A 57671-nucleotide genomic window follows, 5' to 3' on the forward strand; every position below is an offset into this window, starting at 1 on the left:
CAATGTCTATCTCAGGCCATAAGACACGATCAGTTTTTGATCGTTACAACATCGTCAATGACACCGACCTAATGCTTGCTGCACATAAGCAGGAAGTGTATCTCAAATCCCAAATAGGCACAATTTCAGGCACAGTTCACAAAATCGGCGAAAAAAGAGCAGTCGGTCAGTCGAGCTAACCCCTTGAAATCATGGTGCCTGGGGCGGGAATCGAACCCGCACAGAGGCAAGCTCCGAGGGATTTTAAGTCCCTTGCGTCTACCAGTTCCGCCACCCAGGCATGTATGATGACCCTGACCGCCCGCTAATCAAGGAGAAACGAATGGTCCGGCAGTCGATTCGTCTTTGCGTTCTGGCTATAGCATTTTAAAAAACCTGTCAATACCTTAATCCGGGCAATTCACGGTTGATTCAGAAGTCGATGAGAATTTTCAGGGTATCCTTCCTTTTCTCACTTCCCTTCTTGAAGAATATCAGCCACCTGTGATAATGCAGTGAAGCGCTGGCAGCAGCAGTGTCACAGTTAAGTCCTATATCACAAAAGGAGACGGCCTGTAATGCAGGATGTTGACATTATCATCTCCGGCGGCACGGTGCTCACCATGGATGGTACCGAACCGCCGATCCATGACGGATACATCGCGATCAGGGGGGATGAGATAATCGCCGTCGGTGACAGGAATACCATGTCTCCGCTCTATCGGGGGAAACGAACCCTTGAAGCAGCGAATCACCTGGTCATGCCGGGCCTCGTCAATTGCCATACCCATGCCGCCATGACCTGTTTCAGGGGCATTGCCGACGATAAGGAGCTCATGGACTGGCTGAACAATTACATATTCCCGGCTGAATCGCGGAACGTCGATCCCGAGCTTGTCTACTGGGGCAGCCTCCTGGCCTGCGCTGAGATGATACGATCGGGAACAACCACGTTCTGCGACATGTATCTCTTTGAAGAAGAAACGGCACAGGCTGCCCATCGCGCCGGTATGCGGTGTCTCCTGGGGGAGGTGCTCTTCGATTTTCCGTCTCCCAATATCAAGACACCCGAAGAAGGCCTCGCATACACGGAACGGCTCATCGATAAATGGCATGACGATCCGCTGGTTTCCATCGTGGTCGAGCCACATTCCCTGTACACCTGCTCACCGGAGCTTCTCAAGGCCGCCAAGGCACTCGCCAACCGTTATGGCGTCCCCTATGCGACCCATTTTCTGGAAAACCGGGGAGAGTTCGACCAATTGAAGGCAAAGCTCGGCAGGCGCGCCTCCCTGTATCTGAAAGATATCGGCTGTCTCGACGAGCGGTTCTTTGCCTTTCACTGTGTGTACATGGATGCCAAGGACATAGATATCTTCGCCGAGCATGGCTGCAAGGTGGTCCACAACCCGGAGAGCAATATGAAACTGGCATCGGGAACACCGCTCCTTTCGGTCATGCAGGAACGAGGACTGACCGTCGGCCTCGGAACAGACGGCTGCGCCAGCAACAACAATCTGGATATGCTGCAGGAAATGGATACGGCGGCGAAACTTGAAAAGGTAGTGCGTTTCAATCCGACGGCCATGGCCGCAATGACCGTCGCGCGCATGGCCACAACCGACGGCGCCAGGGTGCTCGGCCTTGAAAACGTTACGGGACGATTGAAGCCCGGCATGAAGGCCGACATTATCATGATCGACCTCGACAGGCCGCACTTGACCCCCGTTTATGATGAATATTCAACACTGGTGTATGCGGCGAACGGTTCCGACGTGACGACGGTGATCATCAACGGGAGACCGGTCATGGAAGACCGGACGCTCCTGACGATCGACGAAAAGGAAGTAATGGACCGTGTCGAAAACATTTCCCGGCGTATCAAGAAGAACATGGGGTTTGACACATGACGCAGGAAAAACTCGACATTCTCATTCACAGTGGCGCGCTTATCACCATGTCCGAGAACATGGATGTTATCGAGGATCCTTTCATTGGGATCCGTGACGGACGTATCCTTTTCGTCAGGAATCCGGAACAGGCGTCCGCGTCATGGAGTGCCGAAACGACCATCGATGCGACGGGACAGGTCATCATGCCGGGCCTTGTCAATACGCACACGCACCTTCCCATGATCTGCTTCAGGGGGTACGCGGACGATCTGCCCCTCATGGAATGGCTCAACGAGCACATCTTTCCCGCGGAAGCGAAATTCGTGAACCCCGAGATGGTGTACCAAGGATCGCTGCTGGCAATGGCTGAAATGATACTCTCGGGAACCACGACATTCTGCGACGCCTATTTTTTTGAGGACCGCGTCGCCCGGGCCGCCCTGGACAGCGGTATGAGAGCCGTCGTCAGCCAGGGGTTCCTCGATTTCCCAACCGTGGACAACCCTGAGCCCGCGAGAAATCCCGACATTGCGGAATCGTTTGTTAAAACATGGCGGGGGGTATCGGACCGCATCACGCCCGCGCTCTTCTGTCACTCGCCGTATACCTGTTCACCGGAAACCTTGAAGAAGATCAAGAACATCGCCCGCAGGGAAGATGTCCTCTACCTGACCCACCTTTCAGAAACCATAGCCGAGGTTGAAGAGATCAAGAATCGCTACGGGAAAACACCGGTCCATCATCTTGAAGCGATCGACGTCCTCGATGAAGGGACCGTCTCCGTTCATTGTGTCTGGATACACAACAGCGAGGTTGAGATCCTCGCCCGGCACGGCGTCAAGGTATCACACACGCCGGAGAGCAACATGAAACTGGCGACGGGCACCGCTCCCGTGCCGGAAATGCTCCGGCATGGTATCACCGTTGGGCTGGGAACAGACGGGTGCGCCAGTAACAATGACCTCGACCTCTTCCTGGAAATGGGAACGGCGGCGAAAATCCACAAGCTCGAATCCCTTGATCCGACGACCATGGACGCCCGGACGACGGTGCGGATGGCAACGCTCGGCAGCGCCCGTGTCCTCGGCCTCGACGACCGCATCGGTTCGATAGAACCCGGCAAGCGCGCCGACATCGTCCTGGTCGACTTCCGAAAACCCCACCTGACACCCGTTTATGACTATTATTCACACATCGTGTATGCCGCATCCGGCTCCGATGTAAGCACTGTGGTCATAGACGGGAAAGTTGTCATGCGGGACCGCATGATAATGACGATCGACGTAGCTGACGCCATGAAAAAAGTCCGTGAGATCGCCGGCAGGATCGCCGGTGCCGGCAATATCCGAAACGTTTGACCCCTGCTGCCGTTACCCATCCGCGGGACGGTGCTTTTTGAGAAATGCCATCTTTCTGGCGGTCACTTCATCAGCACATATACAGGCGGGCATGATGTGAAACCCGCCTTCCACGACATAGAGCTCCGCTCCGGGGATCGATGATGCCGTAAACACAGCGTGTTCCATGGAGACATCGTGATCGTCCGTTCCATGCACCACCAGGGTCGGCACCCGTATGTCCCCCAGAGCAGGTTCCTTTATGACGGCAAGTTGTTCCAGGTCGTTGGCAAGTCCCCTCCGGCGAAGGCTTGTGGGGCTCATGGACTTCAGAACCCCCATGAGAATTTGTTCCTTTTCAGGGTTTTGCATTATCCGCGAAAGAACCGCCTTGACCTTGTCTTCACTCAGCGTGCTTTCCATGTCTATCATTGACCGGAACGTTATTTCAGGCTCATGGCGTGCAAAAAGATTCATGAGCCAGTTGATCGGATCATTGAACATGAGCCGGGAATAGAGAAGTTTTTCCTCCACGTTGCCGGGATCTATCACGTACCGTTTACTGACGGCGCATTCCATGATCAGGGCCCATATCCGGTCGGGATGACGGAGGGCGAAGTGGAGACCGACAGGGCCTCCTGCCGAGTAGGCAAGCAGGGCCGCCCGATCTATTCCGATGGAATCCATCAAGGCCGCCAGGGCGTCTGCCTGCTCTTCGAAGGTTTCTCCCACTTTCAACGGCGTTCGGAGATATCCCGGCCTGGACCAGGACAGGACACGAAAGCCTTTATCAAGCATATCCGGGTACAGGGCGAATATCTGGTCGTATCCGCCCGGTGCCCCATGCAACCCCGCCAGCCAGGGGCCTGCGTATCCGCTCAGAGCGAATTCGATCCGTCCCCGCGCGGTTTTCACCACCGAACTGCGTTCTCGGAGCTCTTTTTTCAGATCATGCCGCCAGACGAAGAACTCATCATTAAGGATGCCCTGTTTCATCATCGGTCCTGTGCCATTCCCCATCCCCGTCAGGAGGAACGGTTTTCAGCGGGAGTGCCCCCTGATCCAGTCGGCGGTGTAGCGGAATACAGCCTCCCGATGCCGGTCGATGCACCCCGCGTGTCCGGTCTCGGGAAGAATGATCATCTTCTTTTCACAGGTCAGCCGTTCAAAGAGGCGACGCGATGAATCTGAAGGGTCGACTTCATCATTCTCTCCATGGAGGACAAGGGTCGGAACGCTGATGGAATGTACCCGGTCAATAGTGTTCACCACTGATGCCTGGTACGCTCCCGGTACGGGAACAAAGGCAGCCTGGAAACGCGGGTCCTCGATGATGGAACGGTGCGCTTCACTATCCCAGGCTATTTTTCGCTTTCCCACGAGGTCACGAAGTGGCAATTGAACAGGCCGGCCGGTCACCGCCTTTTTTGCAGCCGCAAAGGGAAGCAATGCCGCATAGAGGAGCATATCAAGAGGGGTCATCACGTTCCTTACGGTTGCGGCGAACACGACAAGGCTTCTGAGCCTCGGCTCCACAAGGGCGGCTTCCAGGACGGCCGTTCCGCCCGTTGAAAGTCCGAATGCCGAGATCCCGTGAGGATCGATACCTGTTTCATCAATGAGAAAGTCAAGGGCACCGCGGATGTCCGATATCCAGCGGCGGATGTTCACATGATACCGCTCGCCGTCACTCTCACCATGTCCGTTCATGTCGGGGACGAGAGTCGTTATTCCCCGTTCTGAAAGATACGCGGCCAGCTCGAAATAGCGCTCCTTGAACTCAAAGGCGCCGTGACAGATGACCACCGCCGGACAGTGGTCTTTCCGTTCCTTTCCGAACAGGGCCGCCCGGATCGTATTTCCACCGGAACGGTATGTGATACCAGTTCCCGGCCCGCTCATGGAGCACCACCGTTTCCCAGGGCCGGTCCGTTCCGTTTTCCCGCCTTCCTCAACCTGCGATAAAAATTACGGGCATATCGAACACCTTCGGGTCCTGCAAGAAGAACCCCGATGCCCAGCATTATCCAACTGATGCCGTAAAGCGTGATGCCGAGGTAGGCGGGGAACATACTGTGCCGCTGAATGGCAAACGAGTCGCAGACCAGCATGGCGGCCCAGCCGAGGGGTTGATTCGTCGTCAAAAGGATGATGCCGACCCAGAAACGGTAAGGGTGTTTCATTCCCTCCCCCAGTGCACCCCATGCATTGTATTCGGATAAACAAAATTCCAGCCTTGAAAACAGCCACGGAGATTCAGCTGCCGATCCTCTGATAGGTTTTCCAGCCCTCGGACAATCCAAGGACCTCAAACTGTTTCCTGACATCCTCGTTTGGAGCTTGAAACAGATATTGAAAACTATTGTCCGTAATATTCTGTATCTCCACTTTCGAAGGCGTCATGGGCTGCCATGTCGTCCATGTTCCATCAGCCGTTATTATGCGTCGATATTTGTCGGACCACTCAAGGGTACCCCCCTCAACCCTATATTCCCCCTTTAATTCTTCCACAGCCACGTTATTGTTGTATGTAGTCGCCGCATAAGTACCGTCATCCTTGTAACGGACTTGCTGTCTGACCATGATCGGCTGCTCCTGGTAAGTAACTTGGAATTCGATTTCGTAAAGTCCCGGCCTTATGCTGTTAACGCCTTCCTCTTTTTCCGATGAACAACCAAACACCAGCAACATGACGATAATGAGAATTATTTTCCTCTGCATATTAGATAGCACCTCTTGGGAATATCTAAGATCCACATCCAATAGATATTGCGTGTACGTGTTTTTTATAGCTGTACTTTGCCGTTCTCTATCATAGTGACTTATTCCCCATTGGCAAAGATGTACTTACCGTGCCCCCTTCGCGGCGATCTCCTCAAATATCTCTATGGACGGATCCCCATCGAGGAGCGGCGCGACGGCAAGAAAAAGCTCCTGAAATTCCTTTGTCGACCCATGGTATGCCAGGGCGTCACCGTCACGGTATTTTTCATAGACAAGGAATTTCCCCGCATCGTTCTTGGAACGGTGAAGAATGTATGACAGGGTCCCCTCTTCCTTTTCAACGGCAGGCATGAACCCGTTCAACGCTTTTTCCATTTCACCTTCTTTTCCCGATTTTGCCTTCATGACAGCCACGACAACGACCATGTTCGCCTCCTTCCTTTTTTCCCTCGACCATTATGTGTCCGGGCATAAATCCACCGAATCGTTCCGTAATACAGAAAGGCGCTTTTGTAAAGCCCTTATTATGTGATCACCGGATCGTCGTGAACGATCTTGCTCAGCTGATCACACACTTCCGGCAGATGGAATCGATCCAGTTCAGACTCTCTTGCAGACCTCTTTTCGATCATCCAGGACCCGACATCACAAATCGGATCTTCGGACCAGTTCCATCGACCAGGAAGACATCATCACTTCACCGCGGAGCAGGACCCCCCTGTTCGTGTACCGCTCATGTGACAGGCGAAGCAGGTATTCAAATCCCCGATAATCTCCCGTGGCGCTTCGAAACAGCGACAGGATCGAATCGGAAACGATGATGAAATCTCCCATGAGCCTTCCCAGCGTAGGATTCCGGGAAACCCAGGTCGTTCTCGATTCATGGGGTTTGAACGGTTTTATTTCATAGTGATTGAAAATTTCAACCGGTTCCGGGAAATAGACCGTTATCGAGCCTTCATTGATCCAGAGGGTGTCGCCGTGTATGATGTGGGCGGTCCCCCGCGCCTGTACCGTCCGCCCGAACTCGTCCGTATAGTATCCCTCGGCGTTCCATATCCCCGGCTCGGCCAGAAATGAATGGGTCACCGTCACTATTGAGAGTTCTTCATCCATCGACCTTCACCGTGTCCGATCTGTCGGCCCGCAGCGAGCCTATCAGGGGGCAGAGCAAGCCGCCGACATAGGTGAGCTCAACCCCCCGGATCCCCCCCGGCAACTGATCCCATTCGACCAGTGTATAGAACAGGCCGCTGTAGCGGATGGACCCTCCGTCCTTGTACTGCGCGGTCTTCACGGCGAACAGCGGGGCCCGCCCCTGCCGCAGCCGTTCATAATCAATGCCGCCGAATCCCCATGAAAACAGAAAGAACGCCAGGTAAATGCAGAGCAGAAAAAGGACCATTCTGGATATTGAATATTTTCCACCGCCCATCGATCGCAGCTTTCGCCCCAGGGCGAAGAGAACGGGGATAATTCCAACGATCATGACGATAAAACCACCGGACCAGATGATGAGAGGAACGGCCGTGACGGTCCCGGTGGACAGGAGACGCCATAGAAGGCAGATCGTCACCGGCGCGATGAAAAGTGCCCCCGTGATAAGGCCCGGCGCGTAGCTGCGCATCACCAGCGTCGCGACGAGATGCGGCATGATGACGTTTATCAGCATCGCCGCACAGTATCCGGCGAAGAGATAGTCGCTGACACTCCCTTCGTGATCTGAGATGCTCAATGCGGTAATCACATATGCCGCCACGGTCAAAACGGTAACAGCGAACCTGAATTCAAACTCTCCCACCGCTCCATGGAATTTCCCCGCTTTTCGAGACCATCCGGGCAGCCATATCCACTCTTCAAGATTATGGAACGTCAGCGCAATTGGAAACAGCCACTGAATCTGATCGGTCATCGTGCCTTCCTTCCCCTCTTCTATGGGCGGATTCTACACAATTCCCGAAAGCAAGTAAATTGATAACCATCCGTGTGACCGGCGTCAGGACCTGGTCACGGGGCCGCTCGTATAGCGTGAAAGAAGAAACAGGGTCGGATAATTTCAGGATTACGGATTAGAGGATTATGGATTACGGATTACGGATTACGAATCACGATCCCTGACCCCCTCTCCCGGAACTGTTTCATCAGGCTCCCGCTGTGGCGGCGATGAGAAAAATAACACAGATCACTATCCCGATATAGACGGCCACCCTGAGTGCACCGATCTTCTCATGGGTAACCGAGAAGCCTCCCTTTCTGTCCCAGGAGGTGATACCGTTCTTGCTCAACCGGTTATAGGCCACGATCAGGGTCACCAGTGAGATCAGCGGGAGTCCCAGGCCGAGCCCGCGCACCCATACATTGAAACTTCTGCCCAGGGCTTCGACGTATGAAAGCTTACCCCCCGAATTCGTGCGCAGCGTCACCCGCAGAAGGGCCTTTCCCGGCGTAGCCCCCCATGATGAGAGAAGGATTGGTTCCACGAAGACAAAGAGAAAGAGGATAAGCACTCCCAGGACATTGTCGTTCATCATGAGGGCCGACGGGCAGAAGATCCCCACAAGGATCCCGAAGATAAGGGCGAAGAGTATAAGGTCCATCATTCTGGCCCAGTACCGGACCCAGGGACGGGCAGCGGGATAATATGAAACATCTTGCTCCGCACCTGATCCATCACCATATTCAACGTTCTCTTCCACGTCCGGGATGGCACCGGGCGTTTGAAACCCGCCGACCCGTGAGATCGGCAGCCAGTCCGTCTGACCGTCGGCCCACACGAGCGTGGCCCCGCCGATGGCGCCGGTGTCGACCAGGTGCTGCATTTCTTCGTCCGAGAAAGGCCCCATCTGTTCCTCTCCCCGCTTGTAGTACCATCGTTTCCCACTGTTCATGGATACCTCCCCGGTTCGGTTTTCTTTCTGTGTAAAAAGAGAATACCCTACCTGTCGTCTTTCTGTAAAGAGCGGTTTTTCCCTTGAACCCTTGAACCCTTGGCCCCTTGAATCCCGAAAAAGACAGCAACTTTTTCGGAGGTGAGCCTCTTGTTATAATCTCTCCCTTCCTTTAAGATTGACACCCGTGTCGTTTCGTTTTAGAACGGTCGGCCTTGAAAAAGAAAAAGATCGGCACATGATCGTTATGAAGAAAAAAAGCGTTCTGATCGGCATCAGCGGCGGTGTCGACAGCGCCGCTGCCGCTGCGCTCCTCATTGAGGGGGGCTTTCACGTGGAGGGACTGCACATAGAGAACGGATTCCCCGGCAGATCGGAGAGAGCCCTCCGCCAGATATCCGATCGGCTTCGTATTCCCATTCACCGTGTCGATGCATCATCACGATTCAGGCGTGAGATAGTCGATTATTTCATTTCAGAGTATGTCGAAGGACGGACACCGAATCCCTGCATCGTCTGCAACAAAAAGATAAAGTTTGCTCTGCTCATTGAAGAAGCCGCCGCCCGGGGGCTCGATCATTGCGCCACCGGCCATTATGCACGGATCGGCCGGAACGACGAAACCGGGGATTTGCACCTCCTGCGGGGCAGCGACAGCGCGAAGGACCAGTCCTACTTTCTTTTTGAACTGGGAAGAAAGGAACTGGAACTTCTTTTTTTCCCGAACGGGAATAAACGAAAACATTACATACAGCGGATCGCGCGTGATGCCGGCCTTGGTTCTCTCGCAGAACGGGAGAGCCAGGATATCTGCTTTATTCCTGATGATAATTACCGCCGTTTCTTGGAAAAGACCGTCGGTACCGCCGTGTTCTCGCCGGGGGTCATCGTGAACCGGCTCGGCGAGGTCGTCGGGAGACATCACGGCATTCACACGGTCACGATCGGCCAGCGAAAGGGTCTGAACATCGCTTCCGAGCGTCCCTATTACGTTATCGATATAGACAGGGCATCGAACACGGTCATCGTGGGCCGTGATGAAGACCAGTTCTTCGACGGCCTGATCGCCGGGAAGACATCCTGGAGCTCTCCCCTCAGGAAGGAGCGGTTTCCCCTGAGAGCGCGGGTACATATCAGATACCGTCATCGCGGGGTCGACGCGACGATCACACCCGTCCCCGATGATCCCGATCGAATTCTTGTCCGCTTTGATTCCCCGCAGAAGGCCGTAACGCCCGGTCAGGCGGCGGTTTTTTATAATGACGACGCCCTTCTCGGCGGAGGGTGGATCGTAGGGGGTGTCCGCTATGATTAGGGTCGCCATAACCACCCTGGGTTGCAAGGTCAACCACTTCGAATCGGCGGCGATCTCAGAAGCGGTGGCGGTGCGGGGACACGGCATCGTTCCCTTCGAGAACACGGCGGATGTGTACGTCATCAACACCTGTACGGTCACAGGAAACACGGATTACCAGTCACGGCAGCTTATCAGAAGGGCCTGGAGAAGGAACCCCGCGGCATCGATAATCGTCACCGGTTGCTACGCGCAGACGTCGCCCGACCTCCTTGCGACAATGCCGGGTGTGACATTCGTCGTTGGAACGGGTGACAAGAAGATGATTCCCGATCTTATCGGGGAGGCCACCATGAGACACAAGCGGGTCATCGTCTCCCCTGCCGCGGAGCTCAGTCGGTACTCCCATCTCCCCCTCTCCCGGGATTCCCGTCAGACTCGGGCTTTCCTCAAGATCCAGGACGGATGTCATTCCTTCTGCAGTTACTGCATCATCCCCTACGCACGGGGTCCAAGCAGGAGCCTTGCCGAAGCGACCGTCATTGATCAGGTACGGGCCCTCAAGGCCGGCGGCCACCGGGAGATCGTTCTCACCGGTATCCATCTCGGCATGTACGGGCTTGATCTCAGGCCGGCGACCGATCTGGTCCGCCTGCTCCGGAGAATAGAAGAGGAAACCGATGTGGAGCGACTCCGCATCAGTTCCATTGAACCCATGGAGGTAACGGACGAACTCATCGACCGCATGGAGAGTTCCAGGATACTCTGCCGGCACCTCCACATCCCGCTTCAGAGCGGGTGCGACAGGATCCTGTCCGCCATGAACCGGAACTACGACACTGACCGGTTCAGGAGACGGCTTGAAGATATATGCAGGGCGATTCCCGGTGTCGGCGTCGGAATAGATGTCATGGCCGGGTTTCCCGGGGAAGGAGAAGATGAGTTCCTGGCGACCAGGGAGTTTGTGGATTCCCTTTCGCTTTCATATCTCCATGTGTTTCCCTATTCCCGGCGTCCCGGCACCGTTGCCGCCGGCCTGCCCTGCCAGACGGAAGCAAGCGTAATAAAGGAACGGGCGCGGATACTCCGGGAAATCGGTTTCCGCAAGCGGCGCTCTTTCAATGAAAGTTTCAGGGGAAAGGTCCTTACGGTCCTGGTCGAGGAAAAGCGTGATCGAAAAGCGGGATTTTTCAGGGGGTACTCGGACAACTACATCCCCGTGCTCATCGAGAACGGAACAGCGGATATGACGAACCGCATAATGGCGGTCGAGGCAACGGGGACCAGGGATAATTCACTCGTCGGGAGGGCCGTCATCCATGGATAAGGAACGGATCGGCCTGCTCGGTACGCTTGAAACGATCATCCGTCATCATTTTAAGGACCTTGGCGTCCTCGAAGAAGCCCTTACACACCGGTCATACGTCAATGAATGTCCCGGGACGGATAAAACGGACAATGAGCGACTCGAATTCCTCGGTGACGCCGTCATTCAACTCTGCGTCAGCGAACTGCTGATGGAGGAATTGCCCGATTCGTCCGAGGGAGACCTGACGAAACTGCGGGCCGCATTGGTGAATGAGCGCCGACTTGCAGATGTGGCACAGGTGTTCGGATTGGGTGATTACCTTCACCTGGGAAAGGGCGAAGAGACTTCGGGAGGGCGCTGCAAAAACTCCATCCTGGCCAACACCTTCGAAGCGGTTGCCGGTGCCGTTTTTCTTGACGGCGGATATGACGGGGCCCTCTCCTTCATCAAAGTCGCCCTCACGGACATCATTCGTGAATTGATCCAGGAACCGTCCCATCAGAACTTCAAGTCCCTCCTCCAGGAACTGTCTCAGAGGGAATACCGGACGTCTCCCTGCTACGAGCTTCTCAGCGAAACCGGCCCCGACCATGAAAAAAACTTCGAGGTCCGCGTTTCCGTGGGTGAGCACCTTACCGCCGCCGGGTCGGGAAAGAGCAAAAAGAGTGCCGAACAGAACGCGGCGCGAAAGGCCTATCTTGCATTGGTCGAAAAAGAGTAGGTCAGCATTCATGAAAACATTGATCATCCCTATATTCGTTGTCTATAAAGGTTGTCCGAACCGTTGCGTGTACTGTAACGAGAGGATCACCGCAGGTTTACATCCCGACCGCATCACTCGTGACCGCTTCAGGATGATCGTCGACACCCATATCGCCGGGACGACACGGAATTACGGAAAGGTACAGGTGGCGTTCTACGGCGGCAATTTCACCGGCATGAGCATGGAATACCAGGAAGAACTCCTGGGATTTGCCGAAGAATACATTGCCGGAGGTGTGGTCGACTCCGTCAGGATATCGACCCGTCCCGATTATATCGATGAGGTGCGTCTTTCCCTCCTGAACGCTCACCACGTGCGGACCGTCGAGATCGGCGCCCAGTCACTCATCGATACCGTCCTTGAACGCTCCCGGCGTGGGCACTCGGCCGATCAGGTGCGTCAGGCAGTGTCCCTTCTGCGGGAACAGGGTTTTGAAACGGGAATGCACCTCATGGCGGGCCTCCCCGGTGACAGCGATGAGGGTTTTCGATACACCGTGGAGGAGACCATCAGGCTTGAACCGGATATGGTCCGTATTCACCCGACCGTGGTCCTGAAAGATACGGCACTTTCAAGATCTTACCAGGCAGGAGACTATCGCCCTCTCAGCATGGAAGATGCCGTAGGGCTCTGCAAATACGCACTGGTCCGTTTCAAGCAGGAAGGGATCTCCGTCATCCGGATCGGCCTGCAGACAACGAGCGACATGGAGATCGAGGGGAATATCGTGGCCGGGCCCCATCATCCCGCTTTTCGTTCCCTTGTTGAGGGAGCGCTCTTTCTTGACATGACGGTGCGCCTGCTTGCCCGGGGAGGGCTTACCGAAGGGACCGTCGAATTCCTCGTTTCCCCGCGGGACGAGTCACGCTTCAGGGGCATGAAGAACGGGAACATCGCATTCTTCAGGAACCGGTATCCCTACCTCTCTATCAGTCTCGCCGCGGACCCCGGCCTTCCGGGGGATTCGCTCGTCATGAAGGGTCCGCGGGGAATGCTGGCAATGGCCGTGAGTGACCTGCCGGTACAGGCATGATCTACCGCCCCGCCGCTCAACGGATCATAACGAACAACAACCAACCAGAATAAATATATTTATTGACATCTTCATTTATTTCATCTAAACACAACCGGTAAAGCATCCCGCAGGATATTCGGCACCGGGGTATGCGCCAAGAAGTTGGGTATCGACATTTTGAAGTAAAGCGGTAAGCCACCATGTTCCTTGGAATGTGATGGTCATGTTCTCTCAAAGTGCGATCCGACTTTGGAAAATCACAAGAAAGGAGAAAGTCGCCGATGATAGAGGGAACGGTAAAATGGTTTAACGAGCGCAAAGGTTATGGCTTCATCACAAAAGATGACGGAGAAGACATCTTTGTGCATCACACCGCCATCCAGTCCGAAGGTTTTAGAACCCTCCACGAAGGCCAGCGAGTCAGTTTCGAGATTGAACAGGGGCGAAAAGGACCGTCTGCTGTTAACGTTAAAACACTGTAAGATCAAGGGTGCGGGGACAAAGAGATAATCTCATTGCCGATGGGGTTATCTCTTTTTTTTGAATATCCCGCACGGTGGTGACATCTTGTTCTTCTAACAGTGTTATGCCGCCTTCGGCAGATGCGGGCCCTGCCAGATATCCGGTGTCAGCGGTGCAAGGCCCCAGGCCGCCCGGGCCTTGTCGCATAGAGGGTTATGGACACCGTTCATCCAGGATGGCGCGAAATCACGGCAAACCGACGAGCGGCGCTCATAGATCGTACAGAACACGCTCCCGCCGATGACACCTGAAAGAGCGCAGCAACGGGGATCGTTCCCGTTCGTGCCTCTCATGACATATCGAAAAGCATCGAATTTCTGAACCATCTCAAGGGGGACGGAGATATCATCTTCGCCCGCTTCGGCCCAGTAAAAAGAAGCTCGATAAAATGCACAACACGCCCCGCACTCGAGGCAGGGATTAATGCCGTCCATACAATCGATGTCGCCTCTCTTTCTTCAAACACCATCCGGTAATGCGACGCAAATATATGCCTTCTTTTTTTATTTGCAAGAGAATTGTTTCAATTGCATGTTGCCTGACCGGCATACCTTTTGAAACGGCCATTGAAACGTTTTCAGGGACCGGGGATCATGATTCGTGAACCGTGATTTGGGGTTCGTAATCCGTAATCCGCTAATCCATAATCCGCCCAAGCTAAAGAACAGTTGCCTTTTGTCAGCTCTTTGGATATGCAGGAACGTAACGGCAACGGGTCTGTGGTGTCTCCCGCGATCAATGAGGGCGGCCATGGCGGCAAAAAGAAATTTCTGGCGTGAAAAGTCACTGTGGGATATGACCACCGGGGAATGGGAGTCACTCTGTGACGGCTGCGGATGGTGCTGTCTGATCAAGATCGAGGATGATACGACACAAACCGTTCATTATACCGGTGTAGCCTGCAGGTTCCTCGATCTTGAGACCTGCCGGTGCACCTGTTACGAAAACAGGACCCGGCATGCTCAAGACTGCCTGGTGCTTGCTCCCGACATGATCGCCGAACTCACCTGGCTGCCTTCGACTTGCGCCTATCGCCTGATTTTTGAGGGACGCGACCTTCCCTGGTGGCACCATCTCGTAACAGGTGACCGGGAGACGGTCCACGATGCGGGTTTCTCCGTCCGTTCCGTGGCGATCAGTGAAAAATTCGTCAACCTCGCTGACCTGGAAGCCTATGTCCTTGACCGTCAAATATGACCCCATCAGGTGAATTCCACTGAAAAGAGTCGGCATGTCCCTGCTTCTGATCAATCCACCCATTGTGAAACCCTGCGAACCGCCGGCCGGTCTCGCATACCTGGCCGGCGCGCTGCATGCTCATTCTCTCCCCTACACCGTCCTTGACGCAAATATCGAGGGGATCCTCCACATCGCGGGCCTTCCCGCGATATCAGGCGATACCTGGACCCGACGGGCCGGCCGTCATGTTCAGCGAAACCTGAACGCCCTCAGGGATCGAAGGACCTTTGGAAATGTCGACCGCTACAAGCGTGCCGTCATTGATGTGAACAGGATTCTGCAGGTCAACACGGAGACCGGTGGGTTCCGCGTCACCCTGTCCAATTTCCAGGATTCCTTCCGTTCACCGCTGAGAAGCGCCGATCTCATGGAGAGCTTCAGGGAGTTCGAGAAAAACCCTTTCTTTTCCTATTTTCAGGAACGCTTTCAGCCCCTTCTCGAAAGGATCCGGCCGTCAATGGTGGGATTTTCTCTCAACTACCTGAGCCAGGCTTTGTGCACCTTCGCCATGATGGGATTTCTCAGGCATCTCCATCCCCGGGTGAAGATCCTCCTCGGCGGCGGGCTCGTGAATTCCTGGATGAAAAGCCCCGCCTGGTCCGACCCTTTCAGGGAGATCGTCGATCATTGTATCGCCGGTCCCGGAGAGGCCCCTCTGTTCGGCATTCTCGGCAAGGAACCGCCGGTGCGATCCTCAGCACCCCGCTATGACGATTTTCCCATCTCATCATACCTTTCCCCGGGGTTCATTCTGCCATACAGTGCCTCACGCGGATGTTACTGGCAGCAATGTTCGTTCTGTCCCGAACGGGCGGAAGGCAACTCCTTTGAACCCGTCCCTCCCTCACGGGTCATTTCCGACCTTCGCCGGCTCTCCGAAAAAACCGCCCCCGCACTGATCCATCTACTGGATAACTCTATACCCCCCACCCTGCTCAATATGCTGGCCGATACCCATCCCGGCGCTCCCTGGTTCGGCTTCGCCAGAATATCCAACATCCCGATCGACCTTGAATTCTGCAGGTCTCTGAAACGTTCGGGGTGTGTGATGCTGAAGCTTGGAGTGGAATCGGGAAGCCAAGAGGTCCTCGATGCCATGAACAAAGGGATCGACCTTCGAAAGGCTTCCGTGGTCCTGCGAAACCTTTCCGGAGCCGGCATCGCCACCTATGTCTACCTGCTGTTCGGAACACCGCCGGAGAGTATTTCAGAAGCCCGCGAAACACTTGCATTCACTGAGCGCCATGGTGATGTCATCGATTTTCTCAACCTTGCCGTTTTCAATCTTCCGGCCTATGGACCGGATGCCGATGTCCTGCACAGTGATGACTTCTATGAAGGGGATCTTACCCTCTATCGACGGTTTTCTCACCCCCGGGGCTGGGACCGCCCGCTGGTGAGAAAATTTCTTGACACCGAATTCAAGAATCATCCGGCTGTTGCGAAGATCCTTCGGAGGGACCCGCCTTTTTTCTCATCCAACCATGCACCGTTCATCAAACGCACGGATTGAAACCGGACACTCAGATGGACCCCTGTGCGTATGGATTCTTTTGACGGGAATAATATTTTGAAGGACGCATCTCAGACGCTGAAGCGGATGCTCAGGATATCCCCGTCTTTCACGACGTAATCCTTCCCTTCAAGGCGAAACCGGCCCTGGTCACGGACACTTTTCTCCGAACCGCAGGCAATGAGAGAATCATAGGAAAAACATTCGGCCCTGATAAATCCCCGGGCAAGATCGGAATGGATCGTCCCTGCCGCCTGGAGCGCGGTTTCTCCCCTCCTGATCGTCCATGCCCTCACTTCATCGGTACCGACGGTCAGGAAGCTGATATAGCCGAGCACTTCATAGGCGGCACGCGTCAACCGGTCCCGGGCCGATTCTTCGATCCCCATGTCGGCCATGAAAAGTGATCTTTCTTCATGATCGAGGCTGTTCAGCTCCATTTCAAAGGTGCCAGCAAATTCGACAGTGAGATATTTTTCTCTGAGCACCCTTATGAGACCCTCGTTCATTCCGAAATTACCTTCATTGGAATTCAGGATCACCATGAGCGGTTTCTTTGTCAGAAACTGAAATCCGCTGATGAGCGACCCTTCATCTTCCGCAAGCGGTATTGTTCCGACAAACCTGTTTTCATTCAGCGCTTCCTCGACCCTATGAAGCAGACGCTTTTCCCGCTCCAGCGCCTGGGTCTTCTTCCCCCGGCTGAACCACTCTTCGATCCTGGCGAGGCGTGTCTCGGTTATTATCAGGTCTGAAAGAACGAATTCCGTCGCAATCAGGTCGAGTTCGGCAAGCGGTTCGGGCGCTTCTCCCCGGTCATTCTCAAAATTCCTGACGACAATGGCAAGGGCGTCCATGGTCTTTATCAGTGCCAGGAAGGACTGGGAAAACCCTTCTTTCCGCGAAACACCCGCACTGAAACCTGAAAAATCGACCAGTTCAATGGTCGGATAGGTTGTTTTTCTGGGATGGTAGAGTTCCTGCAGCCGCGTTACCCGTTCATCGGCAACCTCTATGACGGCGACGTGTGTCTCCGCTTCCCGGGACGCCCAAGCGGCGACCTGGGCATCGGATCTTGTGAGAGCATTGAATATCGTTGTCTTTCCCGAATTGGGAAGTCCGATCAGTCCTATCTTCATGTTGTTCCCTGCAGATGATATTGAATCCGACCCATTATCCTTACACTGTTAAGGAATGTGGCCGGTCGCATGCAAATCGGGGCTTTCTAAAATATAAGGGATGGTATTGTCAAGAACAATCGGCAGGTTTCGTTCCCCAGACCAGGCCGATCGTTCCCAGCATGAAACGTCGATGCCGCACATCATGAAATCCCGCGCCTCTCATCATGACAGCAAGTTCCTCGGGCGGTTTGAAGGTCTGGGTTGATTCGGGAAGGTACCGGTAGGCCGCCCGGTTGCCGGTAAGCAACCCGCCGATACGCGGCATGACGGCGCGAAAATAAAACATGATCAGGGGATACAGCACATTCTTTCGCGGCGGGCAGGTATCGAGGCACACAACACATCGCCCCGGTTTCACCACACGCAGCTGTTCCGAAAAGGCCTTCTCAACGTCGGTGACATTGCGCATCAGATATCCGGAAATGACACCGTCGAAACGGTCATCGACAAAGGGAAGGTTAAGCGCGTTGCCGCAGCACCACATGATGGAGCCGCCTCCAGGGCTCCGGAACCCCACCTCCATCATTTCCCGGGTGAGGTCAAGGGCCGTAATCGAAGCGGCGGGGTCTTTCCGTTTCATGTCAAGCGAAAGTTTACCCGTTCCGGCACCGACATCGAGAAACTCCCCGCCCGGGAGCAGCGAGACCGCCTGAAGAGCCCTCCGGCGCCATGCCCGGTCCCTGCCGAAGGTCATCAGGGTATTGATCATATCGTAACGATACGATATCGACCGGAACATCTCCTGCATCCTTTTTTCCCACGCCGGCCCTGTCAAACCCCGTTTCATTTGATTTTCTCCCCTGTCGACAGTCACGTCACTTTACCCTGCGGTTTCGTATCGAGAACCTTTTTTTCAGTGGATGACCCGTTTGACGAAATGACTCATCTCTTTCACAAAGGATTCCTTCACGCGCACCACGAGATACAGGTCCCCCCGTTCTCCACCGCCCTTTCCTTCATCTCCCATGCCCGCAAGCCGTATCTTCTGACCGTCCCTGATGCCCGGGGGTATCCTCATCCGTAACCGCGTCCCCCGCCACCAGTGCATGTATTCACGCGGGCCGCCCGAACGTGCTTCTTCCGGACTCAGCCGTATTGTATCCACCACGTCATGTCCCCGCTCGGGAATTTCAATGCCTGTCACTTTTTTGAGGAAATAGCCTATCATCTTCCCCGCCGCTTTGGGAATCTGCCGGCCGCCTTCCCATCCGCCACGACCGGGGGTATACACATAGCCCCTGCCGGAAAATCCCCGTCCCCCAAAATGGAACATCCGGTACTCATTCCCGTAGGCTTCCCGGAATATTTCCTCAAAGCCGCGCAGGCCGAAGGTTCGGGACAGTTCTTCAAAAATACTGTGTATGTCGGAACCGTTGAAAATATCCTGCTCCGAATAGGTCCGGCGGAACCGGTCATGTGCCGCGGAGCCGAAATGGTGCCTCATCGCGTCGTATTCACGCCGCTTGTCCGGATTTGACAGAACGGCATAGGCCTCGTTGATGAGCCTCATCTTCTCGGCTGCACCGTCTTCACTGTTGCGGTCGGGATGATATTTCAGCGCGAGCTTCCGGTAGGCATTCCTGATATGCTCATGATCGGCGTCCTGCTCAATACCCAGGACATCGTAATAATCCGTTTGTGTCGTCAATTGAATTTCCTTTCGGCGCCTTTGAAAGTTGGAAACGGCAGGATCTTCTGTGGATGGTTGCCGTTCATTTCGTGATTATTATAATCATCAATCCCGCCGATGCAATGGTGAGTACCGCCTTTTCCGGTCATAACGGTGTTTCACCTGTTGACATATTGAGAAAAAGGATTATAGTGCCGCTTTGCCTTCACGGGATGCCGGTGACAGGGAAATATCTGTCCTCACGCGGCATGATCGAAGACGCAGGTCTGACGGGAGCAACGGCATGTCCAACAAAGTTTCATCGGTCATCACAGATAACGAACGTATCCGAAACGGGATGTCGTTGAACCACCACCTCCTGCCCGTTCTCTTTCTCACGTTCATTTTCTTTCTCAATTTCATCGCCCGTGTGATCCTCTCTCCCCTGGCCCCTGTCATTGAAGAAAGCCTGGGGCTGAAGCACAGTCAGGTTGGATTTTTCTTTTTCCTGATCACGCTCGGATACTTTATTTCTCTTTTCGGATCGGGATTCATCGCGTCACGAATAAACCATGGAAGAACTATCGTACTTTCAACCCTCTCCTTCGGGGTGGTCATGTTTTTCATTTCCGCCACCGGCGAGGTCTTCTGGACCGGTACAGGCATGTTTCTTCTTGGTCTTGCCACGGGAATGTACATACCCTCCGGAATCGCCACCATCACCGACCTAGTGACCCCCCGTCAGTGGGGAAAGGCTCTGGCGATCCATGAATTCGCGCCGAGCCTAGCCTATATGGCCGCCCCCCTTGTCGTTGAGATCCTCCTCAGACATGTCTCCTGGAGAGGTGTTATGATCACCGTCGGCGTCGTCGCCCTGCTTGCCGGAACCGCCTTCATCCGTTTCGGCCGCGGCGGAGAAACCTTCGGAGTACGGCCCGACATCGGCTCCGTTACGTCCCTGCTTTTCGACCGGTCATTTCTGATGCTCATAGCCCTTTTCGGCCTCGGCATCAGCAGCACCATCGGCATTTATTCAATGCTGCCCACATACCTGGTGTCCCACTTTGGTATGGATCGGGTGGGAGCCAATACCCTGGTGGCGCTCTCCCGCATATCCGCCCTCATTCTGGTCCTTATCGCCGGTTGGGCCACGGACCGGTTCGGGGCCGTTCGAACCATTAAAAGCACCCTCCTGCTTGCAGGAATGCTGACGGTGCTCCTCGGCATCACACCCCGGGGCTGGATCACATTGATCGTATTCCTGCAGCCTGCGTTTGCCGTCTGCTTCTTCCCGGGGGCCTTTGCCCTGCTTTCAATGATCGTCCCGCCCGAACACCGGAGCCTCGCTGTCTCTCTTGCCATACCGGCCGCCTTTATGTTCGGTGCCGGCATACTTCCCATGATCATCGGGATCCTCGGAGATATGGGGCATTTCACCCATGCCTTTATTGCGGCCGGCCTGTGCATCGCCTCAGGTGCCTTTCTCGCCCCCCTTATCAGAAATGTCAACCGTGAAGGATAGGAGAAGGAAAATATTTGTGTTTTTTCCAGCTTTGATGCATGTATGGGTTCAAGCATATCGAAAGGCGCCATAAGACAGCCGCCGTCACACCAGGAGTGAACAATGGGTCGATCAAAATCCGGGTTCATCGGTATCGTTGGCAGGCCCAATGTGGGTAAATCCTCGCTCCTGAACGCCATCATGGGCGAAAAGATAGCCATAACCACGCATAAACCCCAGACAACACGAAACCGGATCAAAGGAATAAAGAACACGGCTGGGGGCCAGTTCATTTTTCTCGATACGCCGGGCATTCACCGGGCTCGCAATCCCATGAACAGAGCCATGGTAATGGCAGCCGTAGACACCTTAAGCGATGTCGATATTATCCTCTTCCTTGTCGAATGCGGCTCTCCATTGAACGATGACGACCGGCTGACGATAGGATCATTCAAGGAGTTGACCATCCCGGTCATGCTGATCATAAACAAGATAGACCTGGTCACCAAGGAGGAGTTGCTCGGTCTTATCGACCGCCTGCGCCACCTGCATGATTTTGAAGAGGTCATACCCCTGTCGGCATTAAAGGGGTTCAATGTGGATACCCTTCTCAACGTCATCGGCCGTCATCTCCCCGAGGGTCCTCCCTTTTTCCCGCCGGACATGATCACCGACGCAACGGAGCGGTTCCTTGCCGCCGAGATGATCAGGGAAAAAATAACCCTTCTTACACACCAGGAAGTGCCCTACGCAACGGTGGTCATTGTGGATTCCTTCAAGGATGACGAGAAAAAGAACCTGATCGGCATCCAGGCCACGATACATGTGGAAAAGCATTCCCAGAAGGGCATCATCATCGGAAGGGGGGGGACCATGTTGAAACGGATCGGCACCCAGGCACGCATTGACATGGAGCGATTCTTTAATTCCCGCGTTTTTCTCGAGCTTTTTGTCAGGGTTTCGAAAGATTGGACACGGGACTCCCGTTTCCTTGATGAAATGGGCTACCGGCAATGAGGGGCTCCGGAACGGGCCGTCCGGAAGCTTATCACTGTTTAATGAGCTGTTACGAGGTCATCAAAAGATGAAACCGCTCGTCGCGATAGTCGGCAGACCGAATGTTGGAAAATCGACACTTTTCAACCGGCTGTCGGAACAGAGAAAAGCCATCGTCGTCGATATGCCCGGAGCGACCCGTGACCGGAACTATGCCGATTCATCATGGAAGGACCGGTCTTTCACCATCATCGATACCGGTGGTTTCGAACCCGTTTCGAAGGAACGGATGCTGATCCAGATGCGTGAGCAGACCAGCCTCGCCATTGAGGAAGCCGATGCCATCATTTTTCTCCTTGACGGGAGAGAAGGTCTCACTCACTCTGATATTGAAACCGCGGACATCCTGAGACGGGTCAAGAAGCCGGTGTTATACGCTGTGAACAAGATAGACGGCCCACGGCAGGAGGAACTGCTCTTTGATTTCTATCGACTTGGCGTGGAACGGCTTTTTGCCGTTTCAGCGCAACACGGCGGACTTGGCGTTGCCGATCTCCTTGACGCCCTTGTCGAGATCCTTCCGGAAACACCGGAATACCCCGAAGAAGAGGTCAGGATCAGGGTCGCCGTCCTGGGGCGGCCGAACGTAGGCAAGTCATCGCTGGTCAACAGGATCCTCGGATTCGAACGAACCATCGTCAATCCCGTACCGGGAACGACTCGCGACGCGATCGACACGCCATTCTCACTGGGGGGGAAGAACTATCTCCTCATCGACACGGCTGGCATCAGAAAGAAAAGCAAGATAAGTCTTCAGCTCGAAAAATACAGCGTTGTGGAAGCCATTAAAACACTGAACCGGACCGACATCGGCCTGATCCTTATAGACGCGCAACAGGGCGTCACCGAGCAGGACGTGAAAATCGCCGGCCTCGCTTACGAACGGGGGGTCGCTACCATTATCGTGCTCAACAAGTGGGACCTGCTCGAGAAGGACAACAGCACCATCGGCACGCAGGTGTCCAGGGTGAAGGAAAAACTGAAATATCTCGATTTCGCTCCAGTTGTTTCGGTATCAGCCCTGACAGGGCAGCGTGTCGTAAAGATATTCAATTTCATAGACGATGTATACGACCAGTATACCCGGAGAATCGCCACAGCGAAACTGAACGACGGATTTCGTGAAATAACGGAGAAACTGCCGCCTCCGCGGTACCGCGGCCGACCGAACAAGATCAGCTACGTTACCCAGACGGCAATAAAACCCCCGACGTTCGTGCTTTTTGTCAGGGAACCGAAGGCCGTTCATTTTTCCTATGAGCGCTATCTGGTGAACCGGATCCGTGAAATGTTCTCCTTCGACCTCACTCCCATACGGCTCATTTTCAGAAAGAAAGGGGATTAAGTAAATGATGGGAACCAGGGGATGTGCCGCTTTCCTCATCACGCTTCTCGCGATAGCCTTCATCATGACACCGGTCATGGCCGCTCAACAACCTGGTCCGGTCAAGATCGGGGTGCTCCTGCCCTTGACGGGACCTGACGCGAAAAAGGGAATGCATCTGTACGAAGGCATCGTGACGGCCCGTTCATTGAAACCGGAAATATCCGGTTCTCCCGTCAACATAATTCCCGCGGACACGGAAAGCACCCGTGAGGGTACCGTAAACGCCATGAAAAGACTTCTCGAAGAGCAGAAAGTACTTGCCGTCATCGGAGAAGCCGGTCCGGATAACACCCGCGCCGCAAGCACCCTTTCTGAAAAGGCCGACATCCCCCTGATCGTCCCGGCCGTCCATGAAGATCATCTGACCAGAGATTGCGAGTACCTGTTCAGGACCTGTCTGTCCGATTCAGCATTGAGCAGCGCAAGCGCCTGGTATGCCGTGAAAAAACTGGGCGCTAAGAATGCCGCCGTTCTGGTTGACATCGCCGACGAAGGCAGTGTCCGGCGGGCCATGGTCTTCAAGAAGCATTTCTCCGACCTGGGTGGGAAGATCGTTGCCGTTGCATACTGCCAGTCCGGTGATGTCGATGTGAATGTACCGCTCGAGTATGTGATCTCCCAGAAAGCGGACGTCATTTTTCTCCCCGAGAAATACCGGGAGGTCATCCTGGCCTGTTCACGTGCCCTGGAAGCGGGTTATAAAGGACATATCATGACAACCGATCATGCCGACCGTCGGCAGTTGATCGAGCGGGGCGGCCCGTCGGTGGATGGCGTGCTGATGATAGACCATTTCGACATCCGGGCGTTGCAGACGGCACTCGGCCAGGCATACGCCGAACAGTTCGGCAACCAGACCGGAAAGGAGCTGAACCGGGAAAACGCCCTTGGCGCCGACGCCTATTTCTCGCTTCGCGAAGCCCTGGAGCGTACGGAATCACACAAGGGGTCGGCGATCAGAAAGGTCATGGCCTCTGGTGACGAATTCACGGGCATCATGGGCCGCATAGTGCTATCCCCCGGAGGCGAAGCGAAACGAGCCGCCGTGGTTCTCCGGGTGAGGAACGATGAATTCACCTACCTCGAGACCATCAACCCCGAACCCGGCATGATGTAGCATCAGAAGATCTCAGATACCCAGATATGCCCTTTTGACGTTCTCATTGGCGAGGAGATTCGCGGAACTGTCACTGATGGTGATTCTGCCGTTTTCCATGACGTATCCCCTGTTCGCAACTTTCAGTGCTATGTTCGCGTTCTGCTCCACCAGGAAAATGGTCGTCCTGTTTTCCCTGTTTATCTTGCCGATAATTTCAAATATCTGCCTGACGACGAGAGGCGCAAGCCCCAATGAAGGTTCATCAAGGAGCAGCAAGCGTGGCCGAGCCATGATGGCCCGTGAAATAGCGAGCATCTGCTGTTCGCCTCCACTGAGGGTTCCCCCGGCCTGATGCCGGCGCTGCGCAAGGATCGGAAAGAGATCAAAGACATACTCCATGTCCTTATGAATGCCTGCCCGGTCTTTTCTGAGATAGGCTCCCATATCAAGATTTTCCACCACGGAAAGATAGGGGAAGATATGGCGGCCTTCCGGCACCTGGCAGATCCCAAGGGAGACGATCTTGTTCGGAGGCAGACCGCTGATCGGCGCCCCCTCGAAATATATCTCACCACGCCGGGGCGGCACGATACCGCAGATAGACATCAGCGTTGTAGACTTTCCCGCACCGTTGGCACCGATGAGCGTTATGATTTCACCTTCCGACAGTTCCAGAGAAATTCCCTTCAGCGCTTCTATATTCCCGTAATAGGTGTGAACATCCCTGAGCTCAAGCATCGGCACCCTCCCCGAGATATGCCTTTATGACGACGGGATTGTTCTTGATATCCATGGGTGTCCCTTCCGCGATCTTTCTGCCGTAATCCACAACATAGATACGCTCCGAAAGGCTCATGACCAACTTCATGTCATGCTCTATGAGAAGGATCGACACTTCTTCCTCGTCCCGGATCCTGTTGATGAGGTCGACGAGTTCCCTCGTTTCCTGCGGGTTCATGCCAGCCGCCGGCTCGTCAAGAAGCAACAGGAACGGTTCCGTCGCCAGCGCCCGTGCTATTTCAAGTCGCCGCTGCGCCCCGTAGGGCAGGTTCTTGGCGAATTCATTGACATAGTGAACAAGCCCGATCTTCTGAAGTACCTCGTAACTGTCCGATACTATGCGCCGCTCTTCATCACGTGTCTTTTTCCCCCGGAATACGGCCCCGGCGATGCCCGAACTCGTTCTGCAGTGCCTTCCGATCATGATGTTCTCCAGTACCGTCATATTCGGAAAGAGCCGGATGTTCTGAAACGTCCGGGCAAGCCCCCGTGCCGTCACCAGGTTCGGTTTGAGTCCGTTGATCCGCTCCACGTGCTTCTTTCCGGGCCGGGCGATAAGGATATCTCCGTCCGTGGGAGGATAGATACCCGTGACACAGTTAAAGAAGGTCGTCTTGCCGGCACCGTTCGGTCCGATCAGGGCGACGATCTCCCCATGGCTGACCCGCAGATCGACCTCATCGAGCGCACGGATGCCGCCGAAGTTCATACCCAACTTCTTAACGTTCAGTATGGGGGTTTCACTGCTTGTTTCCACCTGCACCTGCACCTGCTTCAGCCTCAAATTTATATGTTCTTCTTACATCGCTTACGATCCCGCCGGGTCTGAAGACCATCATGACGACCAGCATCGCTCCGAATGCCAGCATCCGATACTCCGAAAAGGCACGAAGATATTCGGGAAGAAGGATGAGGACCATCGCACCCATGATCACCCCGACCACGGACCCCATGCCGCCGAGGACGACGATACAGAGAATGATAATTGATTCCCACACGGTAAATGATGCCGGATTCACGAAGGTCGTCTTTGCAGCGAAGACGACGCCGCCCATGCCGGCCCAGGTCGCTCCCAGGGCAAAGGCCGTCAGTTTTGTTCTCGCCTTGTCGATCCCCATGGCCTGACAGGCGATCTCATCCTCCCGCAAGGCAATCCATGCCCGTCCGATCCTCGAGTCCTGTAGGCGGTTCACGATAAAAATCGTCATGATGCACAGTAAGATAATAATATAATACATATAAATGGTCGCGGCATGCACCGACAGGTCCAGTCCGAAGAGCGACGGGCGGGGGATGTTCGATATACCACTGGGACCGAAGGAAAATTCATTCCAGTTCTCAAGAATGAGACGGATGATCTCGCCGAATCCCAGGGTCACTATGGCGAGGTAATCCCCGCGGAGCCTCAATACGGGAAAACCGAGGAGAATGCCGAAAGTGGCCCCCATGGCGGCACCGATCGGCAGGACCATCCAGAAATTAAATCCGAAATGATAATGCAGGAGTGCATAGGAATAGGCACCCACGGCGTAGAAGGCGACATACCCGAGATCGAGAAGCCCCGCAAGGCCCACAACGATATTCAGGCCCAGACCGAGCATGACGTATATCATTGCCGTTATCATGATGTTCGTCTGATACAGAGAGAAGATAAAAGGAAATATGATGATAGCGATACCGAACAGAACGGCGAGGGGAATGAAGATCTTTCTGTTCGTCAGTATCCTCTGGGCAAATGTCTGGGTGACGCCGCCTTCCTCTTCCCGTTTCGCCCCCATTTCCTTGCGCTGCAGCATGTAACGCCATATAAGGGAAATAATAAAACTTCCCAGTCCGACGAAGAGCATGTTCACCCAGCGCCATTCGACGACCTTTTCGATCGTATTGACGCGGATGACCATGATCGGAAAGGTGAGGAACATGAACCAGAGTGATACGTAAAATGATTTTTTTATTTCTTTCAGTGCAAACAAGGTACCGACACCCGGAAATTCATTAAACTTTATGACGCTCGGATCTTCCCAGGATTCCCGCAGGTCTGAAAATCAGGATGAGAACGAGAAAGATGAAGGCGAACACATCTTCGTAGTCGCTTGATACATACCCGGTAGCAAAACTTTCCGTCCAGCCGAGGACGAAGCTTCCCAGCACTGCGCCCGGTACGCTGCCGATCCCGCCGAGAACGGCCGCAACGAAGGCCTTGATGCCGGCGATGAACCCGATGTAAAAATTGATCATTCCCACGTGTGATGCGATCAGGACGCCCCCGATGGCCGCCGTCGCCGATCCGATGATAAAGGTCATCGAAATCACCGTATTGATATCCACACCCACCAGGGATGCCATGACCCGGTCCTGTGATGTTGCCCTCATCGCCTTGCCGATCCGGGTAAACTTTATGAGGATCGTGAGCAGGACCATGACAACGGCCGTCGTGATCAGGATAACAAGATCGCTGGAACCGATAGTGTGTGCATAGGGTTCCATGAATTCGAAGTTCGGTATCAGGTTTGGAAAGGGAAGGAAGTCAGACGTCTGTGCGAGAAGCACATAATTTTGAAGAAACAGTGACATTCCGATCGCGCTGATCAGCGCCGACAGCCGGGGTGCGTTTCGAAGCGGTTTGTAGGCTATTTTTTCAACGGTAAATCCGTAAACCGAGGAATAGACAACGGCGATGAGGGCCGCAATGATCAGGATCGCGACGGAATTCATGCCCATGAAGGTAAAAACCGATATGACAATCAGGGCGGTAAAGGCGCCGATCATATATATCTCACCATGAGCGAAGTTAATAAGCTCGATGATGCCGTACACCATGGTGTATCCGAGAGCGATCAGCGCATAGATGCTGCCCCGTGTCAATCCGCCAAAAAAAAGTTCCAGGAAATAATCCATAACGTTGTTGGAAAACTACTCCTTACCAATAATTCGATCGAGCACGATAACTCCCTGTATCGCCCTCAATAAAATCAGGGGTCAGACCGGCCTGACTGCGCCTTCTGGCCCCTGATCACGTGGTTTCCATTCTGTTTTGTGTTTCGACCCAAGGTCTATTCTATTTATTCTACTTCCACATAGACGCCGTTCTGAACCTGATACATGGCGAAACCGATGCCGATAGCGTCTCCCTTTTCATCAAAGCGCAGTATGCCCAGAGGTGTCGCCACGAACTCCGTCTGCAGGGCCTTTGAAACAGCATCGTAATCGGTTGAACCTGTTTTTTCGACCGCATTGAGCAGTGCGCAGGCAGCGGCATAGGCGTTCAGGAAAAAGGCCCCGGGGTCTTCTCCGTACACTTTCCTGTGCTCTTCGATTGCGGTGATCGCCATGGGGTTCGTTGAGGTATCAATGGGTCCCGTCGCATACACACCCTCTGCAAATTCCCCGGCGACCTTGATGAAGGTGTCGTCCTTGACGCCGTCATCGGATATGAAAGGAATGTCCATGCGTTTCTTACGCATCTGCATGACGATCTTTGAGGCTTCCGGATGGTACCCACCGAAAATGACCGCGTCCGCCTCGGCATTCTTGATCTTCTGAACCACCGCCGAGTAATCCACGGCACCAGGTGTAACACCTTCAAAAAGCACTACTTCGGCACGCTCATCAGCTTCCAGGAATCCCTTGGCGAACTCGGCAAGCCCTTTGCCGTAATCGCCCTTGTCATGAATGACGGCCACCTTTTTCACGCCGAGTCTGCCCAGAGCGAAATCCACTTCGAGCTTGGCCTGGGCGTCATCGGAAGCAATGGTCCGGTAGAAATTGGGGTAGTCCCCGCTCTGTGTCAGAGGCGGGTTGGTCGCTGACGGCGACATGCAGACGATACCGGCATCCTTGTAAATGGGAAGGGCCGCTTTCGTGGCACCGCTGCAGATATGTCCGACCACAACATCGACTCCCTGTGAAACGAGTTTTGTGGCCGTATTGGTGGCCTTCTCGGGCTTGCACTCGTCATCTTCCACAAGAAGCACGATCTTTCTACCGCAGATGCCGTTCATTGCGTTCTTGTGATTTACCAGCAGTTCACATGCCTTTACCGTCGGCAGCCCGTATGACGCCAGGTCACCACTGTGAGCTCCGGCAACACCGAGCTTGATGGGTTCGAGCTCGACCTTTTTCGCGACTTCCGCCGGCTTCTCCTTCTCACAGGCGGTGAAAAGAGATACCCCTATGAACGATATGAGGACAACAAGGGTTACAAAGCCGAAAACTTTGAAATTCCGCAACGTTTTCATGTCAACTTTCCTCCTTATTTTTCTGAAACATCAAATATTTATAAATGTGCCTTTATAATAGTACCGGCACCGTAAGTCAAGTTCAAAAGGGAAGCTTATCCGCCGGGATATTTCGTCAGACCCGGGTCCTTGCGGCTCAACACCTCATTCTAGCCCGTTCACGGCATCACTGATCCGCTCCATACCACGCTCTATATGGGCCATCGATGCGGCATAGGAAAGTCTCATGTGAGCGTCGCTGCCGAATGCGGCGCCGGGAACGACCGCCACCAGCGCGTCATCAAGAAGCCATGCCGCAAGCTCTGTTGAGTTCGTGATGGAGGTCCCCCGAAATGAACGGCCGTACAGTCCGCTGACCGTGGGAAATACATAGAAAGCCCCGGCGGGCATGGTGCAGGATATCCCTTCTATGTCGTTCAATGCGGCAACGATATAATCCCTGCGCTTCTGAAATTCAGAAACCATGATCCCGACGGTGTCCTGACCGCCCCGGATGGCCTCGAGGGCGGCTTTCTGAGCGATGGACGACGGATTTGAGGTGTTCTGGCTCTGCACCTTTGCAACCTGGGACATGATCTCTTCAGGACCGGCGGCATAGCCGATCCGCCATCCCGTCATGGCATAGGTTTTTGAAACACCGTTCACGACGATCGTTTTTTCCTTCATCTCTTCGCTGATGTTGGCGATGGTGCAAAAGGGTACATCGTCATACAGTATGTGTTCATAGATATCGTCGGAAATAACGACCATGTCGTGTTCCAAAACGATTTCCGCCAATGCGGCGAGTTCGTCACGGGTATAGACGGCACCCGTCGGGTTCGAAGGACTGTTCAGGATCAGGGCCTTTGTCCTTTTCGTGATCGATTCGGACAATTGTCCGGGCGTCATCTTGAAATTCGTTGTTTCATCTGTTTTCACGATGACCGGTTCGGCATCGGAGAGACAGACAATATCGGGATAGGACACCCAGTACGGCGCGGGTATTATCACCTCATCGCCTCTTTCGAAAAGCACCTGGGACAGGTTTGCCAGGCTGTGTTTTGCTCCACAGGATACGACGATCTGAGACTTTCGATATACCAGATTATTGTCACGTCTGAATTTTTCCGCTATTGCCTCTCTCAGCTCGTCTGTACCCGCAACGGGGGTATATTTCGTAAATCCCTGATGTATGGCGTCGATCGCCGCCCGTTTAATGTTCATCGGCGTGTCAAAATCCGGTTCCCCCGCACCGAAGCCGATTATATCCTTCCCCTCGGCCTTTAGAGCATTTGCCCGGGCCGTTATCGCTAATGTCGCCGAAGGTTGAATTCGCTGTACCCGTTCCGCCAGTTTCATTGCCGTTCCGTTCCTCCACCTCACACAACACGAGTCCCGTATATTTTCATCCGGGTCGTCCGTCACCCGGAGGTGAATCATTTGTAATACCGTCATTGCAGCGCTTATTATCGCGCATCCCGGCTCAGCCACACGCCAGCATGCACCATAAGAGGATCGCCTCGGAAGACCTGTCAGTTATTGTCCTTCATTTCGGGATATTTCTTTTTCAATTGCTTGAGCACCACGTCGGGAACCATTCCCTTGACGGAACCTCCCAGACTGGCTGCTTCCTTTATGATTCTTGAGTTGCAATAGAACCACTTCGATCCCGTCATCAGGAAGACCGTCTCTACATTTCTGTTGAGCCTCCGGTTCATCAGGGCGAGCTGGAACTCATACTCGAAATCCGACATGGCCCGCAATCCCCTGAGAATGCAGCAGGCCTCGGAATTCTTGATATAATCCACGAGAAGACCTGCGTAGCTGTCGATGCTGATCCGGGGATCATTGCTGACGGCCTGCCTGATAAGTTCGGTCCGTTCCTCAACGGTAAAGAGCGAGGTCTTGTTCGGGTTGTACCCGATCACGATAATAATCTTGTCGAATATTCTCAATCCGCGCTTAATAATGTCCAGGTGGCCGTTGGTAATGGGGTCGAATGAGCCGGGATATACCGCTGTCTTGGGCATGATTATTCTCCTCTCTGAGTGATAGTGAGAAAAGAGAGTACCGTGTCGCCGTACTTTCTCCGCTCTATAACAACCAGGTGCTCCGTACCTGCACACTCCTCGCGGGTGGAGTGCTCCATGACGAACACACCATTTTCTGACAGCAACGGCTCTTCGCCGATGTACTGGAGTGTTTTCCTGACCAGGTCTTGCTCATAGGGGGGATCGGCGAAAATGATATCAAAGGTCACCCGTCTTTTTGCAAGGCGTCGTATGCCCGCGTCGACGGTTGCTTCCACAATCTCACAGCCGCTCGTGAAACCACAGAGCTCCACATTCTTCCTGACGATGTCACAATGACGGCGGTTCTTTTCAACGAAGAGGACCGGATCCGCCCCCCTGCTCAATGCCTCGATCCCCACGTTACCGGTGCCGGCAAAGAGGTCAAGGAACGATTTCCCCTCGACGGCACCCAGAATGTCAAATAACGATTCCTTGATCCGATCCGCTGTTATTCTGATATCTCCGCTCCGCGGCGCAATAAGCGTTCTCCCTTTCGCCGCACCCCCGACAACTCTCATGTCCCCCCTTCTATTTCAGGTAATCGGAAATGATAATTTCCGCTATCTGCACCGCGTTCAGGGCGGCTCCCTTCCTGATGTTATCGGAAACAACCCACATATTGATACCATTCGGAATGGATTCATCTTCCCTGATCCTTCCTACGAAGGTATCGTCCTTTCCGGCGGCATCGGACGCGAGCGGGTACTGCCGTTCCCCCGGGTTGTCGATAACGGTGACCCCCGGAGCCCGGGAAAGGATCTCTCGCACCTCGTCAGCCGTTATCTTTCTCTCCGTCTCAATGTTGACCGCTTCCGAGTGACCATAAAATACGGGCACCCGAACCGCCGTCGCCGTGACCGCAATGGAGGGATCGCGCATGATCTTCTTTGTCTCGTTCACCATCTTCAATTCTTCCCGGGTATATCCGTTGTCGAAGAAAATGTCTATGTGGGGAAGACAGTTGAAGGCGATCCGGTGAGGATATACCTCGATCGTCGGTTCCTTCATGACGAGCAGGTCCCGTGTCTGCCGGACCAGTTCCTCGACCGCCTCCTTCCCCGTCCCGGAAACGGCCTGATAGGTCGATACGACGATACGCTTGATCCTGGCCACGTCATGGATCGGCTTCAGGGCCACCACCATCTGTATGGTCGAACAGTTGGGATTGGCGATGATGCCCCTGTTCGTATACTGAGCGATGTCCTCCGGATTCACCTCCGGCACGACGAGGGGGCACAGGGGGTCCATCCGGAAGGCACTGGTGTTGTCTATCACAACGCACCCGGCCTCTGCAGCGATGGGCGCGAACTTTTCACTGATGCTTCCTCCTGCGGAGAAAAGACCGATCTCAACACCCTCAAATGAATCTTCTCCGAGGACCTCGACGTGGCAGGCCTTCCCGCGAAACTCGAGGGTCTTCCCCAGCGAGCGTTCGGATGCAAGAAGCTTCAACTCACCGACGGGGAAATTCCGCTGTTCCAGGGTCCGGATCATCTCGTTCCCGACCAGTCCGGTCGCTCCCACTACTGCAACGCTGTATGTTCTCATACGTCCTTCTTACTCCAGTCTGTGCATGATATTTCCATACGAGAAAGCCACAAGAGCTTCTTGTGGCCCGCAGTAACGCATGTTCTTTTCCTGTTACGTGTTGTTCCTTTCAAGTTTTTCCTTGTCCCCCTGTGGCAGTGACTTTCTGCGACACATACCTGCTACGAGAAAGAGGGGGCCGGAAAAGGCGTATGTCAGCGCCACGGCAAAGAACATGATCTGCGGTTCAAGAACGACAATGACCAGGAGAAAAATTATCGACACAAAGGTCATGAATGGTTTCCGCGTGAATATGTTCAGGTCCTTGAAGCTGTAATACTTTATATTACTGACCATCAGCATGGCGAGAACAACCATGCCCAGGAGCATGACCGGTTGATGCAGGGGTGCCTGGTGCCCGAGATACTGATAGAACAGCACCGTGGTGGCCACGACGAGAGCGGCGCCCGGGATCGGCAATCCGTTGAAGAGCTTGCTGTCAACGATACCGATCTGAATATTGAAACGGGCAAGCCTGAGCGCCCCGCACGCGACGAAGAGGAACGCCGCGAGCCATCCGTATCTCCCGAAGGGGGCGAGGGCCCAAGTGTAGGCAAGCAGCGCCGGCGCGACACCAAAGGCGATGAGGTCCGAAAGTGAATCATACTCCGCACCGAATTTGCTGCTTGTATTGGTGAACCGGGCTATTTTTCCGTCAAGGCCGTCCAGGAAAAAGGCGATGATCACGGCGATCGCCGCACTGTGGTAGTTTCCCTGGACCGATGCGATGACCGAATAGAACCCGCAGAAAAGGCTTGCCGTCGTAAACAGATTGGGGAGGATATAAATACCTTTTTTCATATTTTCCCTGCGGTTACCCGCATTCTTTTTCATGATAAATATCCAATCCCGGTCTCGCCGGACCGCACTCTGTCCCCAACACGGACAAGAACTTTGGAACCTGCGGGAAGAAAGACCTCCAGCCGCGAACCGAACCGGATAAGTCCGAATCGTTCCCCTCTGGCTGCTTTCATCCCCTCCCCTATCCAGCAGACGATCCTTCGGGCCACAATACCCGCGATCTGGATGGTCAGGACATCTTTGCCCTCATCGGTCTTGATCAGGATCGAATTCCTCTCGTTCAACTCGGAGGCCTTGTCGAGGTTCGCCGACAGAAACTTTCCTTTCCTGTAATGTATGGCGGTCACCTCTCCCGAACAGGGCAGCCTGTTGACGTGTACGTTGAACACATTCATGAAAATACTTATCTTGACGAAATCTCCGGTTATCAGGTCCTGTTCGCGCACCTCTTCGATCTTGATAACCTTTCCATCCGCCGGGGAAAGCACCGTTTTTTCATCGGTTGTCGTGCTCCGCTCGGGATTCCTGAAGAACCACAGGACAAAGAACATCAGGACGAACAGCGCCAGAGCGCCCCAGCTCTGACCATAGTGGATCAGGAGGGCCGCCATGACGGCCAGCGGAATAAAGAAGAAAAAAGCATCGATGATTATAGGTGACGTTTTATAATTCATACACGCCGCTCATATGTTCATATTTTCAAAAATTCCGGTACTTTGAAAGGATCTCGAATATTCTTTCCTTGCCGATCAGTTTCTTCTTCTGAAGCGTTTTTCTTTCCACCTCTTCTCCGGGCGTTAGATATACCTTCCTGTTCAAATCTTCAAGCGCTTTTTCGAATTCCCTGTGCTCCTCGACGTATTTCCGCAGTTCCTCGTCCTCTCCGATATATCGAGCGATCAGTTGCTCATCACCCTTTTCCATTTTACGTGGTCCTCCTTCGCAAAAGGCTTCCTTTTCGAGGGTTCTCCTTCACATATTCGCACATCATCCGGCATAGGATACCCGCAGGTAATCCGGCACCATTTTCAGAGCGTCAACGGTATCACCTTCACGAAACTTTTTCAATCCTATAAGACCGATGCTTCCCGCCCTCGGATGGTCATAACAGGGCGGCAGGATCCGGGCCTTCTTACCGAGTGTTTCCACAATAAGGTCCGCGTACGTCCGGGCGCCGCTTCCGATGAAGAGGGTCGTCTCCTTCATGTCAGCGAGTATACCGGCCGGCGTATCGATTTTTCCTGGCATGTGCAGCTCCCGCGCGTCTCTTTCGTCACATCCGTATACCGCGGCATAGACCTTGCCCTGCCGGGCATCGATCATGGTACAGAGGTCCTGCCTCGACGCGGGGACATTCCAGGCAAGAGCCTCAAAGGTCGAAACACAGACGGCGGGGATGTCTCTCGCCATGATGAATCCCTTGGCGGTACTGACGCCGATCCGCAGACCCGTGAACGAACCGGGGCCGATCGTCAGCACCATGAGTTCCACATCATCAAAGGTAAGGTTGACGGAGGTCAAGAGCAGTTCTATGCTGGGAATGAGTGTTTCGCCATGATGTCTTCCCATTGCCAGAACAAGTTCCGCCGTGACGGTTTCATCCCGCAGCAGAGCAACGGCGAGGGTGTCCGACGATGTGTCAAAGGCGAGCGTTAGCACGTCTAATCACCGAAGATCCTGACGATATCATTATAGAAAACGAAGAGCATCAGCAGTATCAGTATGAAAAACCCCACCTGCTGGGCGATCTCTCTCCATCTCACGTTGACCTCCCTGCCCGTGACCAGTTCGATGCAATAGAAAAGGAGGTGGCCACCGTCAAGGACCGGTATCGGAAGCAGGTTCAACACGCCCAGGTTGATGCTGATGACGGCCATGAAGTACATGAACGGCAGGATGCCTCGCTTTGCCTGGGTTCCGGCCATCTGTGCGATCAGGATCGGCCCCCCCAGTTCCCGGGGGGAAATGACCCCTTCAATTATTTTAACGACACCGACACAGATCAGTTTCGTCCAGGACCAGGTCTGACCGACGCCGGCGACCAGCGCCGACAGGGGGTTCCTGCGTTCGATCACCGTCTCGTCGGAGGCGCCGATACCGATCTGGTAGGAATCCACTGCTTCACCGAAGATGTTCGGACCGGCGACAAGCCTCGGCTGGACGGCTATCTGCAGTGTTCGTCCCTGCCGTTCAACGGTAAGGATCAGGGTCCGCCCCCCGCTTTCATGGATCCGGTCGGAAAGCTGGGACCAGTATGAAATCCGCTCACCGTCGACGGCGATAATGACATCATCCTTCTCCAGTCCCGCTTCCAATGCCGCTGATTCCTCCAGGACCTCGCCGACACGCGATGTCAGGACGGACACACCGACACTGAAGATGAGAGCGAATACCAGAATGGCGAAGAGAAAATTGAACAGAGGACCGGCAATGACGATTCCGATCTTTTTTGACACGGGCTGTTTCAGAAAGGACCGTTTTTCATCCTCCGGAGCGATGTCGTCCGTCCCGGCCTCACCGAGAAGGCGCACATACCCTCCCAGGGGAACCGCCGACAGGACATATTCCGTTTCTCCAAATTTCCGGCCGACGATCTTCGGGCCGAAGCCCAGTGAAAACTTCATAACCCCGACACCGAACAGCTTGGCCACCAGGAAATGACCCAGTTCATGAACGAATATCAGGATTCCAAGGACTATAATGACCGAAACTATATTGATGCCGAGCACCGCTCCCCCCGCTTCCTTGCTATTATCCGCGCCGCTTTCTCCCGGGCCCACCGGTCGGCGGAAAGGATTCGCCCAATCGATCCCGGCACGTCGTTTTCGTGTTCGTCAAGTGTTTCTTCTATAACGGCGGGCATGTCCATGAAACCTATTTCTTCCGCCAGAAACGCATCAACCGCTGATTCGTTGGCCGCGTTCAGGACCGCCGGCATGGTCCCGCCCGCCCTCGCCGCACGGTAGGCAAGCCTCAGATTTGGAAAAGACTCGAAGTCCACCTCATAAAATTCGAGATCCGCAACGGCACAAAGATCAAGCCTGCAGCCGTCGCAGGCCGGCAGCCGCTCCGGATACAAAAGGGCATAGGATATGGGAACCCTCATATCGGGAACGCCGAGCTGCGAGACCATCGAACCATCCATATATTCCACCAGGGAATGGACGATGCTCTGCGGGTGGATGATGACGTCGATGCGGTCCACGTCGATATCGAAGAGCCACCTGGCTTCGATGACCTCGAGACCCTTGTTCATCATCGATGCCGAATCGATGGTGATCTTCCTGCCCATTTCCCAGTTTGGATGTTTCAGTGCATCGGATACGGTGACACGGGCAAGTTCCTTCGCGCCGTACCCCCGGAAGGGGCCTCCCGACGCGGTCAGCAGTATCCGCCTTACGCCTTTCCGGTCGTGCCCGGCAAGAGATTGAAAAACGGCGCTGTGCTCACTGTCGACGGGCAGTATCACCGCACCGGTCTCGGCGGCCTTTTCCACCACAAGGTTTCCCGCCATGACCATTGTTTCCTTATTTGCCAGGGCGACCGTTTTCCCCGCTTCGATCGCCGCCATTGTCGGTACCAGTCCCGCCGCGCCGACCATGGCCGATACAACGGTATCCACATCCTTCATCGATGCCGCTTCCCGGTATCCCTCGACACCGTGGAGGATCGCCGTTCTCGACCGGGGTCCCAGCATTTCCCGCAGCCTTTGCGCCCCGCCCTCATCCAGCACGGTCGCCACTGCCGGTCGGAAACGGATTATCTGCTCCTTCAGGAGCCCGATGTTCCGCCCCGCCGAGAGCGCGGTGACGGTGAACCGTGAGGCATTCGTTCCGATCACGTCAAGGGTGCTGACACCGATCGAGCCCGTTGAACCGAGGATGGCTATCTGTTTCATCCGGCAAAATACACTTTGTAGTAATACACGAAAGGTACAATGAAAATAAAAGAATCAAGGCGGTCAAGGATCCCTCCGTGACCCGGCAGCAACGACCCCGAATCCTTTATCATCGATATCCGCTTGAGCGAAGAGGCGCACAGATCACCTACCTGTCCCAGAATGCCCGCCATGAAACCAAGATACACCGCTGAAAGAAATGAAACCTGCTCAAAGAAGAATACCTTGAATATGAGAACACAGAGAATGGTTCCCACCACCGAGCCCAGTGCCCCTTCCACTGTCTTCTTGGCGCTTACTTCAGGGAACAGCTTGCGCCTTCCCCAGTTCTTTCCCGCATAAAAGGCCGAAATATCGCTTGAAAATGTCATTGAGACGATGAAGATGACCCAGAGTATGCCGTCAGGCCACTGCCGGATGAGAACGAGAAAGCTCATCATCAGTGAGATGTACATGTACCCGAAAACGACCTTCATCTGTGCCGAAAAGTCCGGCGGGCGTTGCCCGATACGGGCAAGAAAGAGAGCAAAAACGATCAGGAGACCGAACGTGGCCGTTCCGTACATGAAGGCGAACCCACCCAGACAGGCCGACAGCGGTATGGCCCCGCCGATGATGTACAGTTCCGTCTTTTCCCATGAATGGTCCGGACCGAGGAACATGGCATTATACTCGTATATACCCAGGAGAATGACCGCACCGATCAGGATCGTGATACCCGGCACACCGAAGAAAACGATGATCGCCACGATAATGGGAACGACGATAATGCCTGTCAGCCAACGTTTCAAATGGGAATCCATGGTTTAATCCTTGTGTAGTTGTTCGCTCGTAAGTCCGAAGCGCCGCTCTCTGCGCTGATAATCCGCTATGGCCTCTCGAAGATGCTCACGCGTAAAGTCTGGCCACAGGACATCCGTGAAATATAACTCCGTATAAGCAGTCTGCCAGAGGAGAAAATTGCTCAGACGATATTCTCCACTTGTCCGTATCAGGAGATCCGGGTCCGGCATGCGGGCGGTGAAGAGATACTGCGAAAACCGTTCTTTCGTGATGTCCTTCTCGTCGATCAAGCCCGCCCTGCTGTCATTCACGATCTTTTTGACCGCCGATACGATCTCATCCCTGCTGCCGTAACTGAGAGCAAGGGTCAGGACCATGCCTCTGTTTCCCTCAGTGTTTTCCATAGTTTCATTCAGGACCTTCCGTACACGCTGCGGCAGGGCCTGCGCATCCCCGATCATCGAGAGCCGTATGTCGTTTTCCAGCATGTCCCTGAGTTCCGACTTGAGATAATCCTCGAGAAGAGCTGTCAGGGCGTTCACTTCCTGTCTCGGTCGTGACCAGTTCTCAACGGAAAAGGCGTAAAGCGTGAGATAGGGTATGCCCCATTCCCGGCAGGACCGCACGACCCTGCGCACCGCCTCAGCCCCCTTTTTGTGCCCCGCGATGCGACCCAGCCCATGCCGTTTCGCCCATCGTCCGTTTCCGTCCATGATGATGGCGATGTGCCGGGGCAGATTGTTTGTATCAATGTTCTCCATGAAGGTCCATCAGCACCGTTTCACATGAGTGAATCGATGTCCTCCCATAAAACTCCAACAGATGGAAGGGCTTCGTAAAAAGTTCAGAGGCATTGACCTTTTACGGAGTCGTCAAATTTGAGTATCACATTTCAAGAAACATTTAAAGAGGGCAAACAATTACGGGGCGGAAAGAGCCCACGATCCACTTCCCCGCCGCACCGTCGCCCGGCCTAAAAAAAGCGGCCCCGGGGCCGCTTCTCCATACCGTCGATCTCAACGCCGTTTATATTTCCATGATCTCCTCTTCCTTGTCTCTGAGGATCTTATCGGTCTTTTCTATGTATTCGTTCGTTATTTTCTGCACCTCTTCCTGAGCGGCATACTGGTCGTCCTCTGATATTTCACTGTCCTTTTTCAGGTTTTTCAGCGTGTTGTTCGCATCTCTCCGGGTATTCCGAAGGTTGATCCTGCATTCCTCGGCCATCTTCTTGACGACCTTGACCAGTTCCTTGCGCCGCTCTTCCGTAAGGGGCGGGATGGCTATTCGGATCACTTTCCCGTCGTTTGCGGGAACCAGGCCGAGCTCGGACTTCTGTATCGCCTTTTCGATATTGCCGATGGCACTTTTATCCCAGGGAGAAATGACGATCAGCTGGCTTTCCGGAACCGACAGAGATGCCACCTGGTTCAAGGGCGTCATGGTGCCGTAATAATCCACCTTGATCCCGTCAAGAAGCGATATGGATGCCCTCCCCGTCCGCACCTTGTTGAGCGATCGATCAAAGAAACGAATGTGCTTTTCCATTTCTTCCTTCAGCTCTTCATAGACAAGCTCTATCATTTCCGGGCTCCTACAAAGGTTCCTACCGGTTCTCCACAGACAACGCTCTTGATATTACCTTTTTTTTCGAGATTGAAGACCACGATCGGAAGATCGTTGTCCCTGCACATCGATATTGCCGTGGAATCCATGACCTTGAGATTCCGTGAAAGCACCTCGGTATAACCGATCGTCTCAAAGAACCGGGCATCCCTGTTCTTGACGGGGTCCTTGTCATAGACACCGTCTACCTTCGTTGCCTTGAGAATTATCTCCGCCTCGATCTCCATGGCCCGCAGGGAAGCCGCCGTATCGGTCGTCATAAAGGGATTTCCCGTTCCACCGGCGAAAATGACGACACGTCCCTTTTCAAGATGCCGGATTGCCTTCCTCTTGATGTAAGGTTCGGCGATCTCACGCATTTCGATCGATGTCTGTACCCGTGTCGGGATATCGTTCCGCTCCAGGATGTTCTGCAGGGCCACGCTGTTTATCACCGTCGCAAGCATCCCCATGTAGTCTGCGGATACCCGGTCTATCTTCCTGTCGGTCGCCTCGATCCCGCGGAATATGTTGCCGCCGCCGACAACGATCCCGATCTGGACACCCAGATCCCTGACTTCCCCGATCTCCCCGGCAAGGTAATCGAGCACCGCACCGTCGATCCCGAAAGAGACTTTCCCCTGAAGAGCCTCGCCGCTCAATTTCAGAACAATCCTCTTATAGATCGCCTGTTCCATGGGATGCTCTCCACAACGCATGCTCTTCGGGGATGAACCCGTGGTTTATTCCGCTTCCCCGCCAAGCTGATAGCGGACGAATCGTTTGATGACGATGTTTTCGCCCGTGTTCGCTATCATGTTCTTTACCAGGGTTTCTATGGTGATGTCCGTATCCTTGACGAACTTCTGATTGATAAGACATACTTCTTCGTAGTATTTTCTCAGTTTGCCTTCGCATATCTTGTCAAGGATCTTCTCGGGTTTGCCTTCCGCCAGTGCCTGTTCCCGGTAGATCGCCTTCTCCCGCTCGATCTCCGGCTCGGGAATCGCCTCGGACGAAACGTATTTCGGGTTCATTGCCGCGATGTGCATGGCGATATCGCGGGCCAGGGTCTTGAACCCGTCCGTCTTTGCCACAAAATCCGTTTCACAGTTCACTTCCACCAGGACGCCGATCTTTCCTTCCATATGGATATAGGAAGTTACGACCCCTTCCTTGGTCGCCCTCGAAGACCGCTTGGTCGCCGCCGACATTCCCTTTTTCCTGAGATATTCAATCGCCTTATCAAAATCACCGCCGGATTCCTGCAAGGCTTCCTTGCAATCCATCATGCCGGCATTTGTCTTGTCTCTCAGTTTCTTTACCAGTGCCGCTGTAATCTCCACTCTAATCTACCTCCTGCTCCTCATCACGGATATTGTCATCGCCGTACTTTTCCGGCGGTTCTTCCTCCATACCACCCAGGTCCTTTGTTTCAATGCTTTCGGGAACGTCCACCTCCGCTTCCTCCCGGTCCTCACCCTTATCGCTTTCAGCCTGTATCCGCTCCTCGAACCGGCGATTGCCTTCAATAACGGCATCGGCGATACGCGAAGAGAACAGCTTGATCGCCCTGATCGCATCGTCATTACCGGGAATGATATAATCCACGTCATCGGGATCGCAATTGGTATCCACGATGGCCACGATGGGAATGCCGAGATTCCGTCCCTCTTTAACGGCTATCTGTTCCTTTCGCGGATCCACCACGAAAAGCGCACCCGGCAGACCTTTCATGGTCCTGATGCCGCCGAGAACCCTCTCGAGTTTCACACGCTCGCGCTGGAGTCCCATGATCTCCTTTTTCGGGAAGGCGTTGATACTCTCGTCCTGGAACATAGTGTCAAGGGTGTTGAGCCGTTCGATACTTTTTCGAATCGTCACGTAATTGGTAAGCATGCCGCCCAGCCATCGCTGGTTCACATAGGGCATCCCGCAGCGCTCCGACTCCGCCTTGATGGATTCCTGGGCCTGTTTCTTTGTTCCCACCATAAGCAGTTCTTTTCCCGTGGAAACAAGATCGACCACAAAACTGTAAGCGATATCGAAAAGCTGAACCGTCTGCTGAAGGTCGATGATATATATGCCGTTCCGGGCACCGAAGATAAAAGGTTTCATCTTGGGGTTCCACCGGTTCGTCTGGTGACCGAAGTGGACCCCCGACTCGAGCAGCATTTTCATTGAAACATAAGACATGAGCATTTCTCCTTTCGTTTGTACCGCCACCCCTCTCTTCTTGTCCCGGGACTTTTTCAAGCAACGCCGGGTACAATCAAGGGATGTGAGTGATTTTCCCTTACGGGCTGCAGCGACATATCATATGCCGGTCGAATAATCAAGGCAAAAAAAGTGGTTAGGGACATCCAGTGCATGAGTACCTGAGTGCCTAAGTACCTGAGTGCCTGGTAATACAGAAGTCCCCCTTTGCAAAAGGGGGATTGAGGGGGATTTTAAATAGAAAAATCCCTCCCGGCCTCCCTTTACGAAAGGGAGGTGAAAAACCTAATCCGCAATCCGTAATCCTATAATCCGTAATCCTATAATCCGTAATCCGCTAATCCCTAATCCCTTTCTCACGGATCACGTATGATACATCGCGTTTATCTTCACATAATCATATGAAAGATCCGATGTGTAGAGGTGGAAGGATGCCTTGCCCATTCCAAGTCTGACCGTAACCGGGACCGTCTCGCGCTTCATCACCTCCGCAAGCCTTTCCTTCACCCCCGGAACACCCGTCCCGTTCCTGAAGAGCGGGATGCCGTCAATAAAGAGTTCTGTTGCATCCGCGGGCACAGGGACACCCGAGGCACCGACGGCCGATATAATGCGTCCCCAGTTGGGATCATTTCCAAAAAAAGCGGTCTTCACGAGGTTTGAACGGGCGATCGCATAGGCCACCCGCCGGGCTTCCTTCATGTTCCGGGCACCCTCGACAACAAGAGAGATCACCTTGGTAGATCCTTCACCGTCTCTCACGATGGCCCTGGCAAGAAAATCCATGACGCCGCCCAGTGCCTCGCGGAACATCGGCAGGGACTTCGACCGAGGCGTCAGCGGGTCATTACCGGCGACACCATTCGCCATGATGATGGCCATATCGTTCGTGCTCATGCATCCGTCGACACTGATGGCATTGAAGCTCTCGTCAACGGCCTTCCTGAAAACCCGCTCCAGGCAGGGTTGCTCTATGGAGGCATCGGTCATGATAAAGGCAAGCATCGTCGCCATGCCCGGTTCTATCATTCCGGCACCTTTCGCGATCCCGCAGACCGTGATCTCTTTCCCCCCAATACGGCATTTTTGCGCATGCATCTTCGGAAACGCGTCGGTCGTCATTATTCCTTCCTCTGCGGAGGGAATACCATAGGGGCTGACAGCTTTCGCCAGGTTGTCAATGTTCGCCAGTATCTTTTCCAGGGGCAGCCGCTCGCCGATCACTCCCGTGGACGCCGCGAGGACCAGCTCCTCATCGATGTTCAAACGCTTTGACAGGGCCTTTGACACGGCCAGCGCGTCACGGAGACCTTCATCCCCGGTCGCGGCGTTGGCATTACCGCTGTTCACGATGACCGCCTGGGCCGTTCCTTTTCTGATCCGCTCCCGGGAAAGAACAACGGGAGCAGCCGTGAAAACGTTCGTCGTGAACACGCCGGCCGCCGCCGCCGGCACCTTCGAAAATATCAGGGACAGATCGTTCCGGCCGTTCGTCTTGATACCGCAGAAAACACTTCCGGCAAGAAACCCGGGGACATGTAACTCATCAGTCATGATCTTCGGCTCTCCTTGTGTACCTCACTGCCTTTTAATTCATCTCCCGCAGCAATGCTTGTACTTCTTACCGCTGCCGCACGGGCAGGGTTCGTTCCTTCCGACCTTCCTCGTATCCCGCTTGACCGTTTTGGGCGTCGCCCCCGCGTCACCACGACTCATGACATAATCCTGGCTCTGCGCCTCTTCGATCTCCCGCACCTCTTCCTGGCGCTGTATCTGGACCACGCACAATTTTTCGAGGGTATCCTGCTTGATCCGGAATACCATGTCCATGAACATATCGTATCCCTCTTTCTGATACTCTCTGACGGGGTCCTTCTGGCCGTAACCGCGGAGCCCGATACCTTCCTTGAGGTGATCCATCGCCAGCAGGTGTTCTTTCCAGTGCGTATCTATCGACTGCAGCATGACGACCCGCATGATGTAGTTCATGAGGTCCGTCCCGTATTCCCGCTCCTTGCTCCGGAGATGTTCGATCACGCTTGACGTGATCTTTTCCTGAATGGTGCTGCGGTCCATCTCCGCCCGGTTCATCCCGCTCAGGGGCAGCTTGAGCAAAAACCGCTTGAAAAGAAGATCTTCAAGTCCCTTGAGGTTCCATTCATCGGGATGGGCCTTCTCCTCCATGTATTCATCCACCAGGTCTTCCGTCACTTCCCCCAGCATCTCCTCAACGGCCTGCCAGAGGTTTTCACCGCTCAGGACGTCCCGTCTCTGGGTATAAATGACCTCGCGCTGGCGGTTCATTACATTGTCATACTCCAGAAGATGCTTCCGTATATCGAAGTTCTGACCCTCCACGCGGCGCTGAGCGTTTTCGATCGCCTTGGTGATAAGGTTGTGCTCGATCGGCTGGTCCTCCTCGACGCCGATCCGATCCATGATCGACGAGATCCTCTCGGCACCGAATATACGCAGCAGGTCATCCTCAAGGGACAGATAAAACCTCGATGACCCATTGTCGCCCTGGCGTCCCGACCGCCCCCGCAACTGGTTGTCTATGCGGCGGCTCTCGTGCCGTTCCGTACCGAGAATGTGAAGCCCGCCCAGATCAGCGACGCCCTCCCCCAGCTTGATGTCGGTCCCCCTGCCTGCCATGTTCGTCGATATGGTGACGGCATTGGGCTGTCCGGCCTGCGCGATGATCTCCGCCTCTCGCTCGTGGTTCTTTGCATTGAGGACGTTGTGCCTGATCCCGTTCTTGGAGAGGTACTTGCTGAGAAGTTCCGATTTCTCGATCGAGATGGTGCCGATCAGAACGGGCCTTCCCATATGGTGAAGTTCCTTGACCTCGTCGATCACGGCCCTGAATTTTTCCTGCTCCGTCTTGTAGATGACATCTGAATAATCTTCCCGGATCATGGGCATGTTCGTGGGTATGACGACCACGTCGAGATCATATATCTTCTTGAATTCCTCAGCTTCGGTATCGGCTGTTCCGGTCATGCCGGCCAGTTTGTCGTACATGCGGAAGAAGTTCTGAAAAGTGATCGACGCCAGTGTCTGGTTCTCCCGTTCGATCTTCACATGCTCCTTCGCCTCGAGTGCCTGATGCAGGCCGTCGCTGTAACGGCGGCCGGGCATGACCCGTCCCGTAAATTCATCGACGATGACGACCTGCCCGTCCTTCACCAGATAATCGATATCCCGTTTAAAAAGCGTGTGGGCCTTCAGTGCCTGGTTCACATGATGCAGCAACTCGATGTTTTTCGGCTCATAGAGATTCTGTACCTTCAGCAGGCTTTCGACGCGCGCGACGCCCTCCTCCGTCAGAACGACGGTTCTGCTCTTTTCATCAATGGTATAATCCCGTTCCCGGGTCAGACGTGGGAGGACCTGATTGATGCGGTAATATTTGTCGGTCGATTCCTCGGACGGTCCGGAAATGATCAGGGGCGTCCGGGCCTCGTCGATAAGGATGCTATCCACCTCGTCGACGATGGCGTAATGAAAATCGCGCTGGACATAATCCTCGATGCGGAAGTTCATGTTATCCCTGAGATAGTCGAAGCCGAACTCGTTGTTCGTTCCGTATGTGATATCGCAGGAATAGGCACGTCGCCGCTCATCATCGCTCATGCCGTGAACGATGATCCCCACCGAAAGCCCGAGGAAGCTGTAGATCGGCCCCATCCAGGAGGCATCCCTCCGCGCCAGGTAATCATTGACCGTCACCAGGTGCGCCCCCTTCCCGGTCAGGGCGTTGAGATACAGGGGCATCGTCGCCGCAAGGGTCTTTCCCTCGCCGGTCTTCATTTCCGCGATCTTCCCCTCGTGAAGAACGATACCGCCGATGACCTGAACATCAAAGGGTCTCATCGCCACGGTCCTCGCTGCTGTTTCTCTCGCGACGGCAAAGGCCTCCGGGAGGATCGCATCGACCTCGGCGCCCTGCTGAAGTTTCTCCCTGAAATAAGGAGTTTTCGCCTTCAGTTGATCGTCGGTCAGCTTCCGGACCTCCGGTTCCAGTGCGTTTATTTCATCGAGAACAAGGGACAGCCGTTTCAGTTCCCTGTCGTTCTTGCTCCCGAATATCTTTTTCAGGACATAATTCAACATACCTTCACCATTAAAAAACCCGGTAACACTCCATTACCGGGAGACACTCTCATTTACCTCTTTCCTTGCGGGGGGAAGACACGTTTCTTAAAAGAGATACTTCCGCGGATTGACAAAGACACCGTCGACGCGCACCCCGTAATGGAGATGGGGTCCCGTGCTCCTGCCCGAATTGCCCACGTATCCGATGATATCACCGCGCTTCACCTTCTGTCCCACGCCGGCGGTGGATTTTTTCAGGAGATGCCCGTAGCAGGTCGATATTCCGCTACCGTGATCGATAATGATCATGTTACCCATATCGGTCTCATAGGTTATCTTTTTCACCTTCCCATCCGCCGGTGAAACGACTTCTTCGCCGATCCGGGTCGCTATGTCGATGCCTTTGTGAAACTCTCTGTTCCCGGTAAAGGGGGATATCCGGTATCCGTATTCAGATGTCACCCACCCGATGACAGGCCATATCGAGGGTATGCCGGCAAGAACCGATTTCTGTTCTTCGAGGAACTGGTGGAGCTCTCTGAAACTATCCTGCTGAACAGTAGCCTCATCGAGAAGGTCATCCATGCTTTCATGGATCTTTTCAATCAATTCATCATCCATGCGGGCTGCGGGCGATTCCGAAAAGTAATCTTCCCTGACGGAGCCGCCCACTCCCAGGAAATCATTGCTTGAGTGGGGTTCCTCGAGGTTGGTCATGATCCGTAATTTCTTATCGAACTGGCGAAGCTCCTCCATTTTCTTCTGAAAATCGCCCACCTTGTCGGCAAGCACGCTGATCTGTTCTCTCTGGGTTGCGCTGATCTCGCGCAAATCATCCAGTTCACACAATTTGTCCCTTGTATTGATATACTCGTTTGCAAGGAAAACAAGCGCGAGAAGAGAAACGACACAAAGAATGATAATACCGGTGAACAGCGTCGAAGACACCCGCAGCTTGCGTATGGTTCCTTTTTTTTGAGGTATGAGCAGAAGAGTATAATATCGCGTTCCCACTGCAGCTCCTCTTTCGATATTTTCCTGATTGCCCCTCGATGTCACGAAAAATTATCATAGATCGGACAAATGTCAAGCAGAGATTCAATCGTGCCGGATGAATCAGGGAGCCATCATATTGAATTCACACTGTTATTGGCGGCAGTCACGGTACGGCGGGGAATTTCCATCCCGCGACACCGACCGTTTTCCTGTTGTTCGATCCGGCAACCCGTTTCTCAGGCCTTTTTCTCGACCATGATCAGGGGCTCGCCCACGTCAACCTCGTCACCGGGCGATACGGCCACATCCGTCACGCGGCCGTTGATCTCGGATATGATATTGTTGAGCATTTTCATGGCCTCGAGCGTGACAAGCACCTCGCCGGCGGATACCTCGCTCCCGACTTCAACGGGAACTTCGTTCACCACTCCCTTGATCGGCGACCTCACATCACCGGCCTGCGCCAGTTCGCTGATCTCCTTCTGGGTAAGCGAGACCTTCCGTTCCTTCTTTTCTCCTTCGCTCTCAAGTTCGGTCAGGATCGGTTCCGGGTGGTGATCGATAATGAGATATGTCACGGCATCGCCGCCCTTTGTCCTTCGCTGCGGTCCGATCTCGATCCGGTGATGTTTGCCGTAGGCATCGGTAAAATCAAAGCGGTCTCCTAGGGTAAATCCGCCTTTTCTGAACCATACCGACGGCGGCAGCACCCAGGTCTTTCCATACTTTTCCTCGAATTTGAAAAAATTCACCGCGTCGTTGGGATGCTGCAGGTAGAGGACCAGTTCATCGTCCGTCGCCTTCCTTCCCAGGCGCCGTTCAAGCACCCGCCGTTCGATGTCGAGATCGACATCCTCTATCCGCTGATATCCGCCTTCGTTTTCAAGGATACTCTTCCAGGACGAGCCGAAGACCGTCTCGTAGATATCATCGCCGGGTCGGTAAAAAGGAAGTTCCCCGTAGCGGCCGAGCATCAGATTTTTCAGATCGTCGTTGGCGTCCCGGTATCGCTTCCCCTTCAGGACGTTATTGACGGCGGTCGTCCAGAGTATCTGCGAACCGGGTGTCACGCTCCACCAGTTACCCAGCTCCACCTGGACCCTCGGCAGTTCTTCCTGAAGTATCTGCGGCATCAGGTGCAGGAAACCGCCCTTGACGGCCTGCTCAAAACTGGAACCCGTTGCGCCGCCCGGCAATTTATGAACCTGAACGGTGGGATCGAAGCCGAGGAACTGGGACTCAAAGTCCTTGTAATGCTCCCGTTCCGGGCGGAGCCTGTTCGACGTGGCGACCACCGCATCGCGATCGATACCGGCCGCTGTAAAGCCATACTCCTCAAGGGTTTCCAGAACTGTCAGTACAGGAGGAGGTCCGTAAAACCCGGTAAAGGCATGATCACCCGCGTCGGCGATCCTGGCACCGTTCCTGACGGCCTCCACGATCCTGCCGATATCGTTACCATCGGTGTTATGCCCGTGATAATGGATGATCAGCTCCGGATACCGGTTGAGGATCGCCTTCACCAGGTCGCCCATCCGCTTCGCCGTTCCCAGCCCGCCATGGTTCTTGATGCAGAGGATGATCTCTTCACCGGTCACGGCAAGGATCTCGCCGACCTTGCGCACGTAATATTCATCGGTATGTTCCGGTCCCGTTGAAAAACAGATCGACGGCTCACAGATGCACCCTGCCGCCCGCACCTCCTCCAGAACGGGAACCATGTTGGGAATATAATTCAGGAAATCAAAGACCCGCCACACATGGATGTATCGGGCGAAACTCCGGACCGTCAATCGAATGACGTTTTCAGGATACGGGCGATATCCGAAGAGGTTGATACCCCTGCAGAGCGTCTGAAACATGGTGTCCGGCATCTGCGTCCCGAGTATTTCCAGCTTCTCCAGGGGGTTTATCTGCTTTCGCAGCATATCGACATGGACGGACGCACCGCCGGATATCTCGATCGTGAAATAGCCCGCATTATTGCGTTCCTCCGCGACCAGCATCTGCGTATGGGGCATGATACGATTTTTAAAATCCGACTGGGACAGGTCGCGCTCCGTATTGGTGATCAGGTAATCCTTCGCCCGACGGATCTTGTCGAGAACCGTCGCGGCCCCGCCACTGTGGAGGTCTTTCGGTGTAATTCGTTCATCCTGTGTTTTCTGTGGTGAGCTCATCATCCCATCCTGTCGGCACACTTGCCACGGTAAGCGTGCATGCCCTATTTCAACCGTCAGTAAGCGTAAGTGTTCGTCTTCTTCGCGTGGATCTCTGCTACGAGGCGGGCGATCCTGGCAACCTCCCGCTCCTTTTCCGGATAATCAAAAACGTTGCTGTGGGTTTCCAGATAGGAGGTATCAAAGGTTCCCTTCTGGAAATCCGCGTCTTCGCAGATGTTGAGATAGAAGGGAATCGTTGTTTTCGGACCCACGATAAGAAAATCATTGAGGGCACGCTTCAGGCGCTGAACCGCCTGCTCCCAGTTATGCCCACGGATGGTCATTTTAACGAGCAGCGAGTCATACTCGGTCGGTATCTTGTATCCCTGGTATGCCATACCGTCAAGCCTGATACCGGGACCCCCCGGAGACTGGTAGACCTCGACCCGCTTCCCTCCCTCAGGCATGAAATTATTTTTGGGGTCTTCGGCGTTGATCCTGACCTGGATGGCCTTTCCCAGCAGGTGGAACCGGACTTCGGGTATCTCAAGCCGATGTCCTTCCGCTATCCGTATCTGTTCCCGCACGATATCCACGCCGGTAAGCATTTCCGTGACGGTATGCTCCACCTGGAGCCGCGTATTCATCTCCATGAACCAGAATTCATTCGTCACGGAATCGACCAGGAATTCCACAGTCCCGGCATTGAGATATCCGGCGGAAGCCGCGGCTTCTACGGCCGTTTTATGGATGGATTGCAGAACATCCATGGGGAGGTCCGCCGGCGCGATTTCTATCAACTTCTGATGGCGGCGCTGGATCGAACAATCCCTGGTTCCCAGATGTATGACATTCCCCTGTGAGTCCGCCAGTATCTGGACCTCGACGTGACGCGGCCGCTGTATGTATTTTTCCACATAGACATTATCATCGTTGAAGGCCGACCGCGCCTCCGCCCGCGCCTGCGGCACCTGGGTAACGAGTTCGTCCCTGCTGCCGATCTTTCTGATCCCCCTGCCGCCGCCTCCCGATGACGCCTTCAACATGAGGGGGTATCCAACCCGCTCACCGAAGGCCACAGCTTCCGCGATCCCCTCTTCACCCTTTGCAAGGTTGTCGGTTCCCGGAATGGAGGGAATACCCGCTTTTTCCATGATCTGGCGGGCAATGATCTTGTTCCCCAGGTTTCGGATGACCTCAGGCGGCGGTCCGATGAAAATCAGCCCCGCCTCACTGCATGCCTGGGAAAAATCCGGATTCTCCGCAAGGAACCCGTACCCGGGATGGATCGCATCCGCCCCCGTTTTCCGGGCGGCCCATATCATTCGCTCTATATCAAGGTAATCCTTTCGCGGTCCGTTCCCGATAAGTATCGCGTCATCGGCGAATCTGATAAAGACCGACTCGTTGTCGGGCCGCTCATAGACTGCAACAGCAGTGAGACCGAGTTCCTTGACGGTCCTGATGATCCTGAGGGCTATTTCACCCCTGTTCGCCACCAGAACCTTCCGTATCTCCCTTCTTGGCTGCATTTCCACCTTCCTGTCGTAGCGTATTACAAAGCGCGGTATACTACCCGGACCTTACTATCATGTCAAGAAAATAGGAGAGGGGGTATGGATTACGGATTACGGATTATGGATTATGGATTATGGATTATGGATTACGGATTATGGATTACGGGGTACGGGGTACGGGGTACGGGGTACGGGTTAAGTTTTTCACCTCCCTTTCGTAAAGGGAGGCCGGGAGGGATTTTTGTATTTAAAATCCCCCTCGATCCCCCTTTTCCAAAGGGGGAGGTGGTTTCGTCACGTACCCAGGCACTTAGACACTCAGGCACCACGCCCCGATCATCTCAAATGTAGTTATACATGATCGCCTTCAGGTCTCTCTCGAAGGCATCGGGCTCCGTGTTCCTGTAACGGTCGACAATGTCCTTGAGGGCATCGTAAGTGCGGCGCTCATCCAGGTCGTCGAGTCGGCGGTATATTCCACGCCGTCGTCCAAGCTGGTAAACCCGTCGCTTTTCTTCCGGCATGTCGCAGTAACGGTCAATGATCCCCAGAAGCCTTTCACGGTCCTCCGGAAGCTTCCCCTCCAACTCCTCCAGAAGGTTCAGGATATGATCGCTGACGACGGTGCTTTCAATGCCATCAAGGTTTTCAATGAAGAGGCGTATCTCGCGAACCATATCATCATCACTGAGCGGAATGAACTGCCCTTCATCCATCATGCGGTACAGCTCCGTTCCGGGGATCGCCTGGACCGACCGGAGGCGGATGAAATCGGGGTTTATCTCATTCATGACCCGCGCCGTTTCGACGGCGTGCTCGCGCGACCAGCGTTCTCCTCCAAGGCCCGGCATAATGTACTCGGACAGGGATATGCCCGCTTCCACCACGTTACGTCCGCCGGCCACATGCTCGGCCGCCGTCACACCCTTGCGAATGAAGGCAAGCAACGGGTCGTAACCGGTTTCCATACCGATGTGCACCCGGGAAAGTCCCGCGTCACGGAGCGTCTCGAATTCTTCACGGCTTTTCCGGGCCGCCGTTTTTGAGCGGCAGTATGAAGTGATCCGGGTTACTGACGGGAAGGCTTCCTTGATGAAGGAGATCACCTGCGCCAGGTCATCGGTCTTTACTACCAGCGAGTTGGCATCCTGAAGAAAGACCGATTCCCCGCCGAAATAGAGCCACGCGGCAATGCTGCGGTAGCTGTCATTGAAGAGGGCCTCGTTCGCGAATATCCCGGCCACGACGGCCCGAGAAACCGACCCGCCTTCACCCATCTTCCACGACAGGGACCTGATATCATCGGCGATCCGCCGGGCGCATCTGATATCTTCCTTCACATCCTCGATGGACCGTATTTCGAACTTCGTTCCCCGGTAACAGCGGCAGAAGGCACATTTATTCCAGGGACAGTTCCTCGTCACGCGGATCAGGAGGCTTTTCGCCTCACTGGGCGGTCTGATGGGCCCCTGTTCAAATGAAACGTTCATAGTTTTACCTGCCACTAACTTGCGTTCTATCACTTGACATCCCTGTTTAAACGGCCATTGAAACGTTTTTGCAATACATCTCGGCGAAGCGGAGGATAAGCGATCTCAACTGTCTGAGCCGCAGGCGAGTTTTGAGATCGCCTGAAGCAAGCCGTTAGATGTATCAAAAACGTTTCGGGCCGGTGAAAAAGGGATGTCATGGATCACAGGCCGTTACTTGTTTCTGAACATCATAAGCACTGAGTAATATATTAACCCTTTGCGGAAAAATCAATCACCGGTCTTCCCTCTCCGTAGACAAGCATGCGATAGGTCTTTTCTATCCGGTCCCAGTTCTCTTCCCGGTCCATGGACCAGTAACGGCCGATGACGGAGGCGACCACCCCGCCGCCCAGTTCCCGGCATTTCTGTTCGATCTTCTCAATATATATGGCGCCGCTTTCCGGTTTCTCCCCCCTCCGCCCGAGCATGGCATGGATAAAGAAGTCCCTCACACCCTGCCGCCGGGCCAGTTCCATCAGGGCATAGAGATGGTCAACGGAACCATGGGAACTGAAAAAAGACACGATCCCCATCAGGTGCAAAGCGCCGCCGCTGCGTTTGCATGCATCGATGACCTTAAGAAAAGCATCATTGTTGAAAAAAGAGCCGTCCGCTATCGCCCGGTCTATCCTGACCCGATCGGAATATACCCTTCTTCCCGCACCGATGTGAAGGTGCCCGACCTCGGAATTTCCCACCATCCCCTCAGGAAGCCCCACCGCTATGCCGGAAGCGGCCAACCGCGATACACTGTGACGGCGCATCAGGTCGTCCATCACCGGTGTCTTGGACGCGGCGATCAGGTTTCCCCGCGTCTCATCGTTCAGACCCCATCCATCAAGGATGAGGAGCATCACGCGCTTCGACGGAGCGATGTGTTCATCAAGGAGCAATGTGTTCCCCGTCATGACCGCCGGTTTTTCTATTCCAAAGATCTGCAGGATCGTCGGGGCGACATCGGCAAGTTCACCTTCCTTCTTAAGATTCACCTGCCCTGTTCCCGTCACGACCATGAATGGCACGGGCGAGTCCGTATGGCCCGTGTCGATTGCGCCGTCGGGATAGAGCCACTTTTCCACCGTCCCATGATCGGCCGTCACGAACGTCGTAACTCCGGCCCGCCCGGCTTCATCCAGGAGGATCCCCGCCGTTTCATCGACAACTTCGACGGCCCTCCTGATCGCACTTTCATTTTCAATATGTCCCACCACATCGACGTTCGGAAGGTTCACGACGACAAAATCATAGGTCACGTCACGGAGGGCGTCGATGACCGTGGAACGGATCTTTTCTATGGACATTTCAGGGGCTTCATCGAAGAGCACGACATCCTTTCTGGTGGGAAGGATCGATCGTTCCTCGCCCGTGAAAGGCTGAAAGGATTTCCCGTCAAGGAAGAAGGAAAGATGAACGGCTTTTTCCGCCTCCGTTATCTTTATCTGCCGTTTTCCCCGCTGAGCCAAAACCTCGCAGAGGCTGTCACGGACCTTCCCTTCCGGTGGAAAGGCGACCTTTACGGGAAGGTCCTCGTGATACTGGATCATCGTCGCGTACCCGAGACGGAGGTCGTTTTCGACGGGAAATTCGTGAAAATCCCTTTCAACGAGGCTTCGCGTCAGTTCTATCTCACGCTCCCCCCGAATGTTGTAGAAAATGACCGAATCCCCCCGCCTGATACGGCCCACCGGATTTCCCCCGTCATCCGCGCGAACGAGAGGCTCAAGCGTTTCATCATCCTTGTCCGGCCCGTAGGATCCGCGGACGGCCCGGGACATGCAAAGATCACGTGATGCGTCTGTCACGGCTCACTCCTGTCGGTCAATAGTCCCGGTAGTAGTATTACAGTGCGTCCTTCTTGTCAAATGTTCCGGAAGCGGGACGAACATGCTTTTCGGTTGAAAACGGGCGATGTCCGTGATAACGGTTTATCTTCAATAATCAGTGGAATATGCGCATTACCGATGAGTGACAAGGGCTATGAAAAAACCCAGGAAGAAATACTGAAGGAACGGGCCGAGGTCCTTTTCCGAACGGGCCGGATGCTGTCCGACGCCATCAACCGGGCACGGGATATCGAAAAGGACATTGACGAAAAAATGAACATGCTCAATGATCGCGTCCGAAACGGATACGTTGATAGCATCAACGGTCTGTGCCGGGACATTGATGAGCAGATCAACCAGTTCAACGAAGCCCGTGAATACGCAAAGATTCGGTATTACTACCTGATCGTGACGAGGGAGGCAATGGGGTTCCGGCGGCATGCCTGGGTGGAAAACATCTATCGAATTCCCAACAAGAAAAAAAATCTGAAAAGAAACCAATGGACCGGTATGCAAAACGAAGGCTGAGAATGGTCGACGCTCAGCTGCGTTCTCGGGGAATACGGGATAAGCGTGTTCTGGAGGCCATGGGAAAGATCCCCCGCCATCTCTTCGTCGATGAAGGCTTCCTCGAACGGGCCTACTCGGACAATCCTCTTCCCATCGGGGAGCACCAGACGATCTCGCAGCCCTTCATGGTCGCCCTCATGACGGAAGCTCTTGAATTGAAGGGATGGGAGAAAATACTTGAAATAGGAACTGGCAGTGGTTATCAGACGGCGATACTCGCCGAACTGGCGGACCGGGTATGTTCGATCGAACGGATCGCCCCCCTCGCCTCGCGGGCACGGAAGGTCCTCGATACCTTACAATACCACAACGTATTGATACGGGTAGGCGACGGGACCTACGGGTGGAGCGAAGAGGCGCCCTTTGACGGCATCATCGTCACCGCCGGGGCCCCCGATGTCCCGGTGACGTTGAAAAAACAACTGACCGTGGGAGGCAAACTGGTGATCCCCGTGGGAGACCGACATATCCAGTCGCTGCTGCGGGTAACGCGTCTATCCGAGGACATGAGCGACACCCGAACAGAGGACCTCGGCGGGTGCCGGTTCGTCGACCTCATAGGTGAACATGGCTGGAAAGGCTGACCTTCCTTATGCTGAGACGACTGTACGACTGGGTCCTTCACTGGGCTGAGACACCCTATGGTTCATGGGCACTTTTTCTTTTCGCTTTTGCCGAATCAAGTTTTTTCCCCGTGCCTCCCGACGTCCTTCTCATCGCCCTTGCCATTTCAATTCCGGCCAGGGCCTTCAGATACGCTCTCATATGCACGACCGGTTCGGTCATGGGCGGCATGGCCGGGTACATGATCGGAATGTACTTCATGGACCTGGTCGGGTTGCGGATACTGCATTTTTATGATCTCATGGACACCTACGCGACCGTGGGCGATTTCTACAAGCGATACGACGCACTTGCCGTGGCCGTGGCGGGATTTACTCCGATACCCTATAAGGTCTTTACTCTTTCCGCAGGCGCCTTCGGTATAAATTTCCCCGTTTTCGTTCTCGCGTCCACGCTTTCCAGGGCGGCACGTTTCTTCCTGGTCGGCTGGCTCATATATGCGTTCGGAACAGGCATACGATCATTCATTGACAGATATTTCAACGCACTGGCCATTCTCTTCACCGTTCTTCTTGTCGGCGGATTTTTCATCATCAAATGGCTGCTGTAGGGAAAATGACATATTCAAAACACATATTCATCCTGGCGGTCGCCTTACTGATCCTGTTCGCTGCGTCCTGTTCGGTCCGCCCCCGGGGCGTGTATCACACGGTGCAGCCCGAGGAAACGCTCTGGCGCATCGCCCAGGCCTATAATTGCGATGTCGACGAGCTCGCGCGGGCAAACAACCTGAAAGACAAGAACCGCATCGAGGCGGGCCAGGTTATCTTTGTTCCCGGAGCCGACACGGTCCGCGTGACCACCCGGGGCACTTCCGTAAAAGAACCTTCCCCGGGGACCTCGCCCGGTAAAAGCACCGTAACAACAACGCCGAAAGCGACAACGCCGCCGAAGGAGGAACCGAAAGCAGCCGCCGCGATCCAACCGCCGCCGGCGACGAAAAAATACACCCGCGCACGCTTTATCTGGCCGGTTAACGGTGACGTGGTCTCCACCTTCGGTCCCCAACAGAACGGTATGCGCCATACGGGTATAAAGATCGAGGCGTCAGAGAAAACTCCCGTGAGGGCATCGGCGGGAGGGATCATCATACACTCGGGACCGATCAAGTATTTCGGGGAAACCGTGATCATCAAGCATGACAACAATTACACGACGGTCTACGCCAATCTTTTCGACAGGAAGGTGCAGGTCGGAGATGCCGTCACCCAGGGCGCCCTGATAGCGCTTCTGGGGCGGGACGAAAAAACGGGCAAGGAATGCCTGCATTTTGAGATACGATATAAGAACGTCGCGAAAAACCCGCTTTCCTATCTCCCAAAACGATGAGAAACGGCGGGACGCGGCCGAGAACTGACGAGAGGAGTCATTATGAAGCTGACGGATGAACTGTATGTCTATGAATGGACCAATCCCTTTGAAAACAACTGCAACAGTTTTTACATCGGTGGGAACGTGGGTGCCCTGATAGATCCTGGCCTCCGCTCTTATGTCCCGGACCTGCTGAAACGCATGAAGAACGACGGCATCAATGAAGATGATATCCGTTATGTGATAAACACGCATTCCCACCCCGATCATTTCGATGGGGCGGCGTATTTCAACGGCAGGGACTCCGTCTCTATCGGCCTGAACGATGAGGAGCTCGCATTCTACCGGGAGATCGGGTCATCCATGTACCGGCTCTTCGGCCTGGAGGCGCCCGAGATCGACATCGACATGGTCCTTCGCGAGGGCGACATCGAAATGGGAGGGGAATCGTTCCGGATACTTCACGTCCCCGGGCACTCCCCCGGCTCCATCGCCCTTTACTGGCCTTCGCGCAAAGCCCTGTTCCCGGGAGACGTGATCTTCGCCCAGAACGTGGGCAGAACGGACTTCCCCGGTGGAAGCGGACAGCAACTCAAAGAGAGCATCCGGACGCTTTCCCGGCTCGACGTGGAATACCTGCTGCCGGGACATATCAATATCGTGACGGGAGCTGAATCGGTGAAAGGGAACTTCCGGTTCGTCATCGATCGGATATTCCCCTATATATGAACCAGTCCCCGTGTAATGATGGATCGCCTGTAATCCAGGGC

General features: G+C 54.3%; 58 protein-coding genes and 1 tRNA gene. 18 read left to right on the top strand and 41 right to left on the bottom strand.

Annotated features, from left to right (window positions below; all coding sequences use genetic code 11):
- Nucleotides 1–192: 192 nt before the first annotated feature.
- Nucleotides 193–280: transfer RNA gene (locus JXO48_04685), tRNA-Leu, on the bottom strand.
- A 277-nt stretch (nt 281–557) separates the two neighbouring features.
- On the opposite strand from JXO48_04685, the gene JXO48_04690 reads away from it, so the two are divergent.
- Entirely contained in the window at nt 558–1889 is a 1332-nt protein-coding gene (locus tag JXO48_04690) for an amidohydrolase (GenBank protein MBN2283167.1), read from the top strand.
- The gene (locus tag JXO48_04695; GenBank protein ID MBN2283168.1) at nt 1886–3229 is read left to right on the top strand and encodes an amidohydrolase; all 1344 of its coding nucleotides are present in this window, start codon (nt 1886–1888) and stop codon (nt 3227–3229) included. The genes JXO48_04690 and JXO48_04695 overlap by 4 nt, the downstream gene beginning before the upstream one ends.
- A gap of 12 nt (nt 3230–3241) precedes the next feature.
- Here JXO48_04695 and JXO48_04700 read toward each other — a convergent pair whose 3' ends face one another.
- From JXO48_04700 to JXO48_04735, 8 genes are all read right to left on the bottom strand, one after another.
- Entirely contained in the window at nt 3242–4207 is a 966-nt protein-coding gene (locus JXO48_04700) for an alpha/beta hydrolase (GenBank protein ID MBN2283169.1), read from the bottom strand.
- Nucleotides 4208–4249: 42 nt separating this feature from the next.
- Nucleotides 4250–5110 carry an alpha/beta fold hydrolase gene (locus JXO48_04705; protein ID MBN2283170.1) on the bottom strand — a complete coding sequence of 287 codons (861 nt, stop codon included), beginning with the start codon at nt 5108–5110 and terminating at the stop codon, nt 4250–4252.
- Nucleotides 5107–5391: a hypothetical protein gene (locus JXO48_04710; GenBank protein MBN2283171.1), complete on the bottom strand. Its 285-nt coding sequence runs from the start codon at nt 5389–5391 to the stop codon at nt 5107–5109. Before JXO48_04710 ends, JXO48_04705 begins: the two co-directional genes overlap by 4 nt.
- Before the next feature lie 73 nt (nt 5392–5464).
- A complete protein-coding gene (locus JXO48_04715) occupies nt 5465–5791 on the bottom strand; it encodes a hypothetical protein (GenBank protein ID MBN2283172.1) in 327 nt (108 codons plus the stop codon).
- Between the two features lie 264 nt (nt 5792–6055).
- On the bottom strand, nt 6056–6358 hold the full coding sequence (locus JXO48_04720) for an antibiotic biosynthesis monooxygenase (protein ID MBN2283173.1): 303 nt from the start codon (nt 6356–6358) through the stop codon (nt 6056–6058).
- Between the two features lie 219 nt (nt 6359–6577).
- Nucleotides 6578–7048 (bottom strand): hypothetical protein, encoded by a 471-nt coding sequence (locus tag JXO48_04725; protein ID MBN2283174.1) that lies wholly within the window; start codon nt 7046–7048, stop codon nt 6578–6580.
- Complete coding sequence (locus JXO48_04730; GenBank protein ID MBN2283175.1) at nt 7041–7844, bottom strand: HXXEE domain-containing protein; 804 nt, start codon at nt 7842–7844, stop codon at nt 7041–7043. Before JXO48_04730 ends, JXO48_04725 begins: the two co-directional genes overlap by 8 nt.
- Nucleotides 7845–8073: 229 nt before the next feature.
- On the bottom strand, nt 8074–8820 hold the full coding sequence (locus JXO48_04735) for an RDD family protein (protein ID MBN2283176.1): 747 nt from the start codon (nt 8818–8820) through the stop codon (nt 8074–8076).
- 238 nt (nt 8821–9058) lie between these two features.
- Here JXO48_04735 and mnmA point away from each other — a divergent pair, with 238 nt between their 5' ends.
- The 5 genes from mnmA to JXO48_04760 all read left to right on the top strand — a co-directional run bounded on the left by mnmA (nt 9059) and on the right by JXO48_04760 (nt 13683).
- Nucleotides 9059–10135, top strand: a complete 1077-nt coding sequence (gene mnmA, locus JXO48_04740) for a tRNA 2-thiouridine(34) synthase MnmA (protein ID MBN2283177.1) — start codon at nt 9059–9061, stop codon at nt 10133–10135.
- The gene (mtaB, locus tag JXO48_04745) at nt 10128–11441 is read left to right on the top strand and encodes a tRNA (N(6)-L-threonylcarbamoyladenosine(37)-C(2))-methylthiotransferase MtaB (GenBank protein MBN2283178.1); all 1314 of its coding nucleotides are present in this window, start codon (nt 10128–10130) and stop codon (nt 11439–11441) included. The genes mnmA and mtaB overlap by 8 nt, the downstream gene beginning before the upstream one ends.
- Nucleotides 11434–12144, top strand: coding sequence for a ribonuclease III (gene rnc / locus JXO48_04750; GenBank protein MBN2283179.1), 711 nt, complete (start codon nt 11434–11436; stop codon nt 12142–12144). Before mtaB ends, rnc begins: the two co-directional genes overlap by 8 nt.
- Nucleotides 12145–12154: 10 nt before the next feature.
- A complete protein-coding gene (locus JXO48_04755; GenBank protein ID MBN2283180.1) occupies nt 12155–13219 on the top strand; it encodes a radical SAM protein in 1065 nt (354 codons plus the stop codon).
- Between the two features lie 263 nt (nt 13220–13482).
- On the top strand, nt 13483–13683 hold the full coding sequence (locus JXO48_04760) for a cold-shock protein (protein MBN2283181.1): 201 nt from the start codon (nt 13483–13485) through the stop codon (nt 13681–13683).
- A 102-nt stretch (nt 13684–13785) separates the two neighbouring features.
- On the opposite strand, the gene JXO48_04765 is transcribed toward JXO48_04760, so the two are convergent.
- The gene (locus tag JXO48_04765; protein ID MBN2283182.1) at nt 13786–14157 is read right to left on the bottom strand and encodes a YkgJ family cysteine cluster protein; all 372 of its coding nucleotides are present in this window, start codon (nt 14155–14157) and stop codon (nt 13786–13788) included.
- Nucleotides 14158–14473: 316 nt separating this feature from the next.
- Here JXO48_04765 and JXO48_04770 point away from each other — a divergent pair, with 316 nt between their 5' ends.
- On the top strand, nt 14474–14920 hold the full coding sequence (locus JXO48_04770) for a YcgN family cysteine cluster protein (GenBank protein MBN2283183.1): 447 nt from the start codon (nt 14474–14476) through the stop codon (nt 14918–14920).
- A 40-nt stretch (nt 14921–14960) separates the two neighbouring features.
- Nucleotides 14961–16475: a radical SAM protein gene (locus JXO48_04775; GenBank protein ID MBN2283184.1), complete on the top strand. Its 1515-nt coding sequence runs from the start codon at nt 14961–14963 to the stop codon at nt 16473–16475.
- Nucleotides 16476–16546: 71 nt separating this feature from the next.
- Here JXO48_04775 and ychF read toward each other — a convergent pair whose 3' ends face one another.
- From ychF to JXO48_04790, 3 genes are all read right to left on the bottom strand, one after another.
- On the bottom strand, nt 16547–17614 hold the full coding sequence (gene ychF / locus JXO48_04780; protein ID MBN2283185.1) for a redox-regulated ATPase YchF: 1068 nt from the start codon (nt 17612–17614) through the stop codon (nt 16547–16549).
- Between the two features lie 109 nt (nt 17615–17723).
- Nucleotides 17724–18443, bottom strand: coding sequence for a ubiquinone/menaquinone biosynthesis methyltransferase (locus JXO48_04785; GenBank protein ID MBN2283186.1), 720 nt, complete (start codon nt 18441–18443; stop codon nt 17724–17726).
- 66 nt (nt 18444–18509) lie between these two features.
- On the bottom strand, nt 18510–19304 hold the full coding sequence (locus tag JXO48_04790) for a DnaJ domain-containing protein (GenBank protein ID MBN2283187.1): 795 nt from the start codon (nt 19302–19304) through the stop codon (nt 18510–18512).
- Between the two features lie 265 nt (nt 19305–19569).
- Here JXO48_04790 and JXO48_04795 point away from each other — a divergent pair, with 265 nt between their 5' ends.
- From JXO48_04795 to JXO48_04810, 4 genes are all read left to right on the top strand, one after another.
- On the top strand, nt 19570–20787 hold the full coding sequence (locus JXO48_04795; GenBank protein MBN2283188.1) for an MFS transporter: 1218 nt from the start codon (nt 19570–19572) through the stop codon (nt 20785–20787).
- 102 nt (nt 20788–20889) lie between these two features.
- A complete protein-coding gene (era, locus tag JXO48_04800; protein MBN2283189.1) occupies nt 20890–21783 on the top strand; it encodes a GTPase Era in 894 nt (297 codons plus the stop codon).
- 67 nt (nt 21784–21850) lie between these two features.
- Nucleotides 21851–23167 carry a ribosome biogenesis GTPase Der gene (der, locus tag JXO48_04805; GenBank protein MBN2283190.1) on the top strand — a complete coding sequence of 439 codons (1317 nt, stop codon included), beginning with the start codon at nt 21851–21853 and terminating at the stop codon, nt 23165–23167.
- Between the two features lie 4 nt (nt 23168–23171).
- The gene (locus JXO48_04810; protein ID MBN2283191.1) at nt 23172–24326 is read left to right on the top strand and encodes an ABC transporter substrate-binding protein; all 1155 of its coding nucleotides are present in this window, start codon (nt 23172–23174) and stop codon (nt 24324–24326) included.
- A 12-nt stretch (nt 24327–24338) separates the two neighbouring features.
- Here the strand turns inward: JXO48_04810 and JXO48_04815 are convergent, their stop codons facing one another.
- The 28 genes from JXO48_04815 to JXO48_04950 all read right to left on the bottom strand — a co-directional run bounded on the left by JXO48_04815 (nt 24339) and on the right by JXO48_04950 (nt 54348).
- Nucleotides 24339–25046 carry an ABC transporter ATP-binding protein gene (locus JXO48_04815; GenBank protein MBN2283192.1) on the bottom strand — a complete coding sequence of 236 codons (708 nt, stop codon included), beginning with the start codon at nt 25044–25046 and terminating at the stop codon, nt 24339–24341.
- On the bottom strand, nt 25039–25797 hold the full coding sequence (locus JXO48_04820) for an ABC transporter ATP-binding protein (GenBank protein ID MBN2283193.1): 759 nt from the start codon (nt 25795–25797) through the stop codon (nt 25039–25041). The genes JXO48_04815 and JXO48_04820 overlap by 8 nt, the downstream gene beginning before the upstream one ends.
- A 31-nt stretch (nt 25798–25828) precedes the next feature.
- Nucleotides 25829–27010 carry a high-affinity branched-chain amino acid ABC transporter permease LivM gene (gene livM / locus JXO48_04825; protein ID MBN2283194.1) on the bottom strand — a complete coding sequence of 394 codons (1182 nt, stop codon included), beginning with the start codon at nt 27008–27010 and terminating at the stop codon, nt 25829–25831.
- 73 nt (nt 27011–27083) lie between these two features.
- The gene (locus JXO48_04830) at nt 27084–27986 is read right to left on the bottom strand and encodes a branched-chain amino acid ABC transporter permease LivH (protein MBN2283195.1); all 903 of its coding nucleotides are present in this window, start codon (nt 27984–27986) and stop codon (nt 27084–27086) included.
- A gap of 164 nt (nt 27987–28150) precedes the next feature.
- Nucleotides 28151–29326 (bottom strand): branched-chain amino acid ABC transporter substrate-binding protein, encoded by a 1176-nt coding sequence (locus JXO48_04835; GenBank protein MBN2283196.1) that lies wholly within the window; start codon nt 29324–29326, stop codon nt 28151–28153.
- A 144-nt stretch (nt 29327–29470) separates the two neighbouring features.
- Nucleotides 29471–30664, bottom strand: coding sequence for a pyridoxal phosphate-dependent aminotransferase (locus JXO48_04840; protein MBN2283197.1), 1194 nt, complete (start codon nt 30662–30664; stop codon nt 29471–29473).
- A 173-nt stretch (nt 30665–30837) separates the two neighbouring features.
- Nucleotides 30838–31335, bottom strand: coding sequence for a pantetheine-phosphate adenylyltransferase (gene coaD / locus JXO48_04845; GenBank protein ID MBN2283198.1), 498 nt, complete (start codon nt 31333–31335; stop codon nt 30838–30840).
- 2 nt (nt 31336–31337) lie between these two features.
- Nucleotides 31338–31895 carry a 16S rRNA (guanine(966)-N(2))-methyltransferase RsmD gene (rsmD, locus tag JXO48_04850; protein MBN2283199.1) on the bottom strand — a complete coding sequence of 186 codons (558 nt, stop codon included), beginning with the start codon at nt 31893–31895 and terminating at the stop codon, nt 31338–31340.
- A 10-nt stretch (nt 31896–31905) separates the two neighbouring features.
- The gene (locus JXO48_04855) at nt 31906–32925 is read right to left on the bottom strand and encodes an aspartate-semialdehyde dehydrogenase (GenBank protein MBN2283200.1); all 1020 of its coding nucleotides are present in this window, start codon (nt 32923–32925) and stop codon (nt 31906–31908) included.
- Nucleotides 32926–33018: 93 nt separating this feature from the next.
- The gene (gene pssA, locus JXO48_04860) at nt 33019–33765 is read right to left on the bottom strand and encodes a CDP-diacylglycerol--serine O-phosphatidyltransferase (protein MBN2283201.1); all 747 of its coding nucleotides are present in this window, start codon (nt 33763–33765) and stop codon (nt 33019–33021) included.
- Nucleotides 33766–33794: 29 nt separating this feature from the next.
- Nucleotides 33795–34439, bottom strand: coding sequence for a phosphatidylserine decarboxylase family protein (locus JXO48_04865; protein MBN2283202.1), 645 nt, complete (start codon nt 34437–34439; stop codon nt 33795–33797).
- A 25-nt stretch (nt 34440–34464) separates the two neighbouring features.
- Entirely contained in the window at nt 34465–34689 is a 225-nt protein-coding gene (locus JXO48_04870; GenBank protein ID MBN2283203.1) for a DUF465 domain-containing protein, read from the bottom strand.
- Between the two features lie 63 nt (nt 34690–34752).
- The gene (tsaB, locus tag JXO48_04875) at nt 34753–35424 is read right to left on the bottom strand and encodes a tRNA (adenosine(37)-N6)-threonylcarbamoyltransferase complex dimerization subunit type 1 TsaB (protein MBN2283204.1); all 672 of its coding nucleotides are present in this window, start codon (nt 35422–35424) and stop codon (nt 34753–34755) included.
- A gap of 2 nt (nt 35425–35426) precedes the next feature.
- The gene (gene rseP / locus JXO48_04880; protein MBN2283205.1) at nt 35427–36494 is read right to left on the bottom strand and encodes an RIP metalloprotease RseP; all 1068 of its coding nucleotides are present in this window, start codon (nt 36492–36494) and stop codon (nt 35427–35429) included.
- A complete protein-coding gene (locus JXO48_04885; GenBank protein ID MBN2283206.1) occupies nt 36476–37663 on the bottom strand; it encodes a 1-deoxy-D-xylulose-5-phosphate reductoisomerase in 1188 nt (395 codons plus the stop codon). Before JXO48_04885 ends, rseP begins: the two co-directional genes overlap by 19 nt.
- Nucleotides 37660–38466, bottom strand: a complete 807-nt coding sequence (locus tag JXO48_04890) for a phosphatidate cytidylyltransferase (GenBank protein MBN2283207.1) — start codon at nt 38464–38466, stop codon at nt 37660–37662. Before JXO48_04890 ends, JXO48_04885 begins: the two co-directional genes overlap by 4 nt.
- 3 nt (nt 38467–38469) lie before the next feature.
- Nucleotides 38470–39207: an isoprenyl transferase gene (locus JXO48_04895; GenBank protein ID MBN2283208.1), complete on the bottom strand. Its 738-nt coding sequence runs from the start codon at nt 39205–39207 to the stop codon at nt 38470–38472.
- A 265-nt stretch (nt 39208–39472) separates the two neighbouring features.
- On the bottom strand, nt 39473–40030 hold the full coding sequence (gene frr / locus JXO48_04900; protein MBN2283209.1) for a ribosome recycling factor: 558 nt from the start codon (nt 40028–40030) through the stop codon (nt 39473–39475).
- Nucleotides 40027–40749, bottom strand: a complete 723-nt coding sequence (locus tag JXO48_04905) for a UMP kinase (GenBank protein ID MBN2283210.1) — start codon at nt 40747–40749, stop codon at nt 40027–40029. The genes frr and JXO48_04905 overlap by 4 nt, the downstream gene beginning before the upstream one ends.
- Before the next feature lie 45 nt (nt 40750–40794).
- Entirely contained in the window at nt 40795–41397 is a 603-nt protein-coding gene (gene tsf, locus JXO48_04910) for a translation elongation factor Ts (protein MBN2283211.1), read from the bottom strand.
- A 1-nt stretch (nt 41398) separates the two neighbouring features.
- On the bottom strand, nt 41399–42247 hold the full coding sequence (gene rpsB / locus JXO48_04915) for a 30S ribosomal protein S2 (protein ID MBN2283212.1): 849 nt from the start codon (nt 42245–42247) through the stop codon (nt 41399–41401).
- A gap of 384 nt (nt 42248–42631) precedes the next feature.
- Nucleotides 42632–43822 (bottom strand): bifunctional glutamate N-acetyltransferase/amino-acid acetyltransferase ArgJ, encoded by a 1191-nt coding sequence (gene argJ, locus JXO48_04920; GenBank protein ID MBN2283213.1) that lies wholly within the window; start codon nt 43820–43822, stop codon nt 42632–42634.
- Between the two features lie 39 nt (nt 43823–43861).
- The gene (secA, locus tag JXO48_04925; protein ID MBN2283214.1) at nt 43862–46381 is read right to left on the bottom strand and encodes a preprotein translocase subunit SecA; all 2520 of its coding nucleotides are present in this window, start codon (nt 46379–46381) and stop codon (nt 43862–43864) included.
- Between the two features lie 90 nt (nt 46382–46471).
- On the bottom strand, nt 46472–47380 hold the full coding sequence (locus JXO48_04930; GenBank protein ID MBN2283215.1) for a peptidoglycan DD-metalloendopeptidase family protein: 909 nt from the start codon (nt 47378–47380) through the stop codon (nt 46472–46474).
- Nucleotides 47381–47598: 218 nt separating this feature from the next.
- Entirely contained in the window at nt 47599–49542 is a 1944-nt protein-coding gene (locus JXO48_04935; protein ID MBN2283216.1) for a pyruvate carboxylase, read from the bottom strand.
- Nucleotides 49543–49598: 56 nt separating this feature from the next.
- Complete coding sequence (locus tag JXO48_04940; protein ID MBN2283217.1) at nt 49599–51056, bottom strand: ATP-grasp domain-containing protein; 1458 nt, start codon at nt 51054–51056, stop codon at nt 49599–49601.
- Nucleotides 51057–51382: 326 nt separating this feature from the next.
- Nucleotides 51383–52531, bottom strand: coding sequence for a radical SAM protein (locus tag JXO48_04945; GenBank protein ID MBN2283218.1), 1149 nt, complete (start codon nt 52529–52531; stop codon nt 51383–51385).
- A gap of 251 nt (nt 52532–52782) precedes the next feature.
- Complete coding sequence (locus JXO48_04950) at nt 52783–54348, bottom strand: alkaline phosphatase family protein (protein ID MBN2283219.1); 1566 nt, start codon at nt 54346–54348, stop codon at nt 52783–52785.
- A 186-nt stretch (nt 54349–54534) separates the two neighbouring features.
- Between JXO48_04950 and JXO48_04955 the strand changes: the two genes are divergently transcribed.
- From JXO48_04955 to JXO48_04975, 5 genes are read left to right on the top strand one after another with little or no spacing between them, the layout of a single operon-like run.
- On the top strand, nt 54535–54924 hold the full coding sequence (locus JXO48_04955) for a hypothetical protein (protein ID MBN2283220.1): 390 nt from the start codon (nt 54535–54537) through the stop codon (nt 54922–54924).
- On the top strand, nt 54897–55550 hold the full coding sequence (locus tag JXO48_04960) for a protein-L-isoaspartate(D-aspartate) O-methyltransferase (protein ID MBN2283221.1): 654 nt from the start codon (nt 54897–54899) through the stop codon (nt 55548–55550). Before JXO48_04955 ends, JXO48_04960 begins: the two co-directional genes overlap by 28 nt.
- An 8-nt stretch (nt 55551–55558) precedes the next feature.
- Nucleotides 55559–56140, top strand: a complete 582-nt coding sequence (locus JXO48_04965) for a DedA family protein (protein ID MBN2283222.1) — start codon at nt 55559–55561, stop codon at nt 56138–56140.
- Nucleotides 56141–56145: 5 nt separating this feature from the next.
- Nucleotides 56146–56919: a peptidoglycan DD-metalloendopeptidase family protein gene (locus JXO48_04970; protein ID MBN2283223.1), complete on the top strand. Its 774-nt coding sequence runs from the start codon at nt 56146–56148 to the stop codon at nt 56917–56919.
- 42 nt (nt 56920–56961) lie between these two features.
- Nucleotides 56962–57630, top strand: coding sequence for an MBL fold metallo-hydrolase (locus tag JXO48_04975; protein MBN2283224.1), 669 nt, complete (start codon nt 56962–56964; stop codon nt 57628–57630).
- The last annotated feature ends 41 nt before the right edge of the window (nt 57631–57671 follow it).

The sequence above is a fragment of the Deltaproteobacteria bacterium genome (assembly GCA_016933965.1).
GTDB lineage: Bacteria > Desulfobacterota > Syntrophia > Syntrophales > UBA2210 > JAFGTS01.

What these genes read in the sequence shown, in the direction of transcription:
- pssA (MBN2283201.1), bottom strand. Translation starts at nt 33,765, where the DNA reads ATGAAAAAAGGTATTTATATCCTCCCCAATCTGTTTACGACGGCAAGC.
- rnc (MBN2283179.1), top strand. Translation starts at nt 11,434, where the DNA reads ATGGATAAGGAACGGATCGGCCTGCTCGGTACGCTTGAAACGATCATC.
- JXO48_04785 (MBN2283186.1), bottom strand. Translation starts at nt 18,443, where the DNA reads ATGAAACGGGGTTTGACAGGGCCGGCGTGGGAAAAAAGGATGCAGGAG.
- JXO48_04855 (MBN2283200.1), bottom strand. Translation starts at nt 32,925, where the DNA reads ATGAGAACATACAGCGTTGCAGTAGTGGGAGCGACCGGACTGGTCGGG.
- JXO48_04970 (MBN2283223.1), top strand. Translation starts at nt 56,146, where the DNA reads ATGACATATTCAAAACACATATTCATCCTGGCGGTCGCCTTACTGATC.
- JXO48_04755 (MBN2283180.1), top strand. Translation starts at nt 12,155, where the DNA reads ATGAAAACATTGATCATCCCTATATTCGTTGTCTATAAAGGTTGTCCG.
- JXO48_04895 (MBN2283208.1), bottom strand. Translation starts at nt 39,207, where the DNA reads ATGGAGAACATTGATACAAACAATCTGCCCCGGCACATCGCCATCATC.
- rpsB (MBN2283212.1), bottom strand. Translation starts at nt 42,247, where the DNA reads ATGTCTTATGTTTCAATGAAAATGCTGCTCGAGTCGGGGGTCCACTTC.
- JXO48_04690 (MBN2283167.1), top strand. Translation starts at nt 558, where the DNA reads ATGCAGGATGTTGACATTATCATCTCCGGCGGCACGGTGCTCACCATG.
- JXO48_04815 (MBN2283192.1), bottom strand. Translation starts at nt 25,046, where the DNA reads ATGCTTGAGCTCAGGGATGTTCACACCTATTACGGGAATATAGAAGCG.
- JXO48_04725 (MBN2283174.1), bottom strand. Translation starts at nt 7,048, where the DNA reads ATGGATGAAGAACTCTCAATAGTGACGGTGACCCATTCATTTCTGGCC.
- JXO48_04770 (MBN2283183.1), top strand. Translation starts at nt 14,474, where the DNA reads ATGGCGGCAAAAAGAAATTTCTGGCGTGAAAAGTCACTGTGGGATATG.
- JXO48_04955 (MBN2283220.1), top strand. Translation starts at nt 54,535, where the DNA reads ATGAGTGACAAGGGCTATGAAAAAACCCAGGAAGAAATACTGAAGGAA.
- JXO48_04905 (MBN2283210.1), bottom strand. Translation starts at nt 40,749, where the DNA reads ATGGAACAGGCGATCTATAAGAGGATTGTTCTGAAATTGAGCGGCGAG.
- JXO48_04700 (MBN2283169.1), bottom strand. Translation starts at nt 4,207, where the DNA reads ATGATGAAACAGGGCATCCTTAATGATGAGTTCTTCGTCTGGCGGCAT.
- era (MBN2283189.1), top strand. Translation starts at nt 20,890, where the DNA reads ATGGGTCGATCAAAATCCGGGTTCATCGGTATCGTTGGCAGGCCCAAT.
- ychF (MBN2283185.1), bottom strand. Translation starts at nt 17,614, where the DNA reads ATGAAGATAGGACTGATCGGACTTCCCAATTCGGGAAAGACAACGATA.
- JXO48_04760 (MBN2283181.1), top strand. Translation starts at nt 13,483, where the DNA reads ATGATAGAGGGAACGGTAAAATGGTTTAACGAGCGCAAAGGTTATGGC.
- JXO48_04820 (MBN2283193.1), bottom strand. Translation starts at nt 25,797, where the DNA reads ATGAACTTCGGCGGCATCCGTGCGCTCGATGAGGTCGATCTGCGGGTC.
- JXO48_04765 (MBN2283182.1), bottom strand. Translation starts at nt 14,157, where the DNA reads ATGGACGGCATTAATCCCTGCCTCGAGTGCGGGGCGTGTTGTGCATTT.
- argJ (MBN2283213.1), bottom strand. Translation starts at nt 43,822, where the DNA reads ATGACTGATGAGTTACATGTCCCCGGGTTTCTTGCCGGAAGTGTTTTC.
- JXO48_04870 (MBN2283203.1), bottom strand. Translation starts at nt 34,689, where the DNA reads ATGGAAAAGGGTGATGAGCAACTGATCGCTCGATATATCGGAGAGGAC.
- frr (MBN2283209.1), bottom strand. Translation starts at nt 40,030, where the DNA reads ATGATAGAGCTTGTCTATGAAGAGCTGAAGGAAGAAATGGAAAAGCAC.
- JXO48_04890 (MBN2283207.1), bottom strand. Translation starts at nt 38,466, where the DNA reads ATGGATTCCCATTTGAAACGTTGGCTGACAGGCATTATCGTCGTTCCC.
- JXO48_04885 (MBN2283206.1), bottom strand. Translation starts at nt 37,663, where the DNA reads ATGAAACAGATAGCCATCCTCGGTTCAACGGGCTCGATCGGTGTCAGC.
- coaD (MBN2283198.1), bottom strand. Translation starts at nt 31,335, where the DNA reads ATGCCCAAGACAGCGGTATATCCCGGCTCATTCGACCCCATTACCAAC.
- JXO48_04935 (MBN2283216.1), bottom strand. Translation starts at nt 49,542, where the DNA reads ATGAGCTCACCACAGAAAACACAGGATGAACGAATTACACCGAAAGAC.
- JXO48_04975 (MBN2283224.1), top strand. Translation starts at nt 56,962, where the DNA reads ATGAAGCTGACGGATGAACTGTATGTCTATGAATGGACCAATCCCTTT.
- mnmA (MBN2283177.1), top strand. Translation starts at nt 9,059, where the DNA reads ATGATCGTTATGAAGAAAAAAAGCGTTCTGATCGGCATCAGCGGCGGT.
- JXO48_04715 (MBN2283172.1), bottom strand. Translation starts at nt 5,791, where the DNA reads ATGGTCAGACAGCAAGTCCGTTACAAGGATGACGGTACTTATGCGGCG.
- JXO48_04730 (MBN2283175.1), bottom strand. Translation starts at nt 7,844, where the DNA reads ATGACCGATCAGATTCAGTGGCTGTTTCCAATTGCGCTGACGTTCCAT.
- der (MBN2283190.1), top strand. Translation starts at nt 21,851, where the DNA reads ATGAAACCGCTCGTCGCGATAGTCGGCAGACCGAATGTTGGAAAATCG.
- JXO48_04795 (MBN2283188.1), top strand. Translation starts at nt 19,570, where the DNA reads ATGTCCAACAAAGTTTCATCGGTCATCACAGATAACGAACGTATCCGA.
- JXO48_04835 (MBN2283196.1), bottom strand. Translation starts at nt 29,326, where the DNA reads ATGAAAACGTTGCGGAATTTCAAAGTTTTCGGCTTTGTAACCCTTGTT.
- JXO48_04840 (MBN2283197.1), bottom strand. Translation starts at nt 30,664, where the DNA reads ATGAAACTGGCGGAACGGGTACAGCGAATTCAACCTTCGGCGACATTA.
- JXO48_04945 (MBN2283218.1), bottom strand. Translation starts at nt 52,531, where the DNA reads ATGAACGTTTCATTTGAACAGGGGCCCATCAGACCGCCCAGTGAGGCG.
- JXO48_04735 (MBN2283176.1), bottom strand. Translation starts at nt 8,820, where the DNA reads ATGAACAGTGGGAAACGATGGTACTACAAGCGGGGAGAGGAACAGATG.
- JXO48_04940 (MBN2283217.1), bottom strand. Translation starts at nt 51,056, where the DNA reads ATGCAGCCAAGAAGGGAGATACGGAAGGTTCTGGTGGCGAACAGGGGT.
- mtaB (MBN2283178.1), top strand. Translation starts at nt 10,128, where the DNA reads ATGATTAGGGTCGCCATAACCACCCTGGGTTGCAAGGTCAACCACTTC.
- JXO48_04810 (MBN2283191.1), top strand. Translation starts at nt 23,172, where the DNA reads ATGATGGGAACCAGGGGATGTGCCGCTTTCCTCATCACGCTTCTCGCG.
- livM (MBN2283194.1), bottom strand. Translation starts at nt 27,010, where the DNA reads ATGTTCCTCACCTTTCCGATCATGGTCATCCGCGTCAATACGATCGAA.
- JXO48_04965 (MBN2283222.1), top strand. Translation starts at nt 55,559, where the DNA reads ATGCTGAGACGACTGTACGACTGGGTCCTTCACTGGGCTGAGACACCC.
- JXO48_04720 (MBN2283173.1), bottom strand. Translation starts at nt 6,358, where the DNA reads ATGGTCGTTGTCGTGGCTGTCATGAAGGCAAAATCGGGAAAAGAAGGT.
- JXO48_04695 (MBN2283168.1), top strand. Translation starts at nt 1,886, where the DNA reads ATGACGCAGGAAAAACTCGACATTCTCATTCACAGTGGCGCGCTTATC.
- JXO48_04710 (MBN2283171.1), bottom strand. Translation starts at nt 5,391, where the DNA reads ATGAAACACCCTTACCGTTTCTGGGTCGGCATCATCCTTTTGACGACG.
- rsmD (MBN2283199.1), bottom strand. Translation starts at nt 31,895, where the DNA reads ATGAGAGTTGTCGGGGGTGCGGCGAAAGGGAGAACGCTTATTGCGCCG.
- JXO48_04705 (MBN2283170.1), bottom strand. Translation starts at nt 5,110, where the DNA reads ATGAGCGGGCCGGGAACTGGTATCACATACCGTTCCGGTGGAAATACG.
- JXO48_04865 (MBN2283202.1), bottom strand. Translation starts at nt 34,439, where the DNA reads ATGAATTATAAAACGTCACCTATAATCATCGATGCTTTTTTCTTCTTT.
- JXO48_04960 (MBN2283221.1), top strand. Translation starts at nt 54,897, where the DNA reads ATGGACCGGTATGCAAAACGAAGGCTGAGAATGGTCGACGCTCAGCTG.
- JXO48_04950 (MBN2283219.1), bottom strand. Translation starts at nt 54,348, where the DNA reads ATGTCCCGGGCCGTCCGCGGATCCTACGGGCCGGACAAGGATGATGAA.
- JXO48_04830 (MBN2283195.1), bottom strand. Translation starts at nt 27,986, where the DNA reads ATGGATTATTTCCTGGAACTTTTTTTTGGCGGATTGACACGGGGCAGC.